This window comes from Flavonifractor sp. An52 (genome assembly GCF_002159385.1).
GTDB classification, from domain to species: domain Bacteria; phylum Bacillota; class Clostridia; order Oscillospirales; family Oscillospiraceae; genus Flavonifractor; species Flavonifractor avicola.
Window position 1 is genome coordinate 1 of sequence record NZ_NFIB01000022.1, and the last position, 52,335, is coordinate 52,335.

At 60.8% G+C, this 52,335-nt stretch carries 42 protein-coding genes and 1 tRNA gene; 18 read left to right on the plus strand and 25 right to left on the minus strand.

Annotated features, from left to right (window positions below):
• Positions 1-190: 190 nt before the first annotated feature.
• Complete coding sequence (locus B5G06_RS09415) at positions 191-1,465, minus strand: S-layer homology domain-containing protein (protein ID WP_158094688.1); 1,275 nt, start codon at positions 1,463-1,465, stop codon at positions 191-193.
• Positions 1,466-1,685: 220 nt separating this feature from the next.
• Here B5G06_RS09415 and B5G06_RS09420 point away from each other — a divergent pair, with 220 nt between their 5' ends.
• Complete coding sequence (locus tag B5G06_RS09420; protein WP_087188829.1) at positions 1,686-2,879, plus strand: aminotransferase class I/II-fold pyridoxal phosphate-dependent enzyme; 1,194 nt, start codon at positions 1,686-1,688, stop codon at positions 2,877-2,879.
• 54 nt (positions 2,880-2,933) lie between these two features.
• On the opposite strand, the gene B5G06_RS09425 is transcribed toward B5G06_RS09420, so the two are convergent.
• Complete coding sequence (locus B5G06_RS09425) at positions 2,934-4,625, minus strand: hypothetical protein (RefSeq protein WP_087188830.1); 1,692 nt, start codon at positions 4,623-4,625, stop codon at positions 2,934-2,936.
• Between the two features lie 266 nt (positions 4,626-4,891).
• Here B5G06_RS09425 and B5G06_RS09430 point away from each other — a divergent pair, with 266 nt between their 5' ends.
• The 6 genes from B5G06_RS09430 to B5G06_RS09455 all read left to right on the plus strand — a co-directional run bounded on the left by B5G06_RS09430 (position 4,892) and on the right by B5G06_RS09455 (position 13,943).
• Positions 4,892-6,763 (plus strand): BMP family ABC transporter substrate-binding protein, encoded by a 1,872-nt coding sequence (locus B5G06_RS09430; RefSeq protein ID WP_087188831.1) that lies wholly within the window; start codon positions 4,892-4,894, stop codon positions 6,761-6,763.
• Positions 6,760-7,350, plus strand: a complete 591-nt coding sequence (locus B5G06_RS09435) for a metallophosphoesterase family protein (RefSeq protein WP_087188832.1) — start codon at positions 6,760-6,762, stop codon at positions 7,348-7,350. Before B5G06_RS09430 ends, B5G06_RS09435 begins: the two co-directional genes overlap by 4 nt.
• Positions 7,351-7,643: 293 nt before the next feature.
• Positions 7,644-9,662, plus strand: coding sequence for an efflux RND transporter periplasmic adaptor subunit (locus B5G06_RS09440; RefSeq protein WP_087188833.1), 2,019 nt, complete (start codon positions 7,644-7,646; stop codon positions 9,660-9,662).
• Between the two features lies 1 nt (position 9,663).
• On the plus strand, positions 9,664-10,359 hold the full coding sequence (locus B5G06_RS09445; RefSeq protein ID WP_087188834.1) for an ABC transporter ATP-binding protein: 696 nt from the start codon (positions 9,664-9,666) through the stop codon (positions 10,357-10,359).
• Positions 10,356-11,564 carry an ABC transporter permease gene (locus B5G06_RS09450; RefSeq protein ID WP_087188835.1) on the plus strand — a complete coding sequence of 403 codons (1,209 nt, stop codon included), beginning with the start codon at positions 10,356-10,358 and terminating at the stop codon, positions 11,562-11,564. Before B5G06_RS09445 ends, B5G06_RS09450 begins: the two co-directional genes overlap by 4 nt.
• Positions 11,565-11,576: 12 nt before the next feature.
• A complete protein-coding gene (locus B5G06_RS09455; RefSeq protein ID WP_087188836.1) occupies positions 11,577-13,943 on the plus strand; it encodes an S-layer homology domain-containing protein in 2,367 nt (788 codons plus the stop codon).
• Between the two features lie 53 nt (positions 13,944-13,996).
• On the opposite strand, the gene B5G06_RS09460 is transcribed toward B5G06_RS09455, so the two are convergent.
• The 6 genes from B5G06_RS09460 to B5G06_RS09485 form a co-directional block, all read right to left on the minus strand.
• Positions 13,997-15,724: a phospho-sugar mutase gene (locus B5G06_RS09460; protein WP_087188837.1), complete on the minus strand. Its 1,728-nt coding sequence runs from the start codon at positions 15,722-15,724 to the stop codon at positions 13,997-13,999.
• Between the two features lie 132 nt (positions 15,725-15,856).
• On the minus strand, positions 15,857-16,345 hold the full coding sequence (gene rlmH / locus B5G06_RS09465; RefSeq protein WP_087188838.1) for a 23S rRNA (pseudouridine(1915)-N(3))-methyltransferase RlmH: 489 nt from the start codon (positions 16,343-16,345) through the stop codon (positions 15,857-15,859).
• Entirely contained in the window at positions 16,342-17,130 is a 789-nt protein-coding gene (locus B5G06_RS09470; RefSeq protein WP_087188865.1) for an MBL fold metallo-hydrolase, read from the minus strand. Before B5G06_RS09470 ends, rlmH begins: the two co-directional genes overlap by 4 nt.
• Before the next feature lie 65 nt (positions 17,131-17,195).
• A complete protein-coding gene (locus tag B5G06_RS09475; protein ID WP_087188839.1) occupies positions 17,196-18,488 on the minus strand; it encodes a UDP-N-acetylglucosamine 1-carboxyvinyltransferase in 1,293 nt (430 codons plus the stop codon).
• A gap of 403 nt (positions 18,489-18,891) precedes the next feature.
• On the minus strand, positions 18,892-19,680 hold the full coding sequence (locus tag B5G06_RS09480) for an NYN domain-containing protein (RefSeq protein WP_087188840.1): 789 nt from the start codon (positions 19,678-19,680) through the stop codon (positions 18,892-18,894).
• Positions 19,681-19,691: 11 nt separating this feature from the next.
• The gene (locus tag B5G06_RS09485; RefSeq protein ID WP_087188841.1) at positions 19,692-20,495 is read right to left on the minus strand and encodes a M55 family metallopeptidase; all 804 of its coding nucleotides are present in this window, start codon (positions 20,493-20,495) and stop codon (positions 19,692-19,694) included.
• Between the two features lie 140 nt (positions 20,496-20,635).
• On the opposite strand from B5G06_RS09485, the gene B5G06_RS09490 reads away from it, so the two are divergent.
• Together B5G06_RS09490 and B5G06_RS13865 are read left to right on the plus strand one after the other, a co-directional pair.
• The gene (locus tag B5G06_RS09490) at positions 20,636-21,103 is read left to right on the plus strand and encodes an RNA polymerase sigma factor (RefSeq protein ID WP_087188842.1); all 468 of its coding nucleotides are present in this window, start codon (positions 20,636-20,638) and stop codon (positions 21,101-21,103) included.
• Complete coding sequence (locus tag B5G06_RS13865; protein ID WP_143382732.1) at positions 21,100-22,419, plus strand: hypothetical protein; 1,320 nt, start codon at positions 21,100-21,102, stop codon at positions 22,417-22,419. The genes B5G06_RS09490 and B5G06_RS13865 overlap by 4 nt, the downstream gene beginning before the upstream one ends.
• A gap of 50 nt (positions 22,420-22,469) precedes the next feature.
• On the opposite strand, the gene B5G06_RS09500 is transcribed toward B5G06_RS13865, so the two are convergent.
• The 5 genes from B5G06_RS09500 to B5G06_RS09520 all read right to left on the minus strand — a co-directional run bounded on the left by B5G06_RS09500 (position 22,470) and on the right by B5G06_RS09520 (position 28,585).
• Positions 22,470-23,918, minus strand: a complete 1,449-nt coding sequence (locus B5G06_RS09500; protein ID WP_087188843.1) for an HlyD family efflux transporter periplasmic adaptor subunit — start codon at positions 23,916-23,918, stop codon at positions 22,470-22,472.
• A gap of 18 nt (positions 23,919-23,936) precedes the next feature.
• On the minus strand, positions 23,937-26,246 hold the full coding sequence (locus B5G06_RS09505) for an ABC transporter permease (protein ID WP_087188844.1): 2,310 nt from the start codon (positions 26,244-26,246) through the stop codon (positions 23,937-23,939).
• A 1-nt stretch (position 26,247) separates the two neighbouring features.
• The gene (locus tag B5G06_RS09510; RefSeq protein ID WP_087188845.1) at positions 26,248-26,949 is read right to left on the minus strand and encodes an ABC transporter ATP-binding protein; all 702 of its coding nucleotides are present in this window, start codon (positions 26,947-26,949) and stop codon (positions 26,248-26,250) included.
• 175 nt (positions 26,950-27,124) lie between these two features.
• Positions 27,125-28,426 carry a M18 family aminopeptidase gene (locus B5G06_RS09515; protein ID WP_087188846.1) on the minus strand — a complete coding sequence of 434 codons (1,302 nt, stop codon included), beginning with the start codon at positions 28,424-28,426 and terminating at the stop codon, positions 27,125-27,127.
• A gap of 74 nt (positions 28,427-28,500) precedes the next feature.
• Positions 28,501-28,585 (minus strand) — tRNA-Leu (locus tag B5G06_RS09520).
• Between the two features lie 121 nt (positions 28,586-28,706).
• Between B5G06_RS09520 and B5G06_RS09525 the strand changes: the two genes are divergently transcribed.
• Positions 28,707-29,546, plus strand: a complete 840-nt coding sequence (locus B5G06_RS09525; RefSeq protein WP_087188847.1) for a pyridoxamine kinase — start codon at positions 28,707-28,709, stop codon at positions 29,544-29,546.
• 78 nt (positions 29,547-29,624) lie between these two features.
• Here the strand turns inward: B5G06_RS09525 and gap are convergent, their stop codons facing one another.
• Positions 29,625-30,638 carry a type I glyceraldehyde-3-phosphate dehydrogenase gene (gene gap / locus B5G06_RS09530; RefSeq protein WP_087188848.1) on the minus strand — a complete coding sequence of 338 codons (1,014 nt, stop codon included), beginning with the start codon at positions 30,636-30,638 and terminating at the stop codon, positions 29,625-29,627.
• Positions 30,639-30,897: 259 nt separating this feature from the next.
• Here gap and B5G06_RS09535 point away from each other — a divergent pair, with 259 nt between their 5' ends.
• The 6 genes from B5G06_RS09535 (at position 30,898) to B5G06_RS09560 (ending at position 38,135) form a co-directional block, all read left to right on the plus strand.
• On the plus strand, positions 30,898-31,689 hold the full coding sequence (locus B5G06_RS09535; RefSeq protein ID WP_087188849.1) for a sensor histidine kinase: 792 nt from the start codon (positions 30,898-30,900) through the stop codon (positions 31,687-31,689).
• Positions 31,690-31,827: 138 nt separating this feature from the next.
• Positions 31,828-33,003: a cation diffusion facilitator family transporter gene (locus B5G06_RS09540; RefSeq protein ID WP_087188850.1), complete on the plus strand. Its 1,176-nt coding sequence runs from the start codon at positions 31,828-31,830 to the stop codon at positions 33,001-33,003.
• A 394-nt stretch (positions 33,004-33,397) separates the two neighbouring features.
• A complete protein-coding gene (locus B5G06_RS09545) occupies positions 33,398-34,093 on the plus strand; it encodes a response regulator transcription factor (protein ID WP_087188851.1) in 696 nt (231 codons plus the stop codon).
• Positions 34,090-35,547, plus strand: coding sequence for a sensor histidine kinase (locus B5G06_RS09550; RefSeq protein ID WP_087188852.1), 1,458 nt, complete (start codon positions 34,090-34,092; stop codon positions 35,545-35,547). The genes B5G06_RS09545 and B5G06_RS09550 overlap by 4 nt, the downstream gene beginning before the upstream one ends.
• 15 nt (positions 35,548-35,562) lie before the next feature.
• A complete protein-coding gene (locus B5G06_RS09555; RefSeq protein ID WP_087188853.1) occupies positions 35,563-36,807 on the plus strand; it encodes a S1C family serine protease in 1,245 nt (414 codons plus the stop codon).
• Between the two features lie 173 nt (positions 36,808-36,980).
• Entirely contained in the window at positions 36,981-38,135 is a 1,155-nt protein-coding gene (locus B5G06_RS09560) for an amidohydrolase (protein WP_087188854.1), read from the plus strand.
• Positions 38,136-38,181: 46 nt separating this feature from the next.
• On the opposite strand, the gene rpiB is transcribed toward B5G06_RS09560, so the two are convergent.
• The 7 genes from rpiB to hrcA form a co-directional block, all read right to left on the minus strand.
• On the minus strand, positions 38,182-38,607 hold the full coding sequence (rpiB, locus tag B5G06_RS09565; RefSeq protein ID WP_087188855.1) for a ribose 5-phosphate isomerase B: 426 nt from the start codon (positions 38,605-38,607) through the stop codon (positions 38,182-38,184).
• 13 nt (positions 38,608-38,620) lie between these two features.
• Positions 38,621-39,412, minus strand: a complete 792-nt coding sequence (locus B5G06_RS09570; RefSeq protein WP_087188856.1) for a histidinol-phosphatase HisJ family protein — start codon at positions 39,410-39,412, stop codon at positions 38,621-38,623.
• Between the two features lie 177 nt (positions 39,413-39,589).
• Positions 39,590-41,707 (minus strand): glycosyltransferase family 39 protein, encoded by a 2,118-nt coding sequence (locus B5G06_RS09575; protein WP_087188857.1) that lies wholly within the window; start codon positions 41,705-41,707, stop codon positions 39,590-39,592.
• 56 nt (positions 41,708-41,763) lie between these two features.
• The gene (gene dnaJ, locus B5G06_RS09580) at positions 41,764-42,927 is read right to left on the minus strand and encodes a molecular chaperone DnaJ (RefSeq protein WP_087188858.1); all 1,164 of its coding nucleotides are present in this window, start codon (positions 42,925-42,927) and stop codon (positions 41,764-41,766) included.
• Between the two features lie 137 nt (positions 42,928-43,064).
• A complete protein-coding gene (gene dnaK / locus B5G06_RS09585; protein ID WP_087188859.1) occupies positions 43,065-44,924 on the minus strand; it encodes a molecular chaperone DnaK in 1,860 nt (619 codons plus the stop codon).
• Between the two features lie 43 nt (positions 44,925-44,967).
• Positions 44,968-45,507, minus strand: a complete 540-nt coding sequence (gene grpE, locus B5G06_RS09590; RefSeq protein ID WP_204220788.1) for a nucleotide exchange factor GrpE — start codon at positions 45,505-45,507, stop codon at positions 44,968-44,970.
• A gap of 16 nt (positions 45,508-45,523) precedes the next feature.
• Complete coding sequence (hrcA, locus tag B5G06_RS09595) at positions 45,524-46,576, minus strand: heat-inducible transcriptional repressor HrcA (protein WP_087188861.1); 1,053 nt, start codon at positions 46,574-46,576, stop codon at positions 45,524-45,526.
• A 225-nt stretch (positions 46,577-46,801) separates the two neighbouring features.
• Between hrcA and B5G06_RS09600 the strand changes: the two genes are divergently transcribed.
• Positions 46,802-47,269, plus strand: coding sequence for a GNAT family N-acetyltransferase (locus B5G06_RS09600; RefSeq protein WP_087188862.1), 468 nt, complete (start codon positions 46,802-46,804; stop codon positions 47,267-47,269).
• 34 nt (positions 47,270-47,303) lie between these two features.
• On the opposite strand, the gene B5G06_RS09605 is transcribed toward B5G06_RS09600, so the two are convergent.
• From B5G06_RS09605 to B5G06_RS09615, 3 genes are read right to left on the minus strand one after another with little or no spacing between them, the layout of a single operon-like run.
• Entirely contained in the window at positions 47,304-48,065 is a 762-nt protein-coding gene (locus B5G06_RS09605; RefSeq protein WP_087188863.1) for an MBL fold metallo-hydrolase, read from the minus strand.
• Positions 48,062-49,462 carry an MATE family efflux transporter gene (locus B5G06_RS09610; protein WP_242955434.1) on the minus strand — a complete coding sequence of 467 codons (1,401 nt, stop codon included), beginning with the start codon at positions 49,460-49,462 and terminating at the stop codon, positions 48,062-48,064. Before B5G06_RS09610 ends, B5G06_RS09605 begins: the two co-directional genes overlap by 4 nt.
• A gap of 4 nt (positions 49,463-49,466) precedes the next feature.
• Positions 49,467-50,591: a cysteine desulfurase family protein gene (locus tag B5G06_RS09615; RefSeq protein ID WP_087188864.1), complete on the minus strand. Its 1,125-nt coding sequence runs from the start codon at positions 50,589-50,591 to the stop codon at positions 49,467-49,469.
• A 198-nt stretch (positions 50,592-50,789) separates the two neighbouring features.
• Between B5G06_RS09615 and B5G06_RS09620 the strand changes: the two genes are divergently transcribed.
• Positions 50,790-52,160: a rubredoxin gene (locus B5G06_RS09620; protein WP_158094689.1), complete on the plus strand. Its 1,371-nt coding sequence runs from the start codon at positions 50,790-50,792 to the stop codon at positions 52,158-52,160.
• On the opposite strand, the gene B5G06_RS14190 is transcribed toward B5G06_RS09620, so the two are convergent.
• The coding region (locus B5G06_RS14190) for a hypothetical protein (protein ID WP_204220790.1) at positions 52,144-52,335 on the minus strand (192 nt) is incomplete at its 5' end. The two genes, B5G06_RS09620 and B5G06_RS14190, sit on opposite strands and share 17 nt — an antisense overlap.

Genomic DNA, 52,335 nt, shown 5'->3' on the forward strand with positions numbered 1-52,335 from the left:
GGTCGGCAAACCACTTCTACCTTATCAGGGAGTTTTTTCTTTTTCTACTCTTCTCCTCGCTTTAAGCTATTTTTTACCCCCGGCTTAGCCGGGGGTTGTCTTTGGTACCACCAAAACAAGAAAGCAGCCCCCTGCGCCAGTTGGCGCAGGGGGCTGCTTTCTTTTGGGGGAAGGGAATAGGGAAGCGGGATCAGAAGTGCTCCTCCCGATGGGTCGTCTGGTTATAAACGATGGTTTCCTTCGTTCCGTCGGCATATTCCAGGTCAATGGTATCGATCCGGATGGCGTCGCAGGCGGGCACATAGCCCATCAGCTTGTAAACAAGGATGCTTCTTCCGGGAGAAACGGGTCCCACATAGCGCACAGAGGCGGTAGCCTTGTGGGTAATCTCGTCGTAGGCGGGATTGCCGATGGGGTCCAGGAAGGTCACATGGACGGTGTAGTAATTGATGGTCTTGCCGGAGTTGTTTTTCCCGTCAAAGGAGAGGGTGATGCCGTTGACGCTGTTGCGGGTGAAGTAGAAGCCTGTGGGTTTGCCGATGGGGGGAACCTTCTGCACGGTGACCACAGAGGTAGCGGTAAGAGAGCCGCACTTGGCGGTGATAGTGGCGGTGCCGGGGGTGACGCCGGTGACAGTACCGTCAGAGGCCACGGTGGCCACGTTGGTGTTGGAGGAGGACCAGGTCACAGGCAGGGTGGTATTGGCGGGGGCCACAGTGGCCTTCAGGGTCTGCTTGGCGCCGGCATCCACCACAAAGTTGGGGGCGCTGAGGGTGAGGGAGGTGGGCTTCACCACTGCCTTCAGGGTGAAGGACTTGCGCAGAGAGGGGTCCACCATGCTGGACAGAATGACGGCTACCTCACCCCGGGTGATCTGGTTGAAGGGGGCAAAGGTGCCGGTGGAATCGGTGCCGGAGAGGACGCCGGCCCGGTAGAGCAGGTAGACGGCGTCATGGTAGTTGGCGTCGCTGGGCACATCGGGAATACCGTTTTCCTCCACCGTGTTGATGGCGGTCAGCGCCTCGGGCGGAAGGGCATTTGTCAGGATCATGGCGAAGGAGGCGCGGCTGATGACGGCGGTGTAGTCAGGATAGGCCTGGCAGATGCCGTTTGTCAGGGCGTAATCCACATAGGTCTGATACCAGGGCTCGCTGGCAGTGAAGGTGTATCCATTGCCCTGATAGGTGGCGTGGAGACGGGCGGCGATGGCGACGGTCTCGCCAATGGTCAGCTTGCCGTTCACATTGAAGGTGGTGTCGCTGGAGCCCTGCATCAGGCCGTATTCATAGGCGGCCTGGACGGCAGAGGTGTACCAGGTAGAGGAGGCCACATCGGTGAACTGGCCAGGGGTATAGGTTTTGCTCTTGGTAAAGTTGGAGAGCCCGGCGGCTGCCAGTGCAGGTGTGAGGCACAAGGAGAGGGAAAGGGACAGGGTAAGCACGAGGGATAGCAAGCGTTTTCTCATCATAGGCACCTCCGTTAAGAATGGTTTTATACAATCCCATTCTAGGCCCATTAAGCGGGGAAAACAATCTGCCAGCTGCATAGTGTATCAGAAGCACTGGACCGGGGTGGAAACAGCGGGTCATCCTCAGAGACGCTGTCAGGATGGACCTTGCCTTTAAAAAGAATCGGTGTTATCCTGAAAGCACAGACAGGAAAAAGCTGTAACAGGGGGGAGCGGGATGTTTCATCTGGAGATCAATCCCTATGTGCGGGATTACGTTTCAAAGGACTATGCAGGCAGCCTGCCGGAGGGGGATATCAAGCTGGATTGCTCCCTGGGGGTCAACGCCGATCTGCTGGGCAACTGCATTTTCCAGCGCCTCCACGCCTTTGAGCAGCGGACGGAGGCCCACGGAGGCAACTTTGCCGAGATCAAATACTATCCCCACGGCGGCACCCTGAAGGAGGCTCTGGCCAACTGGTACCGGGGCAACGGGGTGGGGGAGGGGTGGCTCACTGCCGACAACATCACCCTGGGCAACGGTTCCTACGACATCCTGTGCAATCTGAATCTGCTGTGCCTCACCAGAGGCAAGAAAGTGCTGGGCCACGCCCCACAGTTCACAGCCTATGTGGACCATGTGAATTGCACCGGCTCGGTGTACGAGTGTTGCTATCTGGACCGCTCCGACGGCTACCGCTTCCATGTGGACGACTATCTGGCCAAGATGTCGGCGGAGTATGGATTGTTCATCGTGGAGAATCCCATCAACCCCACCGGCCTGCCGGTCAGTCTGGAGGACATCGCCCGCATCGCCCGGCGGGCGGAGGAGTGGGGAAAGCTGCTGGTGGTGGACGAGGCCTATGCCGAGTACCTGCCCTTTTCCGCCAGCGCCATCAACCTGATCCCCAGCCATCCCAACCTGATTGTGACCCGCAGCTTCTCCAAGGGGTGGGGTATGGCCGGGGTGCGGCTGGGCTACGGGGTCAGCTCCACCCAGAGCGGTCTGCTGCCTCAGCTGGAGAAGCTGGTGCTGCCCTTCAACAGCAACGGCATCGCCCGGGTGCTGGCCCAGACCGTGCTGGAGACCAAGTTCGAGCGGCCGGAGGACCCCTTTGGCATTCAGCCGGTGATTGTGAGCAAGAGGGAACTGCTGGCAGCTATAGAGAGGTACAACAAGCGGTATGGACGCAATCTCCGGGCGGCGGCCACCTGCGAGAGTACCCCCATCCTCATGCTCTATGTGGAGACAGAGGACCGCACCTTCCATTTGCAGCGCCACCTGATAGGGGAGGGGCTGCTCACTGTCAGCTGCGAGAGCTATGTGGGCCTGGACTGCCGGGCGGTGCGGCTGATGTTGCCCGAGCGGGAACAGATGCCCCTGCTGCTGGAGCTGTTGGAGAAGACTGTCCGGACGCTGCCGGAACGGTGACCAAAGAAAAAACGGACCGGGAACCTGAGTTCCCGGTCCGTTTTGTATGTTTTTTTAGGCTTCCTGCTGGAGCAGCCAGACAAAGCCGTAGGGATAGAGCTCCACATGGCCGATCTCGTCATAGTGGCCGCCGTAGATCAGCTCATCAAAGGCGCCGCCCTCGGGGGCACCGGCGGTGACGAAGTCGCCGCTGAAGTTAAACAGTGCCACCAGCTTGCGGCCCTCATACCAGCGGCCCAGACCCAGCACATGGGGATTGCCGGTGTCGAAGGTCCACACATTGGCCCGGACGTCAAAAGCGGGCTCTGCCCCGCGCAGCTGCTCCAGGCGGCGCAGACCCTGGAACTGCTTGCCCTGGCGGGTCTCCTGATTGTCACGCATGGCGGCCAGCTCCCACTGGAAGGGGCCGTGCTGGAGGTTGCGGGCGTCATCGGCCCGGGCGGCGTCCTCGTGGCAGCTGTAGTCGTTGAGCTGGCCCACCTCGTCGCCGCAGGTCAGCAGGGGCATACCGCTCTGGGTGAGCAGGAAGGCGTGGAGCAGCAGGTCGCAGGCCACGGCCTGCTCCAGCTTGACGCTGTCCTGCTCATAGTCGGCGGCTTCCACGCCGCACAGGGAGGCGGTGGTGCCGCACACCTTGCCCTCACGGCACAGCTCGCCCCGACTGTTGCTGCCGGGGAACTTGCCGGTGGCCCAGTCGTTGAGGTACTGGCGATGGGCATTCTCGTCGGTGCCGCAGTGCTCTTTCAGCCAGTTGTAGTCCAGGGCCCAGTCCAGACCGCTATCCCCGTGGAGCCGGTTGAGGAACAGACCGGCGGAGGACAGGGAACCCTCCACCTCGTGGCGGAGGAGGGACACGTCACCGGTGGCCAGGGTGTTCCACAGCAGGGCGCCGTTGTTCCGGCAGAGCAGATGGCACTCGGGCTTGTCCTCGCTGCCAAAGTAGGGGGCCTCGCCGTGGGCGGGGGCCTTGCCCATCAGCAGCACACCGGGGCACACCAGCTGGCAGATGAGGCGGGCCATCCGCAGCACGCTGTGGGGGAGGCGGGACAGGTCACCCAGGCGGATGGCGTCTGCACCCAGATCGGCCAGGCAGAGCAGCTGCTCGATCCAGGCGTGGAAGGAGGCGGCGTCCTGGGGAGCGTCGGCCTTCAGAGGCAGGGCCAGCAGGATCTCCTGGGCCCGGCAGGCGTCGGCCAGAGCGGCCAGCTCCTCCTGGCTGCCGTTACCGTTGAGGCGCAGGAAGTTGACGCCGCACTCCTTCAGGTAGGGCAGGCGGTCCGCCACCCCGGCCAGGGAACCGGCAAAGCCGGCGGCGTCCACGGCCATGGCCAGCAGATCCCGGCGGCAGTACCAGCCGGCGTCGGCGGTCCGGCGCTGGTCCTGAGCGCACAGCTCCTCCCGGCGGTTCTCCCAGCTCTGGCGCAGCAGAGTGGTCAGACGGTCCCAGGCGGCCAGGTCGCCGTGGAACTGCTCCCGGTACAGCCGGGCCAGCTCGTCCCCATACTGCTCCATGCGCAGGTCAAAGATGCTGGGCACGGGCTCGGCCGCCACAGGGGCGGCCTGGGGTACGGGAGCGGTAGCAGGCTCTGCGGGAGTCTTGGGAACCAACAGGGACTCGGGCATCACGATGGCGGGACGGCGGCCGGGAACCGCGGGGCGCTTGTAGTACAGGTCCTCTTCCTGAGCACGGGTCATGCGCCAGGTATGACAGGGAACAGTGCCCTTGTGAGTATTGCGTTCGTTCATGAGGAAAATCTCCTTTATGGTACGCACCGGCAGGGCCGGTGCGGATAGATTAGGGCGGATGGGTGAACGGCAGACCGCCCAGGGTCTGCCCAACAGGTAATACTATAGCACGGCTTGGGCCATTCTTCAACCGGAGCGCTCCTTTTTTGTATGTTATTACCACCAAAAACCAGAAGCCGGAAGGAGAAAGGGATTGTATTTTTGTTTCGGTCGTGGTAGTTTGTTGGGAGAGAAGAAAGAACCAACTGGAAAGGGGGACGGCGGATATGCCCGTATTGGAGGAATACCACAATGCGCTCCGCCTGGGACAAAAGGAGATCAAGGCGGCGGCAGCCCGGGGGGAGGAAACCGGCCTGCAGGTGCTGCCCGGCGATCCGGAGGAACTGGCCATGCGGCGGGAGAGCCTGGGCGTGGTGGAGGTGCCCAGCGAGCTCATCGTGGGTACCTGCAACAAGCTGCGGCGCAACAGCTTTTCCCCCGGCTTTTATCCCGCCCTGGAGGCTGACAGCGAGTTTGCAGGCAAGTGGGCGTCCCTCTGTCAGGCCCACCTGAATGAAGGAATCCGGGACCCCATCAAAGCGGTGGAATACCTCAACCGCTTCTATGTGGTGGAAGGCCACAAGCGGGTGAGCGTGCTGAAATACTTTGGGGCCATCACCATTCCGGCGGTGGTCACCCGGCTTTTACCCCGGCCTTCCGACGACCCGGAGGTGACCGCCTACTACGAGTTCCTCAACTTCTACCAGATGACAGGGCTGAATTTCCTGGTGTTCCGGCGGCCGGGAGAGTACCGGGAGCTGATGGAGGCCATGGGACGGCCCAGCCGGGAAGCGTGGAGCGCGGAGGAGATCCACGATTTCCGCTCCTTTTACTATATGTTCCGGGATGCCTGTCTGCGGGAGAATGCCGATCAGCAGTACATCTCCCTGGCTTTCCTGGTATATGTGAAGCTGTTTGGCTATCAGGCTTCCCAGGGCAAGCTGTCCACCCAGATTGCCCGGGAACTGCCCATGATCCGGCAGGAGGTACGCAACCGGCTGGAAAACGCCGGGGTGACCCTTATGCTGGAGGACACGGTGAAAAAGCCCCTGTTCCCCTTCCATCCCATCGGCGAGCGTTTGTGCGCCGCCTTCATCCACGCCGGCAGCAGCGATACCTCCCGCTGGGTCTATGAGCATGAGTGCGGCCGCTACCTGCTGGAGGATACCATGAATGACCAGCTCTATACCCTCTCCTATGAAAATGCCGTCACTGAGCAGGCGGCGGAGGCGGCCATCAACGATGCGGTGGCCAAGGGGGCGGACTTGATCTTTACTACCGATCCCTCTCTGCTGCTGCCCAGCGTGAAGCAGGCCGTGCGTCATCCGGAGGTGAAATTTTTCAACTGCTCCCTCAACAACTCCTATCCCTCGGTGCGGACCTACTATCCCCGGATGTATGAGGCCAAGTTTATCAAGGGCGCCATTGCCGGGACCCTGTCCCGCAGCGGATGGATCGGCTATGTGGCCGACTACCCCACCTTCGGCACCATTGCCAGCATCAACGCATTTGCCCAGGGGGCCAGAATGGTCAACGCCAATGCCCGGGTGCTGCTGTCCTGGAACAGCCTGAAGGAGGGCGGGGGCATTGACAGCCTCCGGGCCAAGGGCATCGTGTATATTGACTACCTGGACCGGCTGGCCGCTAACGCCGGGCCCCGGTCAAGGGAGCTGCACAATCTGGCCATGATCCACTGCGACTGGGGAAGATTTTATCAGAGCTTGGTGCGGCGGGTACTGGACGGCAGCTGGAAGAAGGAGAGCCGGGGCAGCAGCGCTATCAGCTACTGGTGGGGTCTGAACCAGAAAATCGTGGATGTGCTCTGTTCCCGCCGCCTGCCCGCCGGCACCCGGCGTCTGGCCGGCGTGCTGCGGGACGCCATCCGGGCCGAACGGCTGGACCCCTTCTACGGGGTGCTGATGAACCAGCAGGGCCATGTGGTGTACGGCGACGACGGACCCCTGCCCGCCCAGCAGATCCTGTCCATGAACTGGCTGTCCAGCTATGTGGAGGGGTCCATTCCCAAACCGGATGAGCTGACCGACCGGGCCAGGGCGTGGATGCGGGTTCAGGGCTTTGAGGAGGCTGGGCTGAAGTGAAGATTCTGGCTGTAGCCGACTACGAGTCCCCCGCCCTCTGGGACTATTTTACGCCGGATAAGCTGGAGGGGGTGGACCTGATCCTCTCCTGCGGGGACCTGAAATCCCATTACCTGTCCTTTTTGGCTACCTTTGCCCACTGCCCGGTGCTCTATGTCCATGGGAACCACGACGGGCACTATGAAAAGGACCCGCCTCTGGGCTGCACCTGTATCGACGGGCAGTACTATGAGTATCAGGGCCTGCGTATCGTAGGCCTGGGGGGCTCCATGCGCTATAAGAAGGGCCCCCATCAGTACACCGACCGGGAGATGAATCTGCGGGCCATACGGCTGTCCCCAAAGCTGTATTTTAAAAAGGGATTTGATATTCTGCTGACCCATGCGCCGGGCAAGGACATGGTGCCCTGCACCGACCTGGCCCATACCGGCTTCCGGGCCTTTAACCGGATGCTGGACAAGTATCAGCCCGCCCTCCATCTCCATGGACACACCCATCTGAATTACGGCCGGAGCATCCAGCGGGAACAGCGCTACGGCAAGACCAGAGTGATCAACGGGTATGAGCGCTATCTGATTGAACTTTAACCGAAAGCAGGCGGCGGAAGGATTACCTTCCGCCGCCTGCTTTTCTTCCAAGATGGAACCTTTTCAGACGGAAAACGTCTGTAAAAAGGAAACGTATACCAAAGAAAGGAGCGGCGGTTTTCGGCGGAGATTTCCTGCGGAAGGGCATACACTGGTGCTGGCGGATGTCCAACCTAAAGTCGACTGGGAAACTTAAGGATTTGTTAAGAATTTGTCATTGCTTTGTCATTGCTTACCTTACCCGGTATGCTAGAATGGCAGTGAACAAGGAAGTGCATAAGGAGGAGTTCAATATGACGGATCAACAGACGCCTGTGCTCGAGCGGCCCGCTCCGGGCCAAACGCCGCCGGCTGGGGCGCCTTCCGGCCCCAGAAAGAAAAAGCGCCGCAGTAAGGTCAAGCTGATCGTGGGCCTGCTCATTACCGCAGCGGTAATTGCCGGAATTGTCTTTGCTCTGTGGTACTTTGTATTCCGGGAGGATCAGACCGGACTGGGAGAAGCCATGACCGACACCGTTCAGCTGGGGTCCATCCAGGTGAAGGTGGAAGGCAGCGGCATGGCCAAGGCCAACAAATCGGCCACTGTTACACCGGGCACCGGTACCATCCTGGAACTCTATGTGAAGGAGGGTGACCAGGTCACCGAGGGCCAACCCCTCTACCGTATGGACGACACCGCGGCCCGGGAGGCCGTCAAGGCTGCCCAGGAGACGGTGGACGACTGCCAGAAGCAGCTCCAGGCGGTCTATGAAAAGATCGGGGAGCTGACCATCAAGGCCCCTCATGCCGGCAACCTGCGGGAGGTGGCCAACCTGAAGGCGGGAGATACGGTGAACGAGGGCGACACCATCGCCACCATCGTCAACGACACCAAGCTGCGCATCTCCCTCTATTACAGCTATGCCTATGAGGACAGCATCAAGGTGGGGCAGACCGCCCAGATCACCATCCCCTCCATCATGGGCAGCCGCACCGGTACGGTGGAGAAGATCAACAAGGTCCGCTTTGTCTCTCCCGAGGGTGCCACCCACTTTGAGGTGGTCTTTGTGCTGGACAATCCCGGCACCCTCACCGAGGGGATGGAGGCCTCCGCCTCCCTCACCGCCGCCGACGGCACCCCCATCTACCCCTATCAGAACGGCAAGCTGGAGTTCTATGAGACTACCGTGGTGAAGGCTAAGGCCTCCGGTCCGGTAGAGAGCTTCGGACTGCTGAATTATGCCGACGTGAAGGCGGGCCAGGTGCTGGTCCAGCTGGGAGCCAAGGACTCCGATCAGGAGATTAGCGCCAAGGAGGAGGCCCTGAAGGCCGCCCAGGAGAAGCTGAAGGAGGCCAATGACGAGCTGAGCAAGTATAACGGCGTGGCCCCCATCGCCGGTACAGTTCTGTCCTGCAGCCTCATGGAGGGTGAGGAGGTACAGAGCGGCCAGGGCATCAGCATTGCCGATACCTCCCAGATGACGGTGGAAATCAGCGTGGACGAGCGCAATGCCCAGTACGTCAAGGTGGGCATGATGGTGGATCTGGATCAGTACGGTACTCCCTATATGGGCGTGGTGCAGAGCGTTTCCCTCACCGCCTCCGGAGAAAACGGCGTGGCCTCCATCCCGGCGGTGGTTGCGGTGGACAACTTTGACGGCTCCATGATCCCCGGTACTTACGTCAGCTATTCCTTCGTGGCCAGCCAGTCGGACAACTGTCTCACCGTGCCTGTTGCCGCTGTGAAGTACGTCAGCTTCAACAATGTGACGCTGCCCGACAATATGGATGCTCCCCCTGCCGAGAACGGCGGAGAGGATGGTATGGACGGCGAAATGGACGGCGAGACCCTGCCCGATGACGGCAGCGTGATTGACGGTGAGATCCTGCCCGACGACGGCGGGACCGTTGACGGCGGAAATGTGATTATCGACGACGGCGGCATGATCATAGACGGCAATATGTCTGTCAGCGGCGGCGCGGTGGCAGTGCCGCAGCGGTATTCCAACAGCGGTGTCTCCGCCCGTAAGCTGGGCGTGGTCGTCATGCCCGGTCCGGGTATCTCCGCGGGCGGCGGCGCCAGTAGCGGTATGGGCGGCGGTTCCTCCGATGAGGAAACCGGCACCATCGTCTTTGTCAAGTCCAAGGAGGCCCCCGCCAATGCCATTCTGGAGCCCGATCCCGCCTGGGAGTGTCCCGAGGGCTTCTGGGCTGTGCCGGTGGAGATCGGCATCAACGATACCAGCCGGGCGGAGGTCAAGCGGGGCCTGAACGAAGGCGACAAGGTGTTTATCGGCTACGCCACCCAGAATGCCGACAGTTGGGGTGGCTGATATGCTGATCGATGTAAAAAACCTCTTCAAGATCTACCATGAAGGGGAGGAGAGCGAGGTCCGGGCCCTGGACGGGGTAAGCCTCACGGTGGATCGGGGAGAGTTCGTGGCCATCATCGGCCAGTCCGGCTCCGGCAAGTCCACCCTGATGAACATCCTGGGGTGTCTGGATATCCCCACCTATGGGGATTACCACCTGGACGGGGTGGACGTGACCGAGCTGACCGATAGGCAGTTGGCCCACATCCGCAACAAGCAGATCGGCTTTATTTTTCAGGGATTCAACCTGATTCCCGCCCTCAACGCCTGGGAGAACGTGGAACTCCCCCTGATCTATCAGGGGGTACCCGCCTCCAAGCGTTGGGACCGGGTGGAGGCCGCCCTGGAGCGGGTGGGGCTGGCCGACCGGGCGGAGCACAAGCCCACCGAGATGTCGGGTGGTCAGCAGCAGCGGGTGGCCATTGCACGGGCCATTGCCACCCAGCCTCCCATCATCATGGCCGACGAGCCCACCGGCGCCCTGGATTCCCGCACCGGCAAGCACGTGCTGGAGATTCTCCACGGGCTCCATGAGGAGGGCTCCACCATCATCCTCATCACCCACGACAACGGCATCGCCTCCACCGCCCAGCGGGTGGTGCGGATTTCCGACGGACACATCATTTATGACGGGGACAGAGAGGGGGCCTTCGCATGAATCTGACCCAGGCGTTCAAGATTGCGGTCAAATCCATTGCGGCCAAGAAGGCCCGCTCCGTCCTTACCATGCTGGGCGTCATCATCGGCCTGGCCGCCGTCATTATCCTGGTGTCCTATGCCCAGGGCCAGAACCAGCAGATGCGGGCGTTCTATGAGAGCCTGGGCACCAACATCATCAACATCCAGGCCAGCAGCTGGAACAGCGAGAAGGTATCCGATGAGCTGTACGACTACTGTATGGAGCTGGACGAGTATGTACTGGGCGTCACCCCGGTGGTGCAGATGTACAATCAGACCGTCATCAAGTACGGCGCCAAGACCCTGGATAACTACAATACCCCCTGGGAGGAATCTCCCCAGGTGGTGATGGGCAACCAGCAGTTTTCCCTGTGCAACAACTTTACATTGGCCAAGGGCAGAGACATTGCCTACCTGGATGTGAAGAACTACAACCAGGTGTGTGTGCTGGGTTCCAAGATGGCGGACGCCCTCTTTAACTACATGAATCCGGTGGGCCAGACCATCACCATCAACAACATCCCCTTTGAGGTCATTGGAGTCTATCAGGAAAAAGACCCCAACAACATGACCGGTATGGACCGCTATATCGTGCTGCCCTACTCCATGAACCGGGTGCTCAACGGCCAGACCAGCATGGATACCTTTGTGGCCAAAGCCAAGGACTCCGAGTCCACCACCCGGGCTATCACGCTGCTCAAGGGCTTCCTTCAGGGCCTTATCGACCCCAACAGCGGTTATTACAGCGTCACCACCCCCAACCAGATGCAGGAGGAGGGTAAGGAGCAGGATCAGATGCAGCAGCGCTTCCTGGGCGGTATCGCCGCCATTTCTCTGGCGGTAGGCGGTATCGGCATCATGAACATCATGCTGGTCACTGTCACCGAGCGTACCCGGGAGATCGGCATCCGCAAGGCCATCGGTGCTGAGCGCAAGAGCATCATCGCCCAGTTCCTCATTGAGGCCTGTATGATCTGCGGCATCGGCGGTATCTTTGGCATCATCGTGGGTTATATCGGCACGTTAATCGTGGGGAAAATATCCTTCCACACCATATTGATACCCAACGCCGGGATAACGGTGGGCGCTTTCTTTATCTCCGTTGCCCTGGGCGTGGCCTTTGGCCTCTATCCTGCCATCAAGGCCTCTGGTCTCCAGCCGGTGGAGGCCCTGCGGGCAGACTAAAGGAGTGAGATCATGAAAAAGAGAACTTGGCTTTCCGCCCTGCTGGCGGTGGCGCTGCTGGTAAGTATGTTGGTAGTGCCCTCCGCCTCTGCGGCCGGCAATTCGGCCTTTACAGACATCACTGATCCCGACCAGGCCAACGCCGCTGAGATGCTGCGTCTGCTGGGCGTGGTGAACGGTACCGGCGGCGGTGCCTTCCGGCCCCAGGGTACCCTGACCCGGGGTGAATTCTGCAAGATGACGGTGGAGATTATGGGCCGGGGCGACGAGGAGCCTGCCCAGCGCAGCCGTACCATCTTTACCGACGTCAGCTCCACCTACTGGGCCAGAGGTTATATCAATCTGGCCGCCTCCATCACGGTGGGCGGCTCCGCCGGCGGCGATGGAGAGAGCTCCACGGCGGGTACCCGCTTGATCATGGGCGTGGGAGACGGCTCTTTCCAGCCCGACCGGGTCATTACCTGCGGCGAGGCAGTCACCATCCTCATGCGGGTGCTGGGCTACGGCGACGGCGATGTGGCCGGCGGCCTCAACTGGTACGACGGCTATATGGGACTGGCCAGCTCCGCCGGACTGCTGGATAAACTGAACCTGACCGGAGCCTCCACCATCTCCCGCGGCCAGGCCGCCATTCTGTTCTACAATCTGCTCTTTGCCAAGACCAAGGGCAGCGACAGCCTCTACCTCACCGGCCTGGGCTGCAAGGTGGAGGACGGCGGTATCCTGCTGGATGTGAACGCCACCCTGGCCGGCTCCAACACTGCGGTCAAGACCACCACCGGAACCTACAAGACCGACCGGGCGGGGCTGGACGAGAACCTGGAAGGAATGCAGGGCGACGTGGTGCTGGACAAGAACGACAAGCTGCTGGCCTTCCAGCCCAAGGAGAACATCATCAGCCGGGCGGTCAACGTGGCTGAGTGGGCCTACAACGAAGCACGCCTCACCGGCGGCGAGACCCTGGAGCTGCCTCCCCAGACCACCGTCTATCAGGACGGTGAGAAGAAGGTGTATGAGGAGCTGTGGCAGGATCTGAAGCCGGGCACCCCCGCCACCTTCTACTACACGGCGGAGGGCAAGGTGGACTATCTGTTCCTCCGCTCCGCCTCCGCCTCCGACACCGCTATGGTGGCCCGGAACGTACCCTCCGGCAATCCCTTTACTGCCCTGACCAAGGGGGAGAGCAATTACCAGATCTACAAGAACGGGATGCCCGCCACCGTCAATGACATCCGTCAGTATGACGTGGCCACCTATGACAGCGGCGCTAAGGTCATGAACATCTCGGACCTGCGGCTCACCGGTATGTATGAGAACGTCTACCCCAATACCGATACTCCGGCCAAGATCTGGGTCATGGGAAAGGAACTGCCGGTGCTGCCCTGTGCGGTGGAGGATCTGCGCAACTTCAAGATTGGGGATACCCTGACTCTGCTGCTTACCAGCGACGGCAAGGTGGCCGGTGCGGTTACTACCGCTGCTGCCAAGGGCAACGCAGTGGGCTATGTGGAGAGCATTGCCGAGGATGGAACGGCTGTGGTACAGCTGCTGGACAGCGTTCTGGGCAAGGTGGAAGGCAAAACCTCCTACCGGGGGGACAGTGCAGAGAAGATGATGGGTGAACTGGTCACCGTCTCTTCTTATAAGCTGGGCCAGATCACCCTGACCCGCCTCACCGGCGGCTCCTCCAGCGGGGTCACCGGCAAGCTGGATGTGGCTGCCCGTACTCTGGGCGGCACACCCCTGGCTGACAACGTAGCGGTGTACGAGAAGGTGGGCAGCAGCAAGCTCCAGCCCGTTAAGTACAGCCAGATTACCGCCGTCAGCGTACCCGCCTCCAAGATCCTGTATGCCAGCAAGGACTATGCCGGCCGGTACAATGTGCTGGTACTGAACGACGTGACCGGCGATCTGTACACCTATGGCTTCATGAGCAAGGGTACCATGACTACCCCCTCCAGCATGGGAGAGATTGTGAACTCCACTGTAATTGTGACCACCTCGGACAAGAATGGAGAGACCAAGCTGGAACTGGTGGGCGGCGTGGAAGTACCCCGCAACGCGGTAGGCGGTGTGGTCGCCTCTCTGAATACCCTTCAGGATAAAAACAAAATTGCCGGTTATGTGTTCCTGAAGGAGCTGGACGGCGTACGCCGCAGCGCCTTTGACATGAAGGCCAAGACGGTGACCACCACCGACATGGTGCTGCCCATTTCGGACAACGTGGTGTGCTACAACAAGACAACCAAGCAGTGGTTTACGGCGGAGGACCCCATGGATGCCCTCAATCAGGCCCGGGCCTTCTCCGACAACATCACCATCTACTACGACCGCACGCCGGAGAACGGCGGCAAGGTCCGTATGGTAGTGGTGCAGTAACCATCAAAAAAGCCGCCCCCGCGTGAAGCGGGGGCGGCTTTTTGCATTTCAAATCAGCCCTTCAGGCGCTCGGCCCAGGCGGCATACTTGGCTACCTTCTCATCGGCCTCCGCCTTGGTGGCGCCGTTGGCAAGGATATACACCTTGACCTTGGGCTCGGTGCCGGAGGGACGGACAATGAGGCTGGTGCCGTCGGCCATCTCGTAGCGCAGCACGTTGGAGCCGGAGAGCTCCATGGTGCTCTTGCTGCCGTCGGCCACGCTGACCACGGAGCCGTCCTTGTAGTCCTTCTGCTGGGTCACCGCCACGCCGGCGATCTCCACCGGGGGGTGCTCCCGCAGACCGGCCATCAGGTCGGCCATCTTCTTCAGACCGTCCAGACCGGGCATCACCAGGTTCAGGGTCTTTTCGCCGTAGAAGCCGTACTTCTCATAGCACTTCTGGAGGGCGTCGTACAGGGTCATGCCCTGACCGGCGTACCAGGCGGCCATCTCGGTGAGGGCCAGAGCGGCGGTGACGGCGTCCTTGTCCCGGACGTAGTCGCCCAGCATATAGCCGTAGCTCTCCTCGTAGGCGAAGATCACCTTGCCCTCGCCGGCGTTCTCCAGCTTGTCCTTCTTCTCGGCCAGGAACTTGAAGCCGGTGAAGGTGTCGTAGCAGGCCAGGCCGTTGGTCTCGGCCACCTTGCGGGCCATCTCGGTGGTGACGATGGTCTTGAGGGCCACCGGCTTGTCCGGCATCTTGCCGGTGCGCTGCTTGGCGCCGATCAGGTAGTCCAGCAGGAGCACGCCGGTCTGGTTGCCGGAGATGGTGATGTACTCGCCCTGGTCGTTGCGCACCATGATGCCCACGCGGTCGGCGTCGGGGTCGGAGCCCAGGATGAAGTCGGCCCCTTCCTTCTTGGCCAGATCCACAGCCAGGTAGAAGCCCTCGGGATTCTCCGGGTTGGGGGAGACCACGGTGGGGAAGTTGCCGTCAATAACCATTTGCTCGGGGACACAGATGACGTGCTTCATGCCCAGACGCTTCAGAGCCTCGGGGATCAGCTTGTAGCCGGTGCCGTGGAAGGGGGTGTATACCATCTTAAAGGTGTCGGCTACCTTCTCCACAGCGGCCTTGTCGTTGACCTGGCCCATCACATTGGCCAGGAACTTTTCGTCGGTCTCCTCGCCCATGAGGGTGATGAGTCCGGCCTTTACTGCCTCGTCATAGTCCATGCGCTGGATGGAGTCGAACAGATCCAGCTCCTCCATCTTGGCGGCAATGGCGGAGGCGTGGTGGGGGGGCAGCTGAGCGCCGTCCTGCCAGTAGACCTTGTAGCCGTTGTACTCCTTGGGATTGTGGCTGGCGGTCACGTTGACGCCGGCGATGCAGTGGTACTCCCGCACGGCAAAGGACACCTCGGGGGTGGGACGCATGGCGTCAAACAGACGGACCTTGATGCCGTTGCCCGCCATGACACAGGCGGTCTCACGGGCGAACGTCTCGGAGTTGTTGCGGCAGTCGTAGCACACAGCCACGCCACGCTCCACCGCCTCGGGGCCCTCAGCCTTGATGACCTCGGCGAAAGCCTGGGTGGCGTGACGGATGACGTGGATATTCATCTGATGCAGGCCCACGCACATAGTGCCGCGCAGACCGGCGGTACCAAACTCCAGAGGAGCAAAAAAGCGGCTTTCGATCTCCTTCTCGTCGCCGGAGATGGAACGCAGTTCCTCCTTCTCCGCCTCGCTGAGAGCGGGACTGTTCAGCCACTTTTCATATACATCACGATAAGCCATGGGAATTACCTCCAATACCTCAATTTCAGCAAAAGCACATCTCTGCGCTTGTGATTATAGCACAAACTGACCGGTATATCTACCCTGTTTTTTGGGAGTTTACGCCGTAAGCTGCAAAAAATTTCCTGCTCTTTACTTGTGGTACCCGGAGCCCTCCACGATCTTGAAGCAGCGGTAGATCTGCTCCAGCAGCATGACCCGGGCCAGGTGGTGAGGGAAGGTCATGGGGGACATGGACAGCCGCAGATCGGCCTTTTCTTTCAGGGAAGGATACATCCCGTAGGAGGAGCCGATGAGGAAGGTCAGGGTGTTTTTGCCCTGGCCCGTCCATCCCTCCAGACGGGCGGCCAGTTTCTCGCTGGAGAGAAGCTGGCCCTCCACGCACAGGGCCACCAGTGCCCCGCCCTTGGGCAGCTTGGCGGTCACCGCTGCCGCTTCCTTTTCCAGGGCGGCGTCGATCTGGGCTCGGGAGGGGTTCTGGGGCAGCCGCTCCTCGGGCAGCTCGGTGAGCTGGAGCTTGCAGTAGCCCCCCAGCCGCTTGACATATTCCGCCGCTCCGTCTATGTAGAATTTCTCCTTCAGCTTGCCCACGCAGATGATGTGGATGGAAATTCCCTTCATACGGTGTACCTCCGTCCCGGCTCGCTGCGGGGAGCCACATCCAGCAGTACGTCCCGGCCGGGAACGGCTCCCATGCGTGTGAGGGAATCCCCCACCACCTGCCGGGCCCGCTCCGGGGTGTTGTTCTCGTGGGACAGGTGGGCCAGCACCACGGCGGAGGCGCCTGCCGATACAGCGGAGCACACCAGGGCAGCCCCAGCCTCGTTGGACAGGTGGCCCCGGTCGCCCAGGATGCGGTCCTTGAGAAAGTAGGGGTAGGGGCCGGAGCGGAGCCATTCCACGTCATGGTTGGCCTCGGCTACCAGCAGATTGGCGCCCCGGATGCCCGCCTCCACCGCCTCTGTTACATGGCCCAGGTCGGTGACCACCGCCGCCTTCCGCCCGCCGGCGGAGAGGGCGTAGCCGGTGCTCTCGGCGGCGTCGTGAGGGGTGGGGAAGGTCTCAATGTCGATGGAGCCGATGGAGAAGCACTCCCCCGGCGTGAAGGGGTGAAGTACCTCTTCCAGAAAGGCGATGCGGTAGCACAGCTGCCGACCGGTGCCCCGGCTGGCGTACACCGGCACTTTCCGCTGTTTGGTCAGGGTGGTGAGACCGGAGATATGGTCGGTGTGCTCATGGGTGATGAGCACGGCGGACAGGCTGGCGGGGTCGACGCCCAGCCCCTTCAGGGCGGTGGTGATCCGGCGGCAGGAGATGCCGGCATCCACCAGAATGTGGGTGGCGCCGTCACTGACCAGCAGGCTGTTGCCGCTGGAGCCGCTGGCCAGGGTACACAGTTGAAGCACAAAATCGCTCCTTTCCAGAAAAAACAGGCGGGGGAGTTCCCCCGCCTGCATAAGATTTATGTTGATTATCCAACCTGGGCCTGTTTGTCCTCGTCGGGGGTGACCACCACACGGATGTCGGCGCCCACGCCGGACAGCTTGCGGACGATGTCCTCATAGCCGCGCTCGATGTGGTGGATGTGGCCGATCTCTGTGGTGCCCTGGGCAGCCAGTCCGGCAATAACCATGGCCGCGCCTGCCCGCAGGTCACAGGCCTGGATGCGGGCGCCGGTAAACTTCTCCACGCCCTCAATGACGGCGATCTTACCGTCCACCTGGATCTGAGCTCCCATGCGGCGGAACTCGTCCACATAACGGAACCGGTTGTCCCACACGCCCTCGGTGATGACGCTGGTGCCCTCAGCCAGACAGAGGACAGCGGCGATCTGGGGCTGCATATCGGTGGGGAAGCCGGGGTAAGGCAGGGTCTTGACGTTGGTACGGGTCAGCTTGCCGGTGCGGCGCACCAGCACGGCGTCGTCCCGCTCCTCCACGTCCACGCCCATCTCCAGCAGCTTGGCGGTGATGCACTCCAGGTGCTTGGGGATCACGTTCCTGATGAGCACCTCGCCGCCGGTGGCAGCCACGGCGGTCATATAGGTGCCCGCCTCGATCTGATCGGGAATGATGGAGTAGGTGCCGCCGGTCAGCCGCTCCACGCCCCGGATCTTGATGACGTCGGTGCCGGCGCCCATGATCTCGGCGCCCATGGAGTTGAGGAAGTTGGCCAGGTCCACAATGTGGGGCTCCTTGGCGGCATTTTCAATGATGGTCATGCCGTCGGCCAGCACGGCGGCCAGCATGATATTCATGGTGGCGCCCACGGAGACGATATCCAGATAGATCTGGGTGCCGTTCATCCGGCCATTGGAGGCCTTGGCATGGATATAGCCGCCCCGGACGTCCACGTTGGCCCCCATGGCCACAAAACCCTTGATGTGCTGGTCGATGGGCCGGCCGCCGAAATCACAGCCGCCGGGCGGGGGAACCTCCGCGGAGCCAAAGCGGCCCAGCAGAGCGCCGATCAGGTAGTAGGAGGCCCGGATCTTGCGGGCCAGTTCCTCAGGTACCCGGGCGTTGCGGATGTGGGAGCAGTCCACATCCACGGTGGTACGGTTGACCGTACGCACGTCGGCGCCCAGTTCCTGCAAAATATTGAGCAGCAGCGTTACATCGCTGATCTGAGGCAGATTTTCAATGCGGCATACCCCGTCCACCAACAGGGCGGCGGGGATGATGGCAACAGCGGCGTTTTTTGCGCCGCTGATGTCGATCTCTCCAAAAAGCGGTTTCCCGCCGTGAATCACATACTTTGTCAAAATGCAACCCTCTATTCCTTCCGCCGGGGAACACACCCACGCCGGCGGCATCCAAGGCCGGATCAGACCGGCACCATAAAGCATCTGCAAACGCCTGCCTGCGGCAGAGCGCTCCAATACGTATACATTATAACATAACCTGCCATAAAATCAAAGACATTTCTTTAATGCCTCTGTGACAGGGATGTTTTGATCATAATTTACCCTGCTATGCGGGAAATATACCAACGAGTCAGACAAAACGGACGCAGAATCCGGAAAAAAGATCCGTACTGCCCGGCGCATTGGGTCCGGAATATTATACCCTATGGGACTGCTTCTGTCTTTCTGAAAAATGCACAAAAAAAGCCACGGGAAGCTGTGAATTTCGCAGCCTCCCGTGGAAGAATATGGACGACATTCTTTATTTGCTCTGTTTATCCCGTACCAGGATGTGGGTCACGTTGGGCTGGCTGGTGGGACGCACATCCACCTCAAAGCGGGAGAGGGATTTGACCAGCTTGGACAGCTTGGAAAAACCGAAGTTCCGGGGGTCGAAGTCGGGCTGCTTTTTCACCAGCAGATTGCCCAGCTCGCCCAGAGCGGCATAGCCGTCCTCATCGGCAATTGTATCCACCGACTCGGCAATGAGCTTGACCACCGCCTGGGGGACCTTGTGCTCCGCTTCTGGAGGCTGTGCGGGAGCTTCCTTCTTTTTCTGGGGCTTCTGGGCCTTGGGTTTTTCTTCCTCCGCCCTGGCCTGCTCCGCTGCCGCCCGGATGACCTCAATGTAAACAAATTTATCGCAGGCGACAATGAAGGGATTGGGTGTTTTCCGCTCTCCCATACCGTAGACCTTTTTGCCCGCCTCCCGCAGCCGGACGGCCAGACGGGTGAAATCGCTGTCGCTGCTCACCAGCACGAAGCCGTCCACCTGGCCGGTGTAGAGGATGTCCATGGCATCGATGATCATAGCCGAGTCGGTGGCATTCTTGCCGGTGGTATAGCTGTACTGCTGGATGGGGGTGATGGCGTTTTCCAGCAGAGGGCCCTTCCAGGAGGCCAGGTTGGGGGTGGTCCAGTCTCCGTAGATTCGCTTGATGGTGGGGGTGCCGTATACCGCCACCTCCGCCATGATGTCGCCCAAGGCCGAGCGGGGCGCGTTGTCTGCGTCGATCAGCACTGCCAGGCGCAGGTCGGTCTGTTCTGACATGGCGGTCCTCCTTAAGCCAGTACGAAGTGATAAAAGCGCAGCATCTCGTACCAGTCCTTTGCCGCAAAGGAGACGGTACGGCTGTCTTTCAGGCAAGCGCCGGGGTAGAAGCTGCGGCGGTAGGCCAGTTTGTGGTCGTGGAAGGTAACGGCAGTCTCAAAGTGTTTCGGCATAGGCACCGTACAGTCCTCCGCCCGGCCCACGGCCTCCTCCGCCCCTTTCCGAATGGCTTCCACTGCGGCGCTGGGGTGCATGGAAAGTACACCGCCCCCCACACCCTCATTCACCGGGACGGTGACAATGGCGGGGATGAGCTGCCGGGCGCTGTCGCACAGGTCCTTGTCCCCGGACAGAAAACAGACGGGTACGCCGAAGTAACCTGCAATATAGGCATTGATGAGAAACTCGCTGGCCGGAGTTCCATTGAGCAGCACCTGAGCGCAGTCGGTGGTCATGGTATGGGATAATGGATTACCGCCGCAGGAGCTCCAGGCATGATAGCCGGTAAAAAGTACGCCGCCAAACGTTTCCCGGTTCAGGCCGGCCATCATACACAGGGGATCGCCGGTCCAGCCCCGGAAAATGCGGGTCTCACGGGGGAGGGCGGCGGCGTCCAGGTTGCGGGCGGAGTCATGGGCGTCCTTCACCAGCAGGCCATCCGCCCCACCGGCCAGGGCGCCCTGACAGGCGGCGGCCACCTCGGCGGTCATCTGTTTGCGGAAGGGCTCATAATCGAAAGCGGAACCCCGCTCGGTCTCCTTCCAGTCGGCAATACCGCAGGTTCCTTCGATGTCGGCGCTGAGATAAAATTGCATAGGACAGGCCTCCCAAGCGTTTTTTTCAGTATACCATAGTTTTTTGCCTTGAGGCAACTTGCGTTGGTTCCTATTTTATGCTACCATTGCAGCAATTTGCCGTCTAAAAGCGTATATAGGGTGAAAGGGGGAGAGAGGAAATGGACCCCAACCGGTTGGAAACACTGATCAAGACCCATGAAAATACCCTGTACCGGGCCGCTCTGGCCATCCTTGGGGACGCCCATGAGGCGGAGGACGCGGTGCAGGACGCCTTCCTGCGCCTGCTGGAGAAGGGGCCGGAGTTTGAAAGCCCCGCTCATGAGAAGGCCTGGCTGCTGCGGGTCACCGTCAACGGCTGCAAAAGCCGCCTGCGCTCGCCCTGGCGGCGGCGCACCGCCCCGCTGCTGGACACCTATCCCGCCGCCGCTCCGGAGGAGCAGAATCTGATGGAGACCATCATGACGCTGCCGGCCCGGGATCGGGCGGTGCTGCACCTCTACTACTATGAGGGGTACCAGACCGCCGAGATCGCCGAAATGACCGGCTGGCGGGAGGGTACCGTCCGCTCCCGGCTCACCCGTGCCAGGGCAAAGCTGGGGGACCTGCTGAAAGGAGAGTTGGAATGAACCGATACCGTGACTATATGAATCGCATCGCCGCCCCGGCGGAGCTGGCGGACAAGGTGCTGGCGGGGGAGCGGCCCCGGAGAGCCCGACCCGCTCTGGCGGTGGGGGCGCTGGCGGCCTGCTGCCTGGTGGCGGCGGCAGGCGGCTGGCAGCTGTGGCAGGGGAGAAGTCTGGCCGGGCCGGACCCCACGGCGGGGGTGGCGGCCACGCCTGCCGTGACACAGACCATCCCGGAGCGGGGCTATGCCCTGGTGGTGGAGGATGCCTTCGGAGGACAGCCCCACAGCTTCCCCAATGTACCCGGGTATGATTACCATTACCCCGACTGTACCGGCTCGGACGTCGTGATAGGCGACTACGCCTATCCGGAGGGGTGGTTCATGGAGCTGTTGTCCGCCCAGGAGATCATCAACGTGTTGGGGGGGACCGATCAGGTACCTTGGCAGTTAGATTGGACCGGCTTCGGCCTGGGCGGCATGGTGATCTACGACGGGGAGGGGAACCCCTGGCGGATCGAGATCATCGGTCAGCGGGGAGAGGATACCCTGTATCTGGAGCTGTGGCCCGGCCGGGAACCCTTCCGTGACCTGGTCTATGACGATGCCAGCGTGGAGACTGTGGACGGAATGAAGGTGACCACCTATTCCCTCTATTATGACCGGGATGGGGACGACACCAAGGAATACACCTACCATGCCGATTATTTTGACGGCGCCATAGGGGTGAACTTTACCTGTACCAGCAAAGACGAGGGGATCGCCGCCTGGCTGACCAATCTGGTGGTGGGTCACAAGGGATTTACCGCCGACGGCCTGACTACCCCCGCCGGCGGGCAGCATATGGACCTGGGTACCGCCCGACTCTACGGCAGCGGGGAGCTGACCCTGGGCGAGGCCTATCAGCAGGAGCTGGCCGCTTATCTGCCCGACCGGTCGGCCCTGCCCGACGGCTTTACCTTTGAAAGCGCCCACTGGCATTTCGACGAGGTGGAGGACAGTTTGAGCATCCTGTGGTACCGGGGGTATGACACTGTGAGCGTGAAGGCAGCCCTGCTGCTGGACTCCAACACCGGTGAGCAGCTGGACACGGACGTGCTGCCGGACGAGATCACGCCCCAGGCAATGGAGCAGCGGTTCGGCCGCTATGTGGACGATGACCTGGGGGATACCCCGGGCTGGCGATACGAATCCTTCACTGTTCACTATTTCCGCAACGGGGAGCCCACGGTGGCCGTCACTTATTCCATCAAGGGCCTTACCCCGGAGGAGGCCGCCGCCCTTGTGAACAGCTGCCAGGGAGAATGGAGCCTGGATTAAGATCTGGAGAAAAGAAGCGCCTGCCGCTGCCGCGGCAGGCGCTGTTCTGTTTACGGAAGCACGATGGTGTCCTCCTCCGTGATCCCGGACAGGATCTCCACATAGTCGCTGCCCCAGAGACCGGTCTCCACGGTGACCGTCTCGGTCTTGCCGTTGCGCAGCACCTGGACGGTGTCGCCGTCCACCGCCTTGACGGGCACACGGAGGCAATTCTCCTTCCCCTCGGTGAGAATGGACACCGACACGTTCATGCCGTCCCGCAGGCCGTCGGTGTTGTCCAGGGCGATCTCCACGGTGTAGTCGGTGACGCCGCCGGAGGTGACGCCGGTGTCCTCCACCCGCCGCACCGAGCCGGTGTAGGTGCGCTGCTCCCCGGTGTCGGTGGTGAAGGTGATGGATACGCTCTGGCCGGTACCCACCCGGTCGATGTACTGCTCGTCAATACTGGCGTGGACGCACAGGGCTTCAGGCTGGGCCAGCACCGCCATGGGGCTGCCGGCGGAGGCCAGATCCCCTTCCTTGGAAGTGCGGGAGAGGATGACCCCGTCCGCCGGAGCGGTGATGGTGTAGTCCTCCCGCTGGTCCATGAGCTGGGAGAGGGAGGTCTGGGCGGAGCGGACCTGGAGAGAGGCGTTGGTCACCGCGTTGGTGAGACTGTCGTTTTTCAGGGTGAGAATGGTCTGGCCGGCGGTGACGCTCTCCCCCTCCTGGATGGACAGGGTAAGCACCTGGCCGGACTGGGCAGAGTAGATGGCCTGCTCGGTGGCGTAGGCGATGGTTCCCGCCTCCATGCACTGTACGCCATTGACCGACGCCATGGCGGAGGCGCCGCTGGCCAGGGTGCCGGGATTGCGGAAGGAGAACTCCACGTTGACGCCGGTGCGGCTGCCGCTGAGGGCCACCGGCGTGTCATACACCCGCACCACCGTGCCGGTGAGGGTGTCCGCCATGCCGGGGAAGGAGATCACCGCGGCGCTGCCCGGGGTAAGGGCGGCGGCATCCTCCAGAGAGAAGGGGACGGTGAGCTTCAGATTGAGGCTGTCCACCACCTGGGCCACCGGTGTGCCGGCGGAGATCATATCGCCCACATGGACGTTCACCGCCGTCACCGAGCCGAAGGCGTGGGAGACCACCGTCAGGTCGGCGCAGGCGGCCTGGGCCTGGCTGAGGGATGCCTGGGCGCTGTCCACCGACAGCTGGGCCTGGACGATCTGATCCTCCAGGGCATCGGAGTCAATGGTGTACAGGGTCTGACCTGCCGTTACGGTGTCCCCCTCCTGGAAGGTACACTCCGTCACGGTACCGCTAACAGTGGGGACGATGGTATAGTTGTCGGCATAGGTCACAGTGCCGGTATCCTCCACCCGGTACTCCACCGGGCCGGTATCAGGCTGGACGGTGCGATACTCGTCCTGGCCGGAGCCGGAGCAGCTGCTTAGCAGAAGCAGGCCCAGCACAGACAGAAGAGCCGTGCCCCGCCGCCAATACACAACTTTCATAAGAAACACCCCCGTGTGCTATTCCACGCTTTTCAGTGCGCCCAGCATATCGATCTCCCGCATTTTTCGCCCGATGATCACATTGACGCCCAGGGCGAAGATCATGGTGACCGCGCATGACAGGCCGATGGCCATGGGGGTGATGATCACCTCCAGAGGCATGGCGGTGATGGAGAGGATCAGGAACCGATCCAGGGCAATGCCCAGAGGAATGCCGCACAGGATACCGGCTCCGGCGAAAATCAGGTTTTCGCTCAGCTGCAATTTTTTGATCTCTTTTTCGTAAAAGCCCAGGACCATCAGGGTGGCCAGGCTGCGGATCTGTTCATAGAAGCTCATAATGCCCAGGTTATAGATGACAATGCAGGCCAGCCCGCCGCCAAAGAGAATGAGGATGTACACCACCATGGAGGTGTTGGTCATCTTCTCCACCGCGGCAGCAGTCACTGCCTCCCGGCTCTGCCAGCCGTCCACAAAGTCGTACCGGTCCAGTTCTGTTTCCAGTGCGGCGGCATCCTGGGTGGTGAGATAGGCGGTGGTGGGCGTATAGGACTTGCCCAGCTCCCGCCACAGACTGCGGCTGATATAGGCGCCGCTGACGCACCGGTTGATCTCTGCGACCCTTAACCTGTAGTAATGGTTGTCGCCGGTAAAACGGAGGGTAATGATATCGCCCTCCTCCACCCCCAGATCGTCAGCCAGCAGCTTTTCCAGCACCACCCCGTCCTCCGGCAGGGTGAGGGACCCGGTGGCGTAGGGATCATACAGGTGAAGGGAGACGGTATCCTCGGTCACCGTCAAAGTGGAGGTGGTCCGCTGATCGTCGGTATACATCCAACAGGCGGTGGTCATCTCCAGTTCTGCCCCGGTGACGCCGGGGGCGTTGGTCAACCGGCTGTACTGGGCCTCGGTGACTGAGCTGTTCAGACTGGCCATAACGTCATACTTGTTTTGATTTTTGGCCAGGGCATCGGAGTAGGCATCCATGGAGTCCTTGATGGCAAAGGCCATGAACACCAGGGCCATACAGAAGGCGATACCCACCACACAGGTGAGCATCCGCACCTTGTTGCGGAAGGTGTTGCGGATGATGTACTTGCTGTTAAAGCCCAGCCGCCGCCACAGAGGACCCACCCGTTCCAACAGAACGGTCTTGGCGTTTTTGGGGGGCTTGGGGCGCATACACTGGGCGGGACTTTCCTTTAACAGGGAGCGGGCCACCAGCCAGGCGCTGCCCAGGCAGCACAGGGCGGTAAGGCCTGCCGCCTGGCCCCAGGCGGAGAAATCGTGGACAATAGTGTAGGGGGGCAGGTCGCAGCCGGTGGCAATGGTCCACACGATAAGCTGGGAGATGTATTTGCCCAGCAACGCGCCGATGGGAAACCCTACGATCACCACCAGCAGGGCATGGAGCAGATAGTAGATCAAAATCGTGTGGTCGTTATAGCCCAAAGCCTTGAAGGTGCCGATGTCCATACGGGCATTTTCAATGAGTCGGTTCATGGTACTCACCATCATCAGCACCGCGCACAGGAAAAACAGGGTGGGGAAGAAGGTGAGGATGGGTACCAGGTTGTCTTTGCCTTCCATCAGGGAATAGGCGGGCTGGTTGTCCTTCAGCGCCAGGATGTTGACCACTTTGTTGCCCAGCGCATCATCGATGGCTTCCCGGATGGCAGAGGCGGGAATGTCATCGGCGGTGGTGATACAGATCTGGGTATATTGATTGGCTCCCATCACCCCGCTGAGGACCTCCTCGTCCACATAGGCGAAGGCGAAACGGGACAAGTCGGGGGAGGGATTGGTGGCGTTGATGTTGTAGAGGCACTCCGGGTCCTTGCCCACACCGCAGATCTGGAGCCGCAGGTGGACTCCCAGACCGGTAAGGGTGATCTCGTACCAGTCACCCACCTCCAGACCGTGGGCAGCGGCGTACTGGTCGCTGAGGAAGATTTCCCGGCTGTTTTGGGGCAGCGATCCTTCCACAATGTAAGGGGTATTGATGGAAAAGCCGGCCACACCGTAGAGGGTGAGGGTCAGGTCGCTGTCATAGCGGTCCTCGGCATCCAGCACCACCCGGGGCTGCACACCGGTAATGCCCGCAATGGACGACAGATCCCGGCAGTCCCCCTGATCCAGGCCGGCACCGGAGATCCAGTAATCGGCCACATTTTGGGTGTCGTAGTAGTCGCCCATCAGCCGGTCTACATTGTAAATGATGCCGCTGAGGCCGGTATACACCACCACGGCGATCATGGTGATGATGCTCACCGAGATCAGCCGGGAGGCGGTGCGCCGCAGGTCGCGGAAAAAGTTTTTCCAGATCATGCTACCACTCCAGTTCCTGTACGGGCACCGGGTTGGGATTCTCTTCAAAGGATTCGATCTTGCCGCTCTTCATGCGGATCAGTACGTCGGCGGTAGGAGCCAGAGCGCCGTTGTGGGTGACCACTACCACCGTCTTTTTGCTCTGCTTGCACAGGTCGTACAGCAGGGCCAGGATGGATTTGCCTGTCACATAATCCAGGGCACCGGTGGGCTCGTCGCACAGCAGCACATCGGGATTTTTGGCCAGGGCACGGGCGATGGCGCCCCGCTGCTGCTCGCCGCCGGAGCACTGGGCGGGGAAATTCCGCCGCCGCTCGTCCAGACCCACCATACGCAGTACCTCCCGAGTGTCCAGAGGGTTGGGGCAGATCTGGCTGGCCAGTTCCACATTTTCCTCCACGGTCAGGTTGGGCATCAGGTTGTAGAACTGGAACACAAAGCCGATGCTCTCCCGGCGGTACTGGGTGAGCTGCTTCTTGTTGAACCCGGAGATCTCTTTCTCGTTGACAAAGACCTTGCCGCCGGTGGGGGAGTCCATGCCGCCCAAAATGTTGAGGACCGTGGATTTACCGGCGCCGCTAGCCCCCAGAATAATGGTGTATTTGCCCTCGGGGATGGTAAAGCTGATGTCGTCCACCGCTTTGATCACCGTTTTGCCCATGATATATTCCCGGGACACGTGCTCCAGCCGAACGCCTGCCATAGGGACGACACCTCCCTGAAATTGGTTAAAAAATACGGATATCGGTGGAATTAGAGAAATTATTTGTGCTATTATGCTATATTATAACACGGCATATTTGCTTTCTCAATCCCTGGGGGAAAGGCTGAATAAAAAATCATCTGCGGTTTCCGAAGTAACCGCAGATGATTTGGTATTATGCAAATTGATAGATGCCGTCGGCGATGGGCGCAAAGCCGGCCTGGAAGAAGGCGGCGCAGGCTTTGGCCATATAGGCCGGGTCCTGACTGCCGGCGGTCTCCACGGCAGAGTGCATAGCCAGCTGGGCCATTCCGATGTCCACCATGGGGATGCTGACGGCCTGGCTGAGCAGATTGCCCAGGGTGGAGCCACCGGGCTCGTCGGCCCGGTTGGCAAAGATCTGCACCGGCACTCCGGCCTGCTGGCAGACGGCCTTGAACAGACCGGCGGTGAGGCCGGTGGTGGTGTACTTCTGGTTGGCGGACAGCTTGATGACCACGCCGCCGTTGGGGTAGACCTTGTTGGCGGGATCGGCCTTCTCGGTGAAGTTGGGGTGGACGGCGTGGCCATTGTCGGCGCTGAGGAGCATACTGCCGGTCAGAGCCTGCCGCACCTGCTGGTCGTCCAGCTTCAGGACATGGGCAATGCGGGAGAGCACATCGGGCAGGAAGGAGCTGAGGGCTCCCTGCCGGGTGCCGCTGCCCACCTCCTCGTTGTCAAAAAGACAGTAGACCTGACCCAGCTTGTCCTGAGGGGCGGCGGTGAGCAGGCCCTCCAGGGTGGCGTAGGCGCAGCCCAGATCGTCAATGCGGGGGGCCTGGAACAGCTCCCCGGCGGGACCCAGCACCACCGGCTGCTGCCGGGGGCAGAGGGTGAGATCGGTGGAGAGAATGTGCTCGGGATTCACGTTCAGCTCCTGGGCCACCAGCTGGGTGAGGGAGGGGCTGCCCGCCAGGCCGTACAGGGGCTGCATATCCTTCTGGGCGTTGTAGTCATGGCCCCGGTTCACATCCCGCTGCTGATGGATGGCCAGGCTGGGGATGGTGAGCAGGTCCCGGTCCAGGTAGATCAGACTGCTCTCCACGCCCTGGGCGGTTTTGACAATGGCCCGGCCTGCCACAGTGAGGGGCCGGTCCAGCCAGGAGGCACAGTTCATGCCGCCGTAGCCTTCAGCAGACAGGCGGAGGTAGCGCTTGTCGCCTTCCAGCACGTCGCCCTTAATATAAAAGGTGGGAGAGTCGCTGTGGGCGGCGGTCATCCGCCAGCCGGTGAGAGCGGTTTTAGGCAGCCGGAAGGCGATGAGGCTGCTCTGGTTGCGGGTGGTGTAATAGCCTTTGCCCCACTCCAGGGTCCAGGACGCGCACTCCTCCAGTCGGGTGAAGCCGGCCTCCTCCAGCAGGGCGGCGGCGCTGCCCACGGCGTGGTAGGGGCTGGGACTGCGGGAAATAAAATTCATCAGTTGATGCAGGGTATCCATATTTGGTAACCTCCTGGGTGAAAGATCCAAAGATATGATAAAAAGCCGCGAACGTGGCAACGTCCGCGGCAGCGTGGTGCGGGCATGGGGACTCGAACCCCAACGCCGTGAAGCACGAGAACCTAAATCTCGCATGTCTACCAATTCCATCATGCCCGCCTGTTGTGTCCACTAGTTTAGCATCCGCGAGGGAAAATGTCAATTCCGACAGGGGGTTGCGGCAGGGACAGGAAGGCATTATAATGAAATGGCATATGCAGCCCAAAGGAGGAACCATACCATGGAAATTGCACCCCGGATTGCTGCCATACAGGATATTTCGGGCTTTGGCCGCTGCTCATTGACGGTGGTGCTGCCGGTGCTATCCGCTATGGGCAGCCAGTGCTGCCCCCTGCTTACCGCCAGCCTCTCTGCCCATACCGCCTTCCCGCCCAGCGATAAAGCCACCTTTCTGGACCTGACCGGCCAGATGGAGGGGACCACGGCCCATTGGGCGGAGCTGGGCGTGACCTTTGACGCCATCTACAGTGGTTTCCTGGGATCGGCAGACCAGATCCGGATCATTGAGGACTTTTATCGGAAGTTCCGGGGAGAACATACCCGGGTGCTGGTGGACCCGGTGATGGGAGACCACGGAAAGCCCTACCGCACCTGTACCCCAGACCTGTGCGCTAAAATGCGTCAGCTGGCTGACCAGGCCGACTGCATCACCCCCAACTGGACCGAGGCCGCCCTGCTGCTGGACGAGGACTACGCCAACCGTCCCACGGAGGAGACGGGCATCCGGAACTGGTTGGAGCGGCTGAGCCTGGACGGCAGGCGTTCGGTGGTGCTCACCGGTGTCAGCCTGACGGAGGGCCAAATCGGGGCGGGCTATTTTGACCGCATCACCGGCACCACCGGCTTTGCCATGGCGCACCAGGAGCCCGCCCATTTCCCCGGCACTGGTGACCTCTTTGCCAGCGTGCTGCTGGGGGCGCTGATGCGGGGAGACGAGCTGCCCGGATCGGTGCGGCAGGCGGTGGACTTTGTCCAGCGCTGCGTGGCTTGCACCCTGGAGGTGGGTACCCCGCCTCTGGAGGGGGTTCAGTTTGAGCCCCTGCTGAAGGAACTGGTGTAAACGCCGCCTAATATCAGAGAGATAAACATAAAAAAGGGACGCTGCTGATGCAGCGTCCCTTTTTTGGATTCAAGTAACTTACTTGTGGTCCACGGAATACATATGAGCAATGAGGTCCAGGACCTTGTTGGAGTAGCCGATCTCGTTGTCGTACCAAGACACGACCTTCACGAAGGTGTCGGTCAGAGCGATACCGGCGCCGGCGTCGAAGATGGAGGTACGGGTGTCGCCCAGGAAGTCGGAGGAGACAACGGCATCCTCGGTGTAGCCCAAGATGCCCTTCAGCTCGCCCTCGGAAGCGGCCTTCATGGCGGCGCAGATCTCGTCGTACTTGGCGGGCTTGGCCAGGTTGACAGTCAGGTCAACCACGGACACGTCCAGGGTGGGAACACGCATGGACATACCGGTCAGCTTGCCGTTCAGCTCGGGGATAACCTTGCCCACGGCCTTGGCGGCGCCGGTGGAGGAGGGGATGATGTTGCCGGCAGCAGCGCGGCCACCACGCCAGTCCTTCTTGGAGGGGCCGTCGACGGTCTTCTGGGTAGCGGTGGTGGAGTGAACGGTGGTCATCAGACCATCGGTGATGCCCCAGTTGTCATGCAGCACCTTGGCGATGGGAGCCAGGCAGTTGGTGGTGCAGGAGGCGTTGGACACGAACTTCATGTCGGAAGTGTAGGTGTTGTGGTTGACGCCCATCACGAACATGGGGGTGGAGTCCTTGGAAGGAGCGGACATAACGACCTTCTTGGCACCGGCGTCGATGTGAGCCTGGGCCTTCTCCTGGGTCAGGAACACGCCGGTGGACTCCACGACGTACTCAGCGCCCACCTCGCCCCAGGGAATGTCCTTGGGGTCCATGCAGGCAAAGAACTTCACGGTCTTGCCGTTGACAATGATGGCGTCATCGGTGTACTCGATGGTGCCGTCGAACTGACCGTGCATGGTATCGTAACGGAGCATATAAGCCATGTAGTCGGGGGTCATGAAGGGATCGTTGATACCCACGAACTCGATGTCAGAGCGGTTGATGCCGGCGCGGAACACCAGACGGCCGATACGGCCAAAACCGTTAATACCCACTTTAATGCTCATAGTGAATCTCTCCTTTGTTCTAAATAGCCTCTTAATACATCTTTCTTTGGCGCGACTACATTATAGACTAATCTGCCGGGAATGAAAAGAGGAAAAATGCAAAACTTACTGGGGAAACTGTATAAATTTATATGGCGGTTATCGGTAAACGTGGCGGTTTCGATGTAATACGACCGTATTCCTTGAGATTCGACAAAATATTTGCTATACTGACTTTGACTTTACCGTGTTTTGGGAGCTGAGAGGAGGAGGGAGGCCCATGGAGCCTGTTTCCGAGGATCTGGGGCTGCTGCTGGTGGAGCAGTTCCGGGAGCAGATGAACAATCTGGCGGCGGCGGTGCAGCTGCTGACGCCGGTGGTACAGGAGAAGGGAGGGCGCCAATGTGAGCCCTACCTGGCCATCCTCCACCAGAGTATGTACCGCATGATGCGGATGCTGGGCAATCTGGAATATCTCCAGCTGCCGGAGGACGAATTGACAGTGACCCGGACCAGTCTGGACCTTGCCGGGCTGTGCCGCGGCCTTGGAGAGCAGGTGGCTTCCCTGGCGGGACAGGCGGGCCTGGAGTTCTCTTATGAGGAGGAGCGGGGCAGCCTCATCACCACCGGGGACGGCCCCCAGCTGCGGCGGATGCTGCTGGGCCTCATTTCCAATGCCTTTCGGGCGGCCGGAAAAGGGGGGCATACCGGACTGCGCCTGGCGGTGCGCCAGGACCGGGCGGTGCTTACCGTGTGGGACGACGGCCCCGGATTGCTGCCGCCGGAGGAGGAGAAAGAGCAGGAGCTGCTCCACCGGCCCGACGGCCTGGGCCTTGGCCTGCGGGTGGCCCGGCGGATCGCCGCCCTCCACGGCGGGGCTATCGTATTTGAGCAGCGGGAGGACCGGGGGTCCCGGGCGGTGGTCTCTCTGCCCATCCGGCCGCCGGAGGGGGGCGCGGTGCTGCGTACCCCGCGGACAGACTGGGATCGGTCGGGTGGTTTCTCCGATCTGATGGTGGAGCTGTCCGCCGTATTGCCCTACGAGGCTTTTTTACCCGCTGACCTGGAGTAAGATACAAATGAAAAAAGAGCGCGGCGCTTGGCGCAGCGCTCTTTTTCTATTCCCAGGAAAGCGGTATGGAACTTGACGTTACCGGCCTTCCGTGGGATAATAATAAGAATCTTGTTTTTTGGTTTGGAGTGAGCGTATATGACGGATTTTCTGGTCCGGCATTTTGTACGAGATTATCAGCAGGTACAGGACCCGGCGGTGCGGGAGCGCTACGGTGTACTGTCCGGCGGAGTAGGTATTTTCCTCAACCTGCTGCTGTCGCTGGGCAAGTTTTTTGCCGGCGTGGTCACCGGCTCCATCGCTGTCACTGCCGACGCCTTCAACAACCTGTCCGACGCAGGTTCCTCAGTGGTGACCCTGGTGGGCTTCAAGCTGGCGGGGCAGAAGGCTGATGACGGCCACCCCTTTGGCCACGGCCGCATTGAGTATCTGGCGGGACTGCTGGTGTCCCTGCTGATATTAATGGTAGGTGTGGAGCTGGGCAAGACCTCCATTGAGAAGATCATCCAGCCGGAGGAAGTGGCCTTTTCCATCCTGTCGGTGGGTATTCTGGTTTGCTCTATCCTGATCAAGCTGTGGATGAGTCTTTTCAACCGGAAGCTGGGCAAGCGTATCCACTCGGCGGCCATGCAGGCCACTGCCACCGACTCCCTGTCTGATGTGGTGGCCACCTCCGCCGTGCTGGCGGGCACCCTAATCGGTCACTTTGCTCATGTGAGCATTGACGGCTGGATCGGCGTGGTGGTGGCAGTCTTTATCCTGCGGGCCGGCTGGGGCGCCGCCAAGGATACCCTGAATCCCCTGCTGGGCACCGCCCCCGACCCGGAGCTGGTGAAGGCCATCCAGCAGCTGGTTCTGTCCCACGAGCAGGTGGTGGGGATGCACGATCTGGTGATCCATGACTACGGACCGGGCCGTCGGATGTGCTCCTTCCACGCCGAGGTGCCGGAGGGAGACGACATCATGGAGGCCCATGATGCCATCGATCACATCGAGCGGGAGATCCAGGAGAAATTCGGCATTGAGACCACCGCCCACATGGACCCCATTGCCACCGGAGACAGTGAGGTAGCCCGTCTGCGGGAGCAGGTGAGCGAGCTGGTCCGGGAGATCGACCCGGATATGAGCATCCACGACTTCCGCCTGACCCGTGGTCCCCGACACTCCAATCTGATCTTTGATGTGGTGGTCCCCCACCGCTGCCGTCTCAGCGATGAGGAGATTCGCAGACGCATTACCGAGGCGGCAGAGCAGGTGGTGCCCGGCTGCTATGTGGTGCTCCAGCTGGATCGGTCCTATGTGGGGGCAAGATAAGGCGATTTACAAATTGTTCACCCCCACTGTGGGGAAACGTGTATAATAATGTCTGATGAATAAACCGAAAATCGGTTTATTCCCGCGGCTGTAGCCGCGTAATTCCATAAAATGGCTCAAGGGAGCCGATTTTATGGAATTCAGCCATTGTTATAATGCGTATTTCCATTGGTGCGTTGAGACGCACCAATGGAAGGTGCAAGGTTTTTTGGATAACTTTGTCCAAAAACCTTGCACCTGAACAAAGCTATTTGGCCTTGAAAGATTTGGCTTTCAAGCCTTCCGGCTCTGTTCATTACGCATTATAATAAGGTTAAGTATGGCACAGACGCCCAGGTATAAACGGACATACCGGAAGAATACCATTTGATTAGTCTGAAAAGGACGGTGTACTATGGCCAAGAAAGTCCTCATCGTGGAAGACGACTCCAACATTGCTGAACTGCTCCATCTCTATCTGGAGAAGGAGGGGTTCGAAACAGCGGTGGCCGGCGACGGCGGCAAGGGTGTGGAACTGTTCCGCTCCTTCCGGCCTGACCTGGTTCTGCTGGACATTATGCTGCCCGTTATGGACGGCTGGTCGGTGCTGAAAAAGATCCGGGAGAATGACAAGACCCCCGTGATCATGCTCACCGCCAAGGGCGAGACCCAGGACAAGGTGGCGGGCCTGGAGGGGGGCGCCGACGATTACATTGTCAAGCCCTTTGAGATGAAGGAAGTGCTGGCCCGCATCCACGCGGTGATGCGCCGGTTCGGCGGTGACGAAAACGGAGGGGGAGAGAAGAAGCTCTCCTTTGACAAGCTGGTCATCAACCTGGATTCCTATGAGCTGCTGGTGGACGGCAAGCGGGTGGACACGCCCCCCAAGGAGCTGGAGCTTTTGTACCATCTGGCTGCCTCCCCCAACCGGGTGTTTACCCGCAACCAGCTGCTGGATGAGGTGTGGGGCTTCGATTACTTCGGAGACTCCCGTACCGTGGACGTACACATCAAGCGCCTGCGGGAGAAGCTGGAGGGCGTCAGCAGCCAGTGGAGCCTCAAGACCGTGTGGGGCGTAGGATATAAATTCGAGGTTGTGACGGCCTCATGAGAAGCCTGTATAAGCGGCAGTTTATCCTGACAGCCGGTATGATCCTGGTGTCCTTTGCTCTGTTGGGTGTGGCGTTCTTTACCCTGTCCTATCAGTACACCATCCGTCAGACCAAAGAATCCATGGAGCGCAACGCCGATTATGTGGCCAACTTCACGTCCAAGTCCCGGGCTCTGGGGCTGGGTGTGGAGGATGACGTCTACATTACCATGATCGCCACCATCGCCCAGATCTCCGACGCCGTGGTACTCATCACGGAGGCGGATGGCGAGATGGTGGTATCCACCGACGGCGTAACGGTTAAGGGCTACAACACCCTGGGCGGACGCTATCTGCCCCGCACCGTAGTGGAGCAGGTGACCCAGTCTGGGGGATATACCGGCATGAGCACCCTGGGCGGGTTCTTCTCTGAAAAGCGCTATGTGGCCGGTACGCCCATTGTGGTGGAGACACTGGACCGCAGCAGCGGCCAGGTGGTCAAGACCATGGTGGGTGTGGCCTATGTGGCGGCGGAGGCCTCCAGCCTCACCGAGCTGTGGCGGGCGTTTACCACCATCTTCTTCTTTACCGCGGTGGTGGTGCTGTGCATTGCCTTCCTGACCAGCTCTGTGACCTCTCTCAAGCAGACCAAACCGTTGAAGGAGATCGCCGAGATCGCCAGAAAGTTTGGCCACGGCGAGTATGAGCTGCGGGTCAAGGGCTATGAGGACCGGCGGGACGAGGTGGGAGAGCTGGCCGAGGCCTTTAATGCCATGGCCGACTCCATCTCCAAGAGTGAGGAGCGGCGGTCCGAGTTTGTGGCCAACATCTCCCATGAGTTAAAGACCCCCATGACTACCATTGCCGGCTTTTCCGACGGCATTCTGGATGGCACCATCCCGCCGGAGCGGGAGCGGGCTGCCCTCCAGACCATCTCCTCCGAGACCCGGCGGCTGTCCCGGCTGGTGCGGCGAATGCTGGACCTGTCCCGGCTCCAGTCGGCGGAAAATGTCACTGCCCAGGAGCAGTTTGACGTCTCCGAGATCATGCTGCGGGTGCTGGTGAGCCTGGAGACCAAGATCAATGCCCGGCATCTGGACGTAGACACCCAGCTGCCTGACGGGGCGGTGATGGTGTGGGGCGATCCGGACGCCATCACTCAGGTGTGCTATAACCTGCTGGATAACGCCATCAAGTTCTCCAATGAAGGGAGCACCATGGGCATCTCCATCACCACCAAAGGCGGAAAGGCCCATGTGGCGGTACGCAACACCGGGCAGACCATCCCGCCGGATGAGTTGGCCATGATTTTCGACCGGTTCCACAAGAGTGACAAATCCCGCAGTGTGGACCGGGAAGGCGTGGGCCTGGGCCTGTATATCGTCAAGACCATTCTGAACAACCACAAGGAAAATATTACAGTGACCAGCCAGGACGGTGTGACCGAGTTCAACTTTACGTTGACCCTGGCATAAGGACAGGAGGGAGCCATGCACGGCTACTATTACGACCAGAACCGGGTCTATCCGCCGGAGGACCAGGGCCGCCGGCGGCGTCCGGGCCGGAGAGGGCCGGGGAAGGCTGTGGTGCTCTTCTGCTGCGCCCTGGCTCTGCTGCTGGTCGCGGCGGTAGTGCTGCGCTGGGTGGGTGATTCCCTGTCCCCCCGGGAGGATTTATTCCACTCTGGTGATAAATCCCCCGAAAACACCCCCTATGACTGGGGCGATACCTGGGATTGGGAGGACGAGGAGACCGGAGAGACCACCGTGGAGCGGGCCCCCTTGGGGGACGATGTGACCCTGACGTTGACGCCCCAGCCTCAGACAGAGGCCCATACGCTCCAGACCATCTACCAGGAAAACATCCAGTCCATCGTGTCCATCTGGGGCGACGCGGGGACGTCCTACTCCTTCGGCACCGGTGTGGTGCTGTCTGCCGACGGCTACATTATTACCAATACCCACGTCATTGAGGGCTGCAGTTCCGTGGAGGTGGTTCTCCAGGACGACAGCAGCTATGAGGCTCTGCTGGTGGGGATGGATGTGCCCACCGATCTGGCCGTGCTCAAGATCGACGCGCAGAACCTGCATCCTGCTGTGTTCGGCAATTCCGATGAGCTGCAGGTGGGGGATACGGTGGTTGCCATCGGCAATCCCCTGGGCCAGGAGCTGCGGGGCACCATGACCGACGGCATCATCTCCGCCATCAACCGGGATGTGGACGTGGACGGGTACAGTATGGTGCTCATCCAGACCACCGCCGCCCTCAACTCGGGCAATTCGGGAGGCGCCCTCATCAATGAATACGGCCAGGTGGTGGGGATCACCAATATGAAGATGTCCGCCTATGACGATACGGTGGAGGGTCTGGGCTTTGCCATTCCCACCACTACCGTCAAGACGGTGGTGGACGATCTGATCCGCCAGGGCTACGTCAGCGGGGAGCCTTCCATCGGTATCACCTGCTACACAGTTACCGAAGAGATGGCGGAGGAATATGACCTGCCGCTGGGGGTCTATGTGAAAAGTGTACAGCAGGACTCCGACGCCAAAAAGCAGGGTGTTTTTCCCGGCGACGTGATCGTGGAGGCCAATGGACAGAGCATCACCACCATTGAGGAGCTGCTGGCATTGAAGGAAGGCATGGAAGCGGGCGATGTGATCCACTTCCGCCTGTGGCGGAGCGGCGGATACCTGGAGCGGGATGTGACCCTGATGGAACAGTATGTTCCCTGAACAAAGACAGAAAAAACGGGCGTCTCCGTTAGGAGACGCCCAATATTACACAGAAGAATGGATTGAATGGTGACGTGGATCGCACTTGTCCTTCCTGTGAGCTGTGAATACAATATACTATAAATTACCAAAAATGTCAAACAAAAGATTTGACGAAAGGGGTCGGAAAGAAGATGATGATTGTCAACGGGGTGGTCCACCCCATGGATGGGCCGGTGATCCAGCGGGGTTATGTGGCCTTTGAGGATGGAAAGATCACGGCGGTGGGACCCATGGAGGAGCTGACCGCCGTCGCAGAGGGGGCGATGGATGCCCGGGGAGGGCACATCCTGCCCGGCTTTATTGACGCCCACTGCCACCTGGGCCTGTTTGGAGACTCCCTGGGGTTTGAAGCGGACGACGGCAACGAGTCCACCGACCCCTGCACCCCCCAACTGCGGGCCATCGACGGGGTGAATCCTCTGGACCGGTGCTTTCAGGAGGCACGGGAGGGGGGCGTCACCACGGTGCTCACCGGCCCCGGTTCTGCCAACCCCATCGCTGGGCAGTTCCTGGCTCTGAAAACCGACGGCCGTTGGGTGGATGAGATGGTGGTTAAAGCCCCGGCGGCTATGAAATTTGCTCTGGGGGAGAACCCGAAGTCGGTATACAACGACCGGAAGGAGACCCCGGTGACCCGCATGGCCACAGCCGCCCTGATTCGGGAGGAGCTGTCCAAGGCCATGGAATATCAGGACAAGCAGGACAAGGCCTCGGAGGACCCGGATACCGATATGCCTGACTATGACGCCAAGCTGGAGGCTCTGCTGCCGGTGCTGAAGGGGGAGGTGCCCGCCCACTTCCACGCCCACCGTGCGGATGATATCGCCACGGCGGTACGGCTCAGCCGGGAGTTCGGCCTGAAGTACGTCATTGTCCACGGTACCGAGGGCTATAAGATCTCCGACCTGCTGGCCGCTGAGGGGGCGGCCGTGATTACCGGCCCCTGCCTCACCGACCGCTCCAAGCCGGAGCTGGTGGGCCAGACCCTGGCTAACCCGGCCCTGCTGTCCAAAGCTGGGGTACGGGTGGCCATCTGTACCGACCACCCGGAGACCCCCATCCAGTACCTGCCCCTGTGCGCCGCCATGGCGGTGCGAGGTGGCATGGAGGAGGAGGAGGCTCTGGCGGCCATCACACGCAATCCGGCTGAGATCGCCGGCATCGGCCATCGGGTGGGTACCCTGACCCCCGGCAAGGACGCCGATATCGTGGTCACCCAGGGCCATCCCTTTGACTGGAACGGTAAGGTCCAGGCCGTGTTCCTGGAGGGAAAACAGGTTAAATAAGCAGCAAAAAGGCGCGCCTTACGGCGCGCCTTTTTTGCGGAAATCGTCAGGGCTCCAGCTTGTCCACCCGGCGCTGGTGGCGGCCGCCCTCAAACTCAGTATTGAGGAAGGCATCCAGGATCTTGTCGGCCATGTTGTTGCCGATGAGACCGCCGCCCATAGCCAGCATATTGGCGTTGTTGTGCCGGCGGGTCATCTCGGCGGACAGGGGCTCGCTGCACAGGGCGCAGCGAATGCCCTTCACCTTGTTGGCGGCGATGGAGATGCCGATACCGGTGGTGCAGATGACGATGCCCCGGTCACATTCGCCGGAGGCCACCGCCTCAGCCGCCGCCCGGCCGAAGTCGGGATAGTCGCAGCTGTCAGACGTGTAGCAGCCGTAATCCTTGTAGGCCAGCTGGTGCTGGTCCAGATAGTCCATGACGTGGCGCTTGAGGGCCAGTCCTCCGTGGTCAGAACCCAGTGCGATCATAATAACATCCTCCTTACAGTGTGTGGAACACAGGTTTGCGCTTCTCGTAGGTGGCCAGATAGCGGAAGCCCGCCTCCGCCAGCAGCTGGCAGGCCTGCTCACAGCCCTTGCCCACCCCGTCAGTGGTGTGTGCGTCAGAGCCGATGGTAACAATCTCGCCGCCGCAGGCCTTGAACTGCTTGAGTACCGGCAGCCACTCCTTCAGAGTGCGGCCCCGCCAGGTGTTGATCTCAATGCCCCGGCCACGCTCCGCCGCCGCACGGAAGATACCGTCCAGCACATCGTGGTAGCGGTCCAGGGAGATGGGGTGATCCATGTAGCGCAGGGGGTAGATGATGTGGCTGAGCACGTCGTAGAAATCGGTGACTGCCAGCTTTGCCATGGAAGAGAAGTAGTCATCCAGGGCGGCGTAGCAGGCAGCGGGATCGGGGTAGTCCACATAGTAGAAATCGGTGCCACCCTTTTCAGGGCAGAGATTATGGATGGAACCCAGTACGAAATCCAACTCGGGACGGTCCAGAATGGCGCGGCTGACTTCCGGATTCAAGTGGGCCATGCCGAACTCCAGGCCCAGGCGGATGGTCAGCTTACCGGCGTAACGGGGAGCTACGGCGGCGTATTGCTCCAGAGCGGGGGGCCAGTCGTAGTGGTCTACCGGCTCTCCGTAGAGCTCCAGCAGGTCGCAGTGATCAGTGATACACAGCTCATTCAGTCCCGCAGCCACAGCGGCATCGGCCATATCGGCCAGGGGCACGCTGCCGTCGGGGGAAAGCTTGGTGTGGGTGTGATAGTCGGTCAGGTACATAATTGAATTGCCTCCAGAGCAGCAATGTGAAAATCCATGTTTGGGGGAATTCATTTCTCCCAAACATACCACGACCCGCGCCACAGGGCGCGAAACCGGGGGTATCAAATCCGTTGTGCCGCTTGCGGCGCGGCGGATTTGTATCCAGGGGGTATGGGATACCCCCTGGACTGGCATTTAGAAGGGCCAGGCGGGGAACCACTTCAGAATGCAGGTTCCGTACCAGCTGGGATAGGTAATACCCACCAGCACCGGATAGAACAGGGCATACAGGGCCGCAGCTCCGCCGGTGACGGCATACATGGCCGGCTTCCAGGGGACTATCTCTTCCTTTTTGGACAAGGTGTAGAACACATAGCACAGGGCCAGGATGAGGAAGAGCACCGAGGGGAAGTAGTGGTAGGCGAAGGTAATACGGCCGATGAAGAACCAAGGCACCAGCTGGGCCAGATAGCCGATGAGAATAAACAATGCAATGGGAGAGGATTGCCGGAAGGTGCGGCTGACAAACCAGCCCAGGACCAGATAGAGGGCCAGCAGGGCCACGATGAGCACCAGGCAGAGCAGTCGGGTCTGGGTATCGGTCTCCGGGTCAAAAACGCCGGTGACCCAGGCAGCGGAGGCTGCTCCGCCCAGCCCAGAGAGACCAAAGAAGGTCAGCTTGGCCCACAGGGGGCGGAAAGCCTGGGCGGCGCACACCAGCATGGCTGCCAGTCCGCCCCAACAGACCACAGGATTGAGGAAGGCGGCAAAGCGGGTGGTGACTCCGGCCACGGAGTTGTCCATATAGTACAGGATGGGCCGGGCGTTGACCAGCCACTCGTACCACCGGGAGGAGTAGGGGTGGGAGGAGGTGACGCCGTTGTGGTAGGAGAGCATATATTTCTGGTTTTCCCACATCTCGCTGAACAGGTTTCCCAGAGACAGATCCCCGGAGGCCGCGGCGTAGGGCAGATAGGACAGCAGGTAGATGACGGCGGGGATCACCGCAAAGACCAACACCGAGAAGGCCAGAATCTTTACCGTCCAGCCTGCCCGCTGGTGGCGCTCTTCCTCCGGCCAGCGGCGCAGTTTGACCACCAGACCGATGAAATAGAGAGCCACCAGTCCGGTGCAGCCGTAGATTACCGTCCATTTGGAGGCAGCACCGATGCCCCAGAACAGCCCCGACAGGAAGAGGGGCAGGGCGCACTGCTTGAAGGAGGCACCGTCAGGCAGGGTCAGATACCGGTACATAAAGTAGTACATCAAAAGGATGAAGAAGAAAGCGTAGGTATCGATGGTGGCCAGCCTGGTCTGAGTCAGGTGCATAAAGTCCACTGCCAGCAAAATGGTGCCGCAGGTGGCAATGGAGGTGCGGCCGAAGAGGTTTTTCAAAAACAGATAGAGCAGAGGGATCATGGCGATCCCGAAGAGGGTACCCATGAATCGCCAACCGAAGGGGGTCATGCCGAACAGGGCGATGCCCACGCTCATAATCAGCTTGCCCAGGGGCGGATGGGAAATCTCATAGGGTTCCACACCCCGCAGATGCTCATAGGCGGTGCGGGGATGATAGATCTCATCAAAATAGGCGGAGTTCTCAAAGGAGATGGTCTCAGGTACCGTATCCGCTTCGTCGAAGAGGGGATTGGTGCTGTCGCTGATCCAAATACGGTTGCCGTTTTCGTCAAACAGGGCCAGCTCGTTCAGCTCCAGCAGGCCCTTGTTGGCCTGACCGGTAATCCGGATATAGCGGATATACTGGGGGTTGTCAAAGGTGATTTCGTTCCACTTGAACAGCTGGTTGTAGTTCTGGGTCATGGCATAGCTGGCGCCGTAGCCGGTGCCGTCAGCCCAGTAGTACCCGGTGATCTCGTCAGGATCGTCGGCATTGTCCTTCCGCTGCCACAGGGACAGCCAGTTTACCCCGTCGGAGGAGATCTCCACCTGATATTTGCCGGTGCCCAGGCCGCAGAAATACCACAGCTTGGAGGCCAGGTATTCCTCCGAAAATGCGAAGGTGGCGGATTTTTCATCGCCGAAGTCCCAGGGGTTTTGAGGGGCGGTGGTGGAGCCCAGGTTAAAGAAGGCGGTGACGGCATAGGCAATGGTGATCAGTACCATGGGGATGGCGTCCTTTTTCACCAGGGGATGCCGCCGTCCGGCAAAGGTAAAGGGCCGCTTTTCCGGGAGCGGGGCCAGCTGCTGGGCCAGAGGGGCCCGCATGGTCTGGGCGTACCACAGAAAGAAACCCAGCAGCGCCGCGATGGTCAGAATGGGAAAGAGATATACAAGGTATTGAACGGGTCCCATAGGAGCACCTCACAGACAAAATAAGAGGACGAGTATGCTATACTCGTCCTCCTATTTTATTTCTTCTTCTTGCGTTTGTCAAAGAAAGATTTCACGCCGTCCGCCGGACTGGGTGGAATCTCGCCCATGGCTTCGCCATAGGCACGCAACGCCTCCTTCTGTTCACGGGTCAGGTTGGTGGGAACCTGCACACTGACAGTGACGTACTGATCGCCCCGGCCCCGTCCGTTGACGGAGGGGATACCCTTGCCCCGCAGGCGGAAGGTGGTGCCCGGCTGGGTCCCGGCGGGCAGGTTCCACTTCACCTTGCCGTCGATGGTGGGAATCTCCAGCTCGGCGCCCAGGGTGGCCTGCAGGAAGGTCACAGGGTGCTCCAGGAACACCGAGGTGCCGTCCCGCTTGAAGAAGGCGTGGGGACGGACGGTGACGCTGATGAGCAGATCGCCGGCGGGACCGCCGTTGCGGCCCGCGCCGCCCTGACCCCGCAGGGAGACGGCCTGGCCGTTGTCGATGCCGGCGGGGATGCTGACGGTCAGCTTGCGCTGCTTGCGCACACTGCCGCTGCCGCCGCAGTCCTTACAGGGCTGGTGGATGATCTTGCCCTTGCCACCGCACTTGGGGCAGGTGGTGGTGGTGGCGAAGGTAAAGGCGCCGCCGCCCCGCTGGATGCGGATGGTGCCGCTGCCGTGGCAGTCGGGACAGACCTCCGCCGTGGTGCCGGGGGCGCAGCCGGTACCCTTGCAGGAATCGCAGCTCTCGGTGCGGTTGAGGGTGATCTCCTTCTCGCAGCCGAAGGCGGCCTCCTCAAAGCTGATGGTTACCGAGGCCCGCAGGGTCTCGCCCTTCATGGGCCCGTTGTTCCGGCGGCTGGAACTGCCTCCGCCGAAGCCGCCGCCGAAGAAGGAGCCGAAAATATCGCCCAGGTCGATATCGCCCATATCGAAGCCGCCGAAGCCGCCGCCGTTGAAGCCGCCGGCCCCAAAGTTGGGGTCTACGCCGGCGTGGCCGAACTGGTCGTACTTGGCCCGCTTCTCTTTGTCGGAGAGGACCTCATAGGCCTCATTGACCTCCTTGAACTTGGCCTCGGCGTCCTTGTCGCCGGGGTTCAGGTCGGGGTGGTACTTCTTGGCCAGCTTGCGGTAGGCCTTTTTCAGCTCGTCCTCGCTGGCGGTTTTGGCTACGCCCAGGACTTCGTAATAATCTCGTTTCTGTTCAGGCATTGGTGTTCACCTCTGTTTCAGAGTGGAGCGTGGAAAGTGAAGTGTGAAAGCAGCTCTCCACGATCCACCGTTTGGGAGAAAACGGAACGCCACACAGGCGGGGGACAAGCCCCCGCCCGCGGTGTTTTCCTGTTTAATTACTTCTGATCGTCGTCCACGACCTGATAGTCGGCATCCACCACGTTGGGATCGGTGTTGGCGCCGCCGGCCTGGCCGCCGAAGTTGGCGCCGCCCATGTCGGGGCCAGCCTGGCCGCCCTGGGGGTTGGCCTGCTGATACATCTTCTCAGCGATGGGGTAGAAGGCCTTGGAGGCCTCCTCGGTGGCGGACTTGATGGCCTCGATGTCGGTGCCCTTCATGGCGTCCTTCAGCTTGTTCAGGGCGGCCTCCACGGTGGCCTTGTCGCCCGCGTCGATCTTGTCCTTGGCATCCTCCAGAGCCTTCTCGGTCTGGTAGATCACCTGGTCGGCCTGGTTGCGGACATCCACCTCTTCCTTACGCTTGGCGTCCTCGGCGGCAAACTGCTCGGCCTCCTTGACGGCCTTGTCGATGTCCTCCTTGGACATATTGGTGGAGGAAGTGATGGTGATGTGCTGCTCCTTGCCGGTGCCCAGGTCCTTGGCGGACACGTTCACGATGCCGTTGGCGTCGATGTCGAAGGTAACCTCGATCTGAGGCACGCCGCGGCGGGCGGGAGCAATACCGTCCAGGTTGAAGCGGCCCAGGGTCTTGTTGTACTGAGCCATCTCACGCTCGCCCTGCAGCACGTGGACCTCAACGGAGGTCTGGTTGTCGGCGGCGGTGGTGAACACCTGGCTCTTCTTGGCGGGGATGGTGGTGTTGCGCTCGATGAGCTTGGTCATAACGCCGCCCATGGTCTCAATGCCCAGGGACAGAGGAGTCACGTCCAGCAGCAGCAGGCCCTTCACGTCGCCCACCAGCACGCCGCCCTGCAGGGCAGCGCCGATAGCCACGCACTCGTCGGGGTTGATGCCCTTGAAGCCTTCCTTGCCGGTCAGCTTCTTGACCATGTCCTGCACGGCGGGGATACGGCTGGAGCCGCCCACCAGCAGCACCTTGGAAAGGTCGCCGGAGCCCAGGCCGGCGTCGCTCATGGCCTGACGGACGGGGCCGGCGGTGGCCTCCACCAGGGAGGCGGTCAGCTGGTCGAACTTGGCCCGGGTCAGAGTCAGATCCAGGTGCTTGGGGCCGGTGGCGTCAGCGGTGATATAGGGCAGGTTGATGTTGGTGGAGGTGACGCCGGACAGCTCGATCTTGGCCTTCTCGGCAGCCTCCTTCAGGCGCTGCATGGCGACCTTATCGCCGGTCAGGTCGATACCGGAGTCCTTCTTGAACTCAGCGGCCATCCAGTCCATGACGGCCTTGTCGAAGTCGTCGCCGCCCAGACGGTTGTTACCGGCGGTAGCCAGCACCTCGATGACGCCGTCGCCGACCTCCAGCACGGACACATCGAAGGTGCCGCCGCCCAGGTCGTAGACCATGATCTTCTGATCGGTCTCCTTATCCACGCCGTAGGCCAGAGCCGCGGCGGTGGGCTCGTTGATGATACGCTTCACGTCCAGACCGGCGATGCGGCCGGCGTCCTTGGTGGCCTGACGCTGAGCGTCGGTGAAGTAAGCGGGAACGGTGATGACGGCCTCGGTCACAGGCTGGCCCAGATAGGCCTCGGCGTCCGCCTTCAGCTTCTGCAGGATCATGGCGGAGATCTCCTGGGGAGTGTAGGCCTTGCCGTCGATGTTCACCTTGTAGTTGGAGCCCATCTCACGCTTGATGGAAGAGATGGTGCGGTCGGGGTTGGTGATAGCCTGGCGCTTGGCCACCTGGCCCACCATACGCTCGCCGTCCTTGGAGAAGGCCACCACAGAGGGGGTGGTGCGGTTGCCTTCCGCGTTGGCGATAACGACGGCCTCGCCGCCTTCCATAACAGCAACACAAGAGTTGGTCGTACCGAGGTCGATACCGATGATCTTAGACATAATCAATTCCTCCAATATATCGTAAATTGTTTTTTAACATGAATTAGTTGGCCACCTTGACCATGGAGAACCGGATCACCTTTTCTTCGGTGCGGAAACCGGCCTGGAACACCTCTACAATGGTGTTCTCTCCGGCGTTCTCGTCCTCCACGTGCATGACGGCGTTGTGCAGGTTGGGGTCGAAGGTCTCGCCCAAGGCGGGGATCTCCTGAATGCCCAGCTTGGAGAGGACCTCCTTCAGCTGGGTCATGGTCATCTCCACGCCCTTCTTATAGGCCTCGTCAGCGGTGTCCTGCTTGAGGGCCCGCTCCAGGTTATCGTACACCGGCAGGAAGGCGGCGGCGGTCTCCGCCTTGGAATCGGCCCAGGCCGACTCCTTTTCCTTCTGGCTGCGGCGGCGGTAGTTGTCGTACTCGGCGGCCAGCCGAAGGAACTTGTCCTCCTGATCGGTGAGGTTCTGCTTCAGAGCCTCCAGCTCCTCCAGCAGGGGATTGGGGGCTTCCTCCGCAGCCTCGGGGGCGGCGGCCTGTGCGGTCTGCTCCTCAGGGATGACCTCTTCGGGCTGTTTCTCTTTCTTACTCATGGGATGCACTCATCTCCTATTTAAGATCGTCGCTGCCGCCCGGCAGCTCGCCCTGCCCGAACAGCCGGGTCAGTCCCTCGGCCAGATAGGAAAGGCGGGCGGTGATTTTGGCATAATCCATACGGGTGGGTCCCACCACACCGATGACGCCCCGCATTCCGTCGCCGATGTCATAGCTGGCCACCACAACGCTGGTATCCTTCAATGCGTCGGCCACATTTTCCGGGCCGATGAGGATCTTCATGGCGGCGTCCTTGGGAACGGGGAAGCGGGCGGGATCGGCGTCCTCGGAGAGGTAGCTCAGCAGAGGCTGGGCCCGCTCCAAAGAGCGGTACTCAGGCAGCTCCAGCAGATGGGCGATGCCCGAGGTGTGGACGGTGCGCTGCTCCAGGCTCTCCAGCACCTCCATCGCGAAGGAGACAACCAGGGAGATGAGCCCGTAGGCCTCTCCGGCGGCGTGCTGGGCCACCCGCATCAGCTCCGGCGTAATCTCATCCAGAGGCAGGCCGGTAAAGGTGGCGTTGAGCAGGGTGTTGAGCATCTGCAGCTGAGCCTCCGTCAAATCGGAGGGCAGCCGGATCAGCCGGTTGCGCACCACATTGGTGTCGGTCATTACCACGATGATAAAGGCATTGTGCTCCACCATCAGAAGGTCAAACCGGCGGATCGTCACCCGGCTCATGCCGGAGGACAGCGCAAAGGCGGGGTAGTTGGTCAACTGAGACACCACCCGGCCGGCCTGGTCCAGCACCCGGTCCAGCTCCTGCATCTTCATCCGCAGGGCCTGGTTGATGCGCTCGGTCTCCTGAAGGGAGAGCTTGTGCGCCTCCATCAGTTCGTTGACGTAGAACCGATACCCCTTGGGAGAGGGGATGCGTCCGGCGGAGGTATGGGGCTTTTCCAGCAGTCCCAGAGATTCCAGATCCGCCATCTCGTTTCGGATGGTGGCGGAAGAGATCTCCATGCCAATGGAAGAGGCAATGGCCTTGGAACCCACCGGCTCCGCCGACTGGATGTAACTTTCGATGATGGCGCGCAGGATTCGTTTTTTGCGTTCGGTTAAATCCATAGCGGCCACCTCACTTTTGATTTAGCACTCATACTACCTGAGTGCTAAAGATAATGTAGCACCGTCCGGGAAAAAAGTCAATAGGCAGGGTTGTAAATTAAATGTGAACGAAGAAAAGATAGCAGACAGACCTTCAGAATGCAAATCAGAGCGGTTGACGCGGCGGCGGTTCAATGGTATTCTATCCAATAAGGAACAAGACTTGCAGACAGGAGGGGTGTCTCTGTGGACGGAACGGTGCCCGTGGAGATCATTGACTACGAAGAGCGCTATAAACAGGATCTGGAGGACATCTCTCTGCCCTGGCTGCTGGAGTATGACCTGCTGGAGCCGGTAGACCTGGAGATGCTGGCCGATCCGCACCGCTTTATCGCCGGGGGCGGCCGTGTGCTGCTGGCCCGCTGTGGCCGGGAGATCGTGGGCATGGTCATGCTGGAGCTTCAGGGCGACGGTGTGTGCGAGGCACTGAAGTTCGGCGTCAAAGAGGAGTACCGAGAGCGGGGCATCGGCACCGCCCTGATGGAGGCGGTGATCCAGGCCGCCCGGGACGCGGGACAAAAGACCATCGTGATCACCTCCAACCACAAGCTGAAGGCTGCCCTGCGGATCTATGAGAAGCTGGGATTTGAATACGTCACGTATTCTGACAAGTGGTTTCAACTGTCCGATATTAGAATGGAACGGGAATTATAAGAAAAGGACGCGCCGCAGGCGCGTCCTTTTTGATTCAGTCGGCAAATTCATACACCGCTCCGGCGGTGAGGTGGTGAAGCCTGTCGCCCAGTTCCTCCTCCAGCAGGGCGTAGGCGGGATCTCCGGTGCAGTGGCCGGTATAGATGTCCTGTACCTTTAAATCATCCCGCAGGGCGGCGGCGATGGATCGTACCTTCTCCGGGGTAGGGCCCAGGGTGGTAACACCCTCCTTGCCCATCAGGTGGAAGCCGCCCAATACCGCACGGATGGGGGTGCCGGGGAACTGTTCGGAGAGCTGGGTGAGAATCTTCACCACTCCGGCGTGGCAGCAGGAGTTGAGGACCACCAGACCTTCGGAGGTCTCAGCCACCAGGGACTGCTCATGCTTCACCCGGTCGGGGATCAGGTGGAGGCCCTCCGCCAGATCCCGGGGGCCCTCCGCCAGGTCAAAGCGCTTCTCGTGCCGGCAGAACATCCCCATGTTGACACCAATGTACTCCTTCTCCGCCCAGATCTCCGGGTCGGTGATCCGGGGACGGGCGTAGACGGCGGCGGAGGGATTGACGGCAAAAAAGGCGTTGAAGCCGTCGGCGTGGTCATAGTGCCCGTGGGACAGGGCGGCCTTGTCCACTTTGGACAGATCCACCCCCAGCTTGGCGGCGTTGTACACCACTGCGCCGCACTCCCCGGCGTCCAGCAGATAGCGGCCGCCCCGGTATTCCACATAAAAGGACAGGCCATGCTCGGGAATCAGTCCATCCTGGGCGGAGTTTTCCATCAGAACGGTGATCTTCATTGGGAGACCTCCTCTTTCTTCACATATTGGGTCACGTCATTGATCCAGGCCTTGGAGCGGAATCGGGGCACACCCACAATGAATTTGGTGATCTGCTCCATGATGACGCCCACATACACCCAGAAGATACCCCACTTCAGTACCAGGCCGAAGAGGGCGGACAGAGGAAGGGCTACCAACCACAGGGGAAACACGTCGATGAGGGAGGCCGCCCGCACGTCGCCGCCGCCCCGGAGCACGCCCACGGTGTTTACCGAGTTGAAGGCCCGCAAGGGAAGACAGACGCCGATCATGGTGAGCATCATGGTGGCAATCTCTCCCGCCATGGGGGACAGATGGAAGAAGGGATAGACCAGGGTGGGGAAGAAGGTATGGGTGAAGGTGACCAGCAGCCCGCCGATCACCAGGCCGCAGATCATGGCCAGAGTGTTCAAAGTGGCCCCGATCTCATAGAGGTGTTCCCGGCGCCCGGCGCCGATCTCACGGCCGATAATGATGGCGGTGGTGCCGCCCACGGCGAAGATGGCCACGGTGCACAGATCCTCCAGATTGCCCGCCAGAGCCCGGGCTGCCAGGATCTCGGTGGAGTTTTCCATATGGCCCATGACCACCTTGTGCATGGAGGTGCCCAGGCCCCACAGGGTTTCGTTGAGGACCACCGGGCCGGAATAGCGGAAAAACTTCTGGATCAGGGGCCGTCCCGGCCGGAACATGAGGGTGGGCTTGAGCTGGAACCGCTTGTTGGTGAGGGCATAGGTCATGGTGATGCCGAACTCCAGGATACGGGAGAGCAGGGTGGCAAAGGCTGCACCCTCCACCCCCAGAGCGGGGGCCCCCAGGTTGCCGAAGATGAACACCCAGTTCAGGAAAGTGTTGGCGGCCATGGAGGTGGCAAAGACGATCATGCCCAGTTTGGGGTTCTCCATGGAGCGGTGGGCGCCCACATACACACCGGTGAGGCTGTTAAAGAGGTAGGAGGGGCCTACGATGCGGGCGTAGCTGGCAGCCAGAGGGATCAGCTCTTCATTGTCGGTGAGCAGTCCCATAAGCTGGGCGGGGAAAAAGCACATGATGATGGCAAACAGAGCGGCGATGGCTCCCGCCACATAGCAGCCGATGCCGATGACCCGGTTGATGGTATCGGTGTCCTTCTTGCCCCAGAACTGGCTGATGAGCACCGAGGAGCCGCTTTGCAGTCCAAAAATCACCAGCTGAATGACAAACACCGGCAGATTGGCCTGGGCCACAGCGGCCAGAGGGGCCTCTCCCAGGCTGCCTACCATAAACGTATCCACCAAACCCAGCAGGGTGGTGCACAGATTTTGCAGCAGGATGGGCAGGGCCAGTGATACCACATTGCGGTAAAAAGCCCGTCCCCGGTTCATGTAGGAAAACAAATCCTCACCTCATTGCGATCCGAGTCTGTGTGATCTCCGTGAGGGCGGCGGCCAGAGCGTCGGCATCCTCACAGGTGCTGTCGGGGGAGAAGGAGATGCGCAGTACACCCATCAGGGTGCGTTTGGGCAGGCCCAGAGCGGCAAAGACGTGGCTGGGCTTGCCCTTGTGGCAGGCCGAGCCGGAGGAGACGTAGATCCCCCGGTCGGACAGATCCCGTACCAGCATTTCGCTGGGATAGCCAGGCAGAGAAATGGCACAGATGTGGGGAGTGTCGCCGGGGCTGATCACCTCCAGGCCGGGAACAGAGGAGAGAACCTCCAGGGCGTGGGCCTTTACAGCTGCGATGCGAGCGGGCGCGTCGGTGTCCCAGGCCTCACAGGCAGCGGCCAGGGCGGCCAGCTGAGCAGTAGGCTCGGTGCCGGAACGCAGGCCGTTTTCCTGTCCGCCTCCCAGCAGCAGGGGCTTCAGGTCCAGACCCTTGCGGATGTACTGGGCGCCGATACCCTTGGGCGCCCGGATCTTGTGGCCGCTGATGGTGAGCAGATCCACCCCCAGCTCTTTGGGGGTGAAGGGGACCTTTAAAAAGGCCTGCACCGCGTCGCAGTGGAGCAGGGCGGGGCAGTGGGCGGCCTTGATGGCCTGAGCGGCCTCCGCCACTGGCAAGAGAGTACCCAGCTCATTGTTTACCAGCATCATGGACACCAGTACCGTGTCAGGGCGCAGGGCGTCGGCCAGTGCCTGGGCGGATATATGGCCGGACTTGTCCGGCTTTAAGTAGGTGACCTCATAGCCCTGGGCGGCCAGAGCACGGATGGGCTCCAGCACGGCGGAGTGCTCGATGGCGGTGGTGATGATATGTTTCCCGCTCCGCTTCCCGTGCTCCACGGCGGCCCGGATGGCCCAGTTGTCTCCCTCGGTACCGCAGGAGGTAAAGGTCAACTCCTCCGGCAGGCAGCCCAGCCTGCCTGCCACCACAGCACGGTACTCCTTTACTTTGGAGGCGGCGGCCTGGCCGATGGCATAGCCGGAGGAGGGATTGCCGTAGCCCTCCGTCATGGCCTCATAGGCCGCTTTGGCCGCCTGGGGACACACCGGCGTGGTGGCGGCGTTATCGAGATAGATGGACATGAACAGTCACCTCAGACAAAAAAAGTGCGGTTTCGCAATTCTTCATTGTAGCCTTATACAGAAGGAAAGTCAAGGCGGCAGAATTGTGGAAAACAGACGTGACAGTTTATCCCATAGCGCTTGACAAGCGGAAGAGAGGATAATATACTGTGACCTGCTAGGAAATAATTTTTGACAATAAGAAAGGAAGGAACCACCATGAGCGCCATCAAGCTGCGTGAAAATCTCTGGTCTGTGGGCGTCCTCAACCCTGCGCTGCGGGTCTTTGACATCGTAATGGAATCCAAATATGGTACCTCCTACAATGCCTACCTGCTGACGGGAGAGAAGAACGTCCTGATCGAGACGGTACATACCGACTATTTTGACGAATATCTGGACAACATCCGCCAGGTCATTCCTCTGGAGGATGTGGATTACCTGATTATGAACCACAACGAGCCCGACCACTCGGGCAGCGTGGCCAAGCTGATGGCGGTCTGCCCCAAGCTGGAGATCATCGCCACCAAGGCGGGCAAGAAGCACCTGCAGGATATCACCAACCTGGATCTGCCCTGCCGTACCGTGGCTGCCGGCGATACCCTGGACCTGGGCAACCGGGTGCTGGAGTTCATCCCCTCTCCCATGCTCCACTGGGCTGACTCCATGTTTACCTGGGACAAGGAGGGCAAGACCCTCTTTACCTGCGACTTCCTGGGCGCTCATTTCTGCGAGCCCACCATGCTGGATAAGAACATCCACGACAAGGCCGCCTATGAGGGCGAGTTTGCCTACTACTACGCCGGTATCTTCGGGCCCTTCAAGCCCAGCGTGCTGGCCGGCCTGGACAAGATGCCCGCCGACGTGGAGCTGGTTTGCCCCAGCCACGGCCCCTGCCTGACTGAGACCATCGGCAAGGCCAAGGAGCTCTACCGCACCTGGAGCACCCCCGCTCCCAAGACCCAGCGCACCGCCTTTGTAGTGTATGCCTCCGCCTACGGCTGCACCCGCACTCTGGCGGAAGCTGCCGCCAAGGCTCTGGAGGGTGAGGGCTACGCCGTCACCACCGCCGACGTCACCGTGGTGCCCTATGCCGAGTGCGTGAAGCTGGCCCATGAGGCCGACGTGCTGTTGGTGGGTTCCCCCACCATCAACCGTGCCGCCCCCAAGGCTGTGTGGGATGTGCTCACCTCCATTGATCCCATCAACCTGAAGGGCAAGGCCGCCGGCGCCTTTGGTGCCTACGGCTGGAGCGGCGAGGCTGCCCCCATGCTCCACACCTTCCTGAAGGGCCTGCGCTATGCCGCCCCCGAGGCCCCCTTCCGGGTGCTCTTCACTCCCACCCAGGCCGACCTGGATGCCATGGCCGAGTATGCCAAGTCTGTGGCCGCCCTGTGCACCGTGCCGGTGGACGCCCCCAAGACCGAGGGTGGCAAGTGGGTGTGCGCCCTGTGCGGCTACATCTATGATCCCGCTGAGGGCGACCCCGCCCACGGCGTGGCCCCCGGTACCCCCTGGGAGCAGGTGCCCTCCTCCTGGTCCTGCCCCCTGTGCGGCGTGGACAAGGATATGTTCAAGAAGGCCGAGTAAGCCGGTTCAACATGAAAATGGCCTGTTGCAGCAGCGCTGCAACAGGCCATTTTTTCTGTTGGTGGTACCAAAGACAACCCCCGGCTAAGCCGGGGGTAAAAAATAGCTTAAAGCGAGGAGAAGAGTAGAAAAAGAAAAAACTCCCTGATAAGGTAGAAGTGGTTTGCCGACCACA

Excerpts from the sequence above, each read along its gene's own strand:
- B5G06_RS09560 (WP_087188854.1), top strand. The coding sequence starts at position 36,981 with ATGATGATTGTCAACGGGGTGGTCCACCCCATGGATGGGCCGGTGATC.
- B5G06_RS09535 (WP_087188849.1), top strand. The coding sequence starts at position 30,898 with ATGGAGCCTGTTTCCGAGGATCTGGGGCTGCTGCTGGTGGAGCAGTTC.
- rpiB (WP_087188855.1), bottom strand. The coding sequence starts at position 38,607 with ATGATCGCACTGGGTTCTGACCACGGAGGACTGGCCCTCAAGCGCCAC.
- B5G06_RS09515 (WP_087188846.1), bottom strand. The coding sequence starts at position 28,426 with ATGGATACCCTGCATCAACTGATGAATTTTATTTCCCGCAGTCCCAGC.
- B5G06_RS09460 (WP_087188837.1), bottom strand. The coding sequence starts at position 15,724 with ATGGCTTATCGTGATGTATATGAAAAGTGGCTGAACAGTCCCGCTCTC.
- B5G06_RS09510 (WP_087188845.1), bottom strand. The coding sequence starts at position 26,949 with ATGGCAGGCGTTCGGCTGGAGCACGTGTCCCGGGAATATATCATGGGC.
- B5G06_RS09550 (WP_087188852.1), top strand. The coding sequence starts at position 34,090 with ATGAGAAGCCTGTATAAGCGGCAGTTTATCCTGACAGCCGGTATGATC.
- B5G06_RS09555 (WP_087188853.1), top strand. The coding sequence starts at position 35,563 with ATGCACGGCTACTATTACGACCAGAACCGGGTCTATCCGCCGGAGGAC.
- B5G06_RS09505 (WP_087188844.1), bottom strand. The coding sequence starts at position 26,246 with ATGATCTGGAAAAACTTTTTCCGCGACCTGCGGCGCACCGCCTCCCGG.
- B5G06_RS09500 (WP_087188843.1), bottom strand. The coding sequence starts at position 23,918 with ATGAAAGTTGTGTATTGGCGGCGGGGCACGGCTCTTCTGTCTGTGCTG.
- B5G06_RS09445 (WP_087188834.1), top strand. The coding sequence starts at position 9,664 with ATGCTGATCGATGTAAAAAACCTCTTCAAGATCTACCATGAAGGGGAG.
- B5G06_RS09605 (WP_087188863.1), bottom strand. The coding sequence starts at position 48,065 with ATGAAGATCACCGTTCTGATGGAAAACTCCGCCCAGGATGGACTGATT.
- B5G06_RS09415 (WP_158094688.1), bottom strand. The coding sequence starts at position 1,465 with ATGAGAAAACGCTTGCTATCCCTCGTGCTTACCCTGTCCCTTTCCCTC.
- B5G06_RS09425 (WP_087188830.1), bottom strand. The coding sequence starts at position 4,625 with ATGAACGAACGCAATACTCACAAGGGCACTGTTCCCTGTCATACCTGG.
- B5G06_RS09420 (WP_087188829.1), top strand. The coding sequence starts at position 1,686 with ATGTTTCATCTGGAGATCAATCCCTATGTGCGGGATTACGTTTCAAAG.
- hrcA (WP_087188861.1), bottom strand. The coding sequence starts at position 46,576 with ATGGATTTAACCGAACGCAAAAAACGAATCCTGCGCGCCATCATCGAA.
- B5G06_RS09575 (WP_087188857.1), bottom strand. The coding sequence starts at position 41,707 with ATGGGACCCGTTCAATACCTTGTATATCTCTTTCCCATTCTGACCATC.
- B5G06_RS09455 (WP_087188836.1), top strand. The coding sequence starts at position 11,577 with ATGAAAAAGAGAACTTGGCTTTCCGCCCTGCTGGCGGTGGCGCTGCTG.
- B5G06_RS09490 (WP_087188842.1), top strand. The coding sequence starts at position 20,636 with ATGGACCCCAACCGGTTGGAAACACTGATCAAGACCCATGAAAATACC.
- B5G06_RS09615 (WP_087188864.1), bottom strand. The coding sequence starts at position 50,591 with ATGTCCATCTATCTCGATAACGCCGCCACCACGCCGGTGTGTCCCCAG.
- grpE (WP_204220788.1), bottom strand. The coding sequence starts at position 45,507 with ATGAGTAAGAAAGAGAAACAGCCCGAAGAGGTCATCCCTGAGGAGCAG.
- B5G06_RS09480 (WP_087188840.1), bottom strand. The coding sequence starts at position 19,680 with ATGTCAGAACAGACCGACCTGCGCCTGGCAGTGCTGATCGACGCAGAC.
- B5G06_RS09570 (WP_087188856.1), bottom strand. The coding sequence starts at position 39,412 with ATGTACCTGACCGACTATCACACCCACACCAAGCTTTCCCCCGACGGC.
- dnaJ (WP_087188858.1), bottom strand. The coding sequence starts at position 42,927 with ATGCCTGAACAGAAACGAGATTATTACGAAGTCCTGGGCGTAGCCAAA.
- B5G06_RS09450 (WP_087188835.1), top strand. The coding sequence starts at position 10,356 with ATGAATCTGACCCAGGCGTTCAAGATTGCGGTCAAATCCATTGCGGCC.
- B5G06_RS09540 (WP_087188850.1), top strand. The coding sequence starts at position 31,828 with ATGACGGATTTTCTGGTCCGGCATTTTGTACGAGATTATCAGCAGGTA.
- gap (WP_087188848.1), bottom strand. The coding sequence starts at position 30,638 with ATGAGCATTAAAGTGGGTATTAACGGTTTTGGCCGTATCGGCCGTCTG.
- rlmH (WP_087188838.1), bottom strand. The coding sequence starts at position 16,345 with ATGAAGGGAATTTCCATCCACATCATCTGCGTGGGCAAGCTGAAGGAG.
- dnaK (WP_087188859.1), bottom strand. The coding sequence starts at position 44,924 with ATGTCTAAGATCATCGGTATCGACCTCGGTACGACCAACTCTTGTGTT.
- B5G06_RS09620 (WP_158094689.1), top strand. The coding sequence starts at position 50,790 with ATGAGCGCCATCAAGCTGCGTGAAAATCTCTGGTCTGTGGGCGTCCTC.
- B5G06_RS09440 (WP_087188833.1), top strand. The coding sequence starts at position 7,644 with ATGACGGATCAACAGACGCCTGTGCTCGAGCGGCCCGCTCCGGGCCAA.
- B5G06_RS09485 (WP_087188841.1), bottom strand. The coding sequence starts at position 20,495 with ATGCAATTTTATCTCAGCGCCGACATCGAAGGAACCTGCGGTATTGCC.
- B5G06_RS09545 (WP_087188851.1), top strand. The coding sequence starts at position 33,398 with ATGGCCAAGAAAGTCCTCATCGTGGAAGACGACTCCAACATTGCTGAA.
- B5G06_RS09525 (WP_087188847.1), top strand. The coding sequence starts at position 28,707 with ATGGAAATTGCACCCCGGATTGCTGCCATACAGGATATTTCGGGCTTT.
- B5G06_RS13865 (WP_143382732.1), top strand. The coding sequence starts at position 21,100 with ATGAACCGATACCGTGACTATATGAATCGCATCGCCGCCCCGGCGGAG.
- B5G06_RS09430 (WP_087188831.1), top strand. The coding sequence starts at position 4,892 with ATGCCCGTATTGGAGGAATACCACAATGCGCTCCGCCTGGGACAAAAG.